Genomic DNA, 49138 nt, shown 5'->3' on the forward strand with positions numbered 1-49138 from the left:
GCCCGGCGGCAGCAGCTCGGCGGCGGCGTGCAGCCCGGTCAGCGGCGTGCGCAGCTCGTGCGCGACATCGGCGGTGAACCGCTGCTCGGTCAGGATCCGGGCCTGCAGCGAACCGGCCATGCTGTCGAGCGCGCCCGCGACATCGGCCACCTCGTCCTGGCGTCGCCCCGGATCCTTCGTCCGGCGGTCGTCGACGCGCGCGTCCATGTCGCCCGCGCTGATCCTGCGCGCCACCCGCGCCGTCGCGTGCAGGCGCCGCGTCACACGGGTCACGGCGAACGCGCCGACCAGCAGCGTCGCCCCGATCGCGAGCGCCGACGAGGTGAGGATCGCCCCGTCGAGCCCGTCGATGGTGCGCCGGCCCTGCGCGAAGTCGACCCGCACCGCGAGGGCCCGGCCGCCGGCCGCCGGGCCCGCCGCCCACATCGTCGGCCGCTCCGGGTGCGCCGCGACCATCGTGCCGCGCTCCCCGCGCGCGGCGAGGGCGCGCAACTCGGCGGGCAGGCCCGGCGGATCGAGGCCCGCGCCCGCGGCGAGCCTGCTCCCGGCCTCGTACCGCTTGGTGGTGGACTTCAGGAGGGTGAGCGCGCGTTCGCGGGCCTGACCCGTCGTCTGATCGGTGACCGAGACGTGCACGAGGACGCCGAGCAGCGCGGCGAGCGCACAGCACATCACGGTGATGAAGACCATCGCCTTCCACGTCAGGGAGGCGGTCCAGACCGGCAGCCGCAGCGCGCGCGGACTCATGAGCGGCTCGGTGACGGCACGGCAGGAGTGTGCGTGGACCCGGTGCGCAGGATCTCGTCGCGGGTCGGCAGCATCGCCTTCTGGTGGCCGTCGTACGACCAGGACGTGCGGTACTCGTACCCGGACAGGTCGGCGGCGGCGCGCACCACGATGCTCCGGCCCGCCAGATGCACGTTGATGACGGCGTCCTTGTCGTCCATGATCTGGGTCAGCTTCCCGCCGCGGTACGTGTACGCCTGCAAGTACGCCTGGCGGTGCGGGGCGCGCACGGCGACGAGCAGATCGTCCTCGCCGTCGCCGGTCAGATCCCGGTAGTACCCGCCGAGCACGGGACAGCTCTCGGACGCCTCTCCGGCCGCCGGACAGTCCGCCGCGACGTCCTTCGCGATGTCCTTGTAGTCGTCGGGCGCGGCGGTGACGCGGGCCCGCACGATCTTCGCCGGGGCGACCTCGCGCAGCTTCCCGCCGGGCACCTCGACGCCCTTGACCACGGCCGTCTCCCCGGCGCCGTAGTCGTCGGCGGCGCGGGTCGCGGGCGGCAGCGTGGGCCACAGACGCTCCGGGCCGACGGCCGTCGGCGTCGGGCCCGCGCTCTGAGGGCCGCCCTGGTCCCCGCAGCCGGCGCACGCCCAGAGCAGCGCGGCGGCGGGCACGGCGAGCACGGACCGGCCGAGGCGCCCGGGCGCTGTCTTCACTGCACTCCTGCCTGCCGGGTTGAACGGGTCGCGATGGTCATCATGCCGGGCCTGCGGGCTTCTTGCCCTGCGGCGGGCTTGCTGCTCCCATGGTCGTGGGGTGATGGGGCATGAGCGGACTGCGCGTCATACCGACCTGGCGGAACGGTCAGGAGTGGCTCTACGTGTGCGGGGACGACGGCGCGAACGTCGCCTGGTATGACCGGGACGCGGGCCGGGTGAACCTGCTCAGCGAGATCCGGCGGGCGGAGGTGCTCGACGTACTCCGCCCGTTCATCGCCGGCCAGGTCACCGTCGGACCGCCCCCGGTGCCGACCCCCGCCGAACTGGCCGGGCTCACCCTCCACCCCGACGACGACCTCGCGCCGAACCGGCCGGGCGAGGCCCTCGTCATCTCCTTGGACCGCGACCCTGGCCCGCAGCGCCGGCTGCGCGCCGACCCGCGGCGCACGGCGCTCGCCGCGCAGGCGCGGGTGGGCGAGGTCCTCGACGGGTTCGAGGCGGCGGGCTGGCGGGTGCTGCACTCGGTGCCGCTGCCCGGCGGATCCCACATCCACCATCTGCTGATCGGCCCCGGCGGCCTGTTCGCGCTGCACGTACTGCCTGTGCGCAAGCGACGGGTGCGGGTCGGCGACCCCTGGGTGACGATCGGCCGCGGCGAACCGCAGCCCCTCCTGCGCCGCGCCCGCGCCGACGCCTCCCGCGCCTCCTTCGCCCTCACCGCGGAGGTCCGCGCGGCCCTCATCCTGGTGGACCCGTCATCCGTGGAGGCGACACCCCCACCCCGCGACACCCACATCCTCACCACCACGACCCTCCCACCCCTGGCCCACACGGCCGGCCTCCTCAAACCCGCAGACGTCGAGGCACTCCACATGATGGCGAGGGCCAGGGCGACGTGGACCCGGGTGTGACCCGGCACCTTCTTTCAAGCCCCGCCGCCGATCGAGCCATCTCAAGCCCGCCGGCGGTTGGGCTTTCAAGCCCCGCCGGCGTTTGAGGCGGTCTTTCAAGCCCCGCTCTTGTGACGAGAGCCAGCGGGGTCCGGGGCAGCGCCCCGCGACCGCAACGCCATCCGCGTTCACGGCAGCACCCCCGCCCGCTCACCGTCGAACAACCCCCCGAGCAAATCCCCGTACCGCTCCAGCCGCGCCCCCACATCCCCCGCGACAAAAACCAGATCCCCCGCAGCACCACACCCCTCCACCTCCCCCCACGTCACCGGCGCCGAAACGGCCGGCAAGGCCCTCGCCCGCAACGTATAGGCCGCCGCCGTCGTCTTCGCGGCCGAGTTCTGACTGTGGTCGACGAACACCTTCCCGCCCCGCAGACTCCGCGCCATCCGATGCACCACGAGCCCCGGCAAGGCCGCCTCCGCCTCCCGCGCGAGTCCCTTCGCATACGCACTGACCCGCTCGGCCGCCGTGGGCACCAGCGGCACGAGCAGATGCAGCCCCTTCGACCCGGAGGTCTTCGCGTACGCCTCGAGCCCGTCCCGCGCCAACCGCTCCCGCAGCCACCCGGCCACCTGGCAGCACTGCACGATGTCGGCCGGCGCCCCGGGATCCAGGTCGAAAACCAGCCGGTCCGCCAAGCCGGGCGCGTCCACCCGCCACTGCGGCGTATGGAACTCGGCGACCAGGTTCGCCGCCCACATCAGCGTCGGCAGATCCTGGACGAGGACCTGCCGCGCGACCCCGTCCGAGCGCCGCACCTCCGCCGTCTTCACCCAGGAGGGTGACCCCGGTGGCACGTTCTTGGCGAAGAACTGCTGGCCCCCGGGCCCGTCGGGAAAGCGCAGGAAGGAGACGGGACGGTCCCGCAGATGCGGGAGCAGGGCCTCCGCGGCCGTCGCGTAGTAGTGCAGCAGCTCGCCCTTGGTGAACCCGGAGTCCGGATACAGCACCTTGTCCAGATTGCTGAGCGTGAGCCGCCGCCCCTCCACTTCTGTGATGGGCGCCATACGGTAATACTCTGGCAATCCAGCCCGCTATGTCTGCTATGTCGTTCATTGGCGACGCGAACCGGGAGGCCCACCGTGCGCTCCATATGGAACGGCGCCATCTCCTTCGGCCTGGTCAGCATCCCGATCAAGCTGGTCAACGCCACCGAGAACCACTCGATCTCCTTCCGCCAGATCCACCTGGAGGACGGCGGCCGCATCCGCTATCACAAGGTGTGCGAGCTGGAGGACAAAGAGGTCGCGAACGACGAGATCGGCAAGGGGTACCAGGACGCCGACGGCTCGATCATCCCGATCACCGAGGACGACCTCGCCCAGCTCCCGATCCCGACGGCCAGGACCATCGAGATCGTCTCCTTCGTGCCGGCCGAGCGGATCGACCCGCTCCAGATGGGCACGGCGTACTACCTCCAGGCCAACGGCGTCCCGGCCGCCAAGCCGTACACGCTGCTGCGCGAGGCGCTCAAGCGCAGCAACAAGGTGGCCATCGCCAAGTTCGCGCTGCGCGGCCGGGAGCGGCTCGGGATGCTGCGGGTCGTCGACGACGTCATCGCGATGCACGGGCTGCTCTGGCCGGACGAGATCCGGGCCCCCGAGGACGCCGCCCCCGACTCGCACGTCACGGTCCGCGACGCCGAACTCGACCTGGCGGACGCCCTGATGGACACGCTCGGCGAGGTCGACATGGACTCCCTGCACGACGACTATCGGGACGCCGTGGAGGAGATGATCGAGTCGAAGGCCTCCGGCACGGAACCGGCGGAGCCCCCCAAGAAGTCGGGCGACGGAGGCGGCAAGGTCATCGACCTCATGTCGGCACTGGAGAGCAGCGTCCGTGCGGCCAAGAAGGCGAGGAACGAGGACGAGGACGTCGCCGAGGTAACGGACCTGGCATCACGTTCCCGCACGGCTTCTCGTACGAAGAAGGCCGCCGCCAAGAAGGGCACGGCCGCCAAGAAGGCGCCCGCCGAGAAGACCACGTCCGCGAAGAAGGCCACCGCCAACAAGTCGACCCCCGCGAAGAAGACGGCCTCGGCGAAGAAGACCACCGCGGCCAAGAAGTCGGCCTCGACAAAGAAAAAGCCGACGCCTCGCAAGAAGGCGTCGGCCTGATACATCAAGCCCCTGCGGCGTTTGAGCAGCGGGGTCCGGGGCGGAGCCCCGATCTTTTAAAGCTCCGCCGGCGCTTGAGGCGCGGGGCCCGGGGCGGAGCCCCGCGACCGCAACCATGTCGCCGGGCGAACAACAAGCGGCTACCGCCCCTTGGCCACCTTCGCCGCATCCCTCTTGAACGCCCACTCCATCTTGGGCTCCATCACAAACCGGAACATCCGCTGCACGGGCGGCGTGCACAACACGGTGATCAGGCTCGCCGCGAGCAGCGTCACCAGGACCTGCCCCCACGGCGTGTGCAGCCAGTCCGCCTCGTACCAGTCCCAGAAACGGGACCCCTTGGCGACGAAGCCGTGCAGCAGGTAGCCGTACAGGGTGCCCGCGCCGAGCGCCGTGAACCAGAGCTTCCGGCCCGGTACCCACGCGAAGAAGCACGCCGTGAGAATCACCGAACAGCCGAACATGGCCAGGGTCATGACGATCCCGGTCCAGCCGGGCGCGCCCAACTCCTGGGCACTGTCCCGGTGGTACGTCCACGCCGCGGTCATCCGCGGCGCCGCCCAGTACGCGAACAGCAGCGCGGCCGCGAAGACCGGCACCGCGATGATCCGCGCCTCCTTGCGGCGCACCAGCTGGAAGTGCTCCGGCTTCAGGCACAGGCCGAGGACGAAGAAGGGCAGGAACTGCAGCAGGCGCTGCATGTCCAGGTCGTCGCCGATGCTGGGGGAGACGGAGGCGAGCGCCGCGATGGCGAGCGCCACCGGCAGCGGCCAGCGGATCGTCTTCCAGATCGGCGTGCTCAGCCGCCACACGAACAACGACACCAGGAACCAGGTCAGATACCAGGGGTCGAGGAGGCTGAAGTCGTATCCCGGATCGTCACCGGCGTACCGCTTGAAGAGCGTGTAGACGATCTCGAACACCACATAGGGCACCGCCACGCCCGTGATCAGCCGCTTCAGCCGAGCAGGGCTCGCGTCGAACGACCGCGAGAAGTAGCCGGAGATCACGATGAACGCCGGCATGTGGAATGTGTACACGATCATGTACAGGGCGGCGGCCGCCCGGCTTCCACTGCGCAGCGGCTCCCAGGAGTGGCCCATCGCGACCAGGACGATCGCCAAATACTTGGCGTTGTCGTAGAACGCGTCACGGGCCTTGCCGGACTTCGGTGTCGTGGTGGTGGCCGGTGTGGCCGCCTGTCTCCTGGACGGAGTGCTCGCGGTCTGTGCGACGGCGTCCTGCTGATCGGGCAGCGGTGCCCGATGAGCCGCGAGCTGTACCGGTTCGCTCACGATCCCTCCCGAAGGGAACCCCGGCTACCGGATACGCATCTTCCTGGATTCGTGAGGTTCAAGTGGCTGCGAGACATCGACCGAACCGTAGTCATGCGGTGGGGCACGAGTAAACCTGGATCGTGCACGCGTGGCGGCTCTCACAGTCCTGATCAGGAATGACAGACACTCAAACGGGTTCCGTGCCGGTCGCCGTAGCGAGAAGTCGACAACGGCCGAAAACGGGCGTCACCCGAGCCCGGCCTCCGCGACCCGCCGCAACAGCCCGTGCAGCGTCTCGCACTCGTCCGCGTCCAGCGGCGCGAGCAGCTCGCTCGTCACGCGCAGCCCCGCCTCGTCGCTTCCGCGCAGGAAGTCCCGCCCGTCGTCCGTGAGCACCACGATCCGGCTGCGCCGGTCGCCGGGGGAGGGGCGCCGCTCGACGAACGAGGCCTTCTCCAGGTCGTCGACCAGGCCCACGATCGCGCTCGGGTCGTAGCCGAGCTGCACGCTCAACTCCCTTTGCAGGGCGCCTTCGACCGTGGCCAGGAAGCGCAGCACCGCGTAGTGGCGCAGGCGCAGCCCCGACTCCTGGAGCGAGGTGTTGAACAGCTGCCCGGAGCGCAGGCCGAGCCGGTACAGCAGATAGCCCGTGTCGGCGTGCAGCCCGCGCATCCATGGCTCGTGCGCGTCGATCGGGGCGGGGGTCATGGGGTCTCCCTGGGGGTGGGCCTGCGGTCTTCCGCGACAGTCTCTCGCACCTGCGGGTCGGCGACAACTATTGACGTCACCAATCATTGCTCTTAGCTTCTTTCTTGCTCCACGCATCCTCGGCAGGAAGGGATTCACACGTGTCCATCGATCTCACCCGAAAGGTGGCCGTCGTCACCGGCGGCGGCCGCGGCCTGGGGCTCTCCTACGCCCATGCCCTCGCCGCCCACGGCGCCTCGGTCGTCGTCAACGATGTGGACGAGGCCGTCGCCGAAGCGGCCGTGAAGTCGATCCGGGAGGCGGGCGGCACGGCCGTCGCCGAGGTGGTCCCGGTCGGCACGGCCGAGGCCGCGGACCGCCTGGTGGCGCGGGCGGCGAGCGAGTTCGGCCGCCTCGACGTCCTGGTCACCAACGCCGGCATCCTGCGCGACAAGGTCCTGTGGAAGATGACCGACGACGACTTCGACGCGGTGCTCACCACCCACCTGAAGGGCACCTTCACCTGCGCCCGCGCCGCCGCCGTCCGGATGCGCGAGCAGGGCGAGGGAGGCACGCTCGTCCTCGTCGGCTCGCCCGCGGGGCAACGGGGCAATTTCGGCCAGACGAACTACGCCGCCGCGAAGGCCGGCATCGTCGCCATGGCCCGCACCTGGTCGATGGAGCTGGCGCGGGCGAACATCACGGTCAACGCGATCGTGCCGGTCGCCGCGACGGCCATGACGGAGACGATCCCGGCCTTCGCCCCGTACATCGAGGCGATGCGCGGCGGCGAACCGCTCCCGTCCTTCCTGCGCAAGGGCGAGGGCTTCGGCACACCGGAGGACTGCGCGGCCCTCGTTCCCTTCCTCGCCTCCGAAGCGGCCCGCTCCGTGACGGGCCAGGCGATCGGTATCGGCGGCGACCGGCTCACCCTCTGGTCGCACCCGCAGGAGATCAAGTCGGCCTACGCGGACGGCGGCTGGACCCCGGACGCGATCGCCGAGGCGTGGCCGACGTCGGTCGGCGCCGAGCCGGAGACGGTCGGCATCCCGGCACCGAAGCTCCCGGAGGCGTGATGAACATCGACGACCTCACCGCCATCGACGTACACACCCACGCCGAGGTCTCTTCGCGCGGCCACGGCTCCCTCTCCGACGACCTCCACGAGGCCTCGTCCGCGTACTTCAAGACCGAGGGAAACCGGAAGCCGACCTTGGAGGAGACCGCCGCGTACTACCGCGAGCGGAACATGGCCGCCGTGATCTTCACGGTCGACGCCGAGTCGGCGACGGGCACGGAGCCGGTTCCGAACGAGGAGGTCGCCGAGGCGGCCGCCGCCCACCCGGACACCCTCATCCCCTTCGCCTCGATCGACCCGTTCCGCGGGAAGGCCGGGGTGAAGCAGGCCCGCCGCCTCGTGGAGGAGTACGGGGTGAAGGGCTTCAAGTTTCACCCCTCCATCCAGGCCTTCTTCCCCAACGACCGCGCGGTCGCATACGAGTTGTACGAGCTGATCGAGGAGACGGGCACGATCGCCCTCTTCCACACCGGCCAGACGGGCATCGGCGCGGGCGTGCCGGGCGGCGGCGGCATCCGCCTGAAGTATTCGAACCCCCTGTACGTGGACGACGTCGCGGCCGACTTCCCGCACCTGAAGATCATCCTTGCGCACCCCTCGTTCCCCTGGCAGGACGAGGCGCTGGCGGTCGCCACGCACAAACCGGGCGTGCACATCGACCTCTCGGGCTGGTCCCCGAAGTACTTCCCGCCCCAGCTGATCCAGTACGCGAACACGCTCCTCAAGGACAAGGTCCTCTTCGGCTCGGACTACCCCGTCCTGACCCCGGACCGCTGGCTCGCGGACTTCGCGAAGCTGGACATCAAGGAAGCGGTCCGCCCCAAGATCCTCAAGGAGAACGCGGCTCGTCTGCTCGGACTCACCAAGCCCTGACCCGGACTCACCAAGCCCTGAAGGGGACCGGTATGCGCAACGAGGGACTGGGATCATGGCCCGCACGCCGGGCCCGCAAGACTCCGCACCGCACCGCCCTGATCCACAACGGCACGGGGTACTCGTACGCCGACCTGCACGACCGTACGACCCGCCTCGCGCATGTCCTACGGGCGCAGGGCGTCCGCCGCGGTGACCGCGTCGCGTACCTCGGCCCGAACCACCCCTCGTATCTGGAGACGCTGTTCGCGGCGGGCACTCTGGGAGCGGTCTTCGTCCCGCTCAACACGCGCCTGTCGACCGTCGAACTCGCTTACCAAATAGGGGACTCGGGAGCGAAGACCCTCCTGCACGCCGGCGGCGGGGACCGGGCGAAGGCCCTGTCGGTCCCTGTGACGATCGAGGCCGACGGCAGCGGGTACGAGGAACTGCTCGCCGCCGCCCCCTCGGACACGATCGACGAGGCGGTCGGCGGCGACGACCTCTGCCTCATCATGTACACCTCGGGCACGACGGGCCGCCCCAAGGGCGCCATGCTCACCCACGCCAACCTGACCTGGAACGCGGTCAACGTCCTGGTCGACCACGACCTGATCGCGGACGAGGTCGCCCTCGTCTCGGCGCCGCTGTTCCACACGGCGGGCCTGAACATGCTGACGCTGCCGGTGCTGCTGAAGGGCGGCACGTGCGTCCTGGTGGGTTCCTTCGACCCGGCGGCGACATTCGAGCTTGTGCGGCAGCACGGGGTGACGTTCATGTTCGGCGTTCCGACCATGTTCGACCTACTGACCCGGCAGCCCGCCTGGCCGACCGCCGACCTCTCCTCCCTTCGCATCCTGACCTGCGGAGGAGCCCCGGTGCCGCCCCCGCTGATCGCGGCGTACCAGGAACGCGGCCTCACCTTCCTCCAGGGCTACGGCATGACGGAGGCGGCCCCCGGAACCCTCTTCCTCGACGCCGAACACGCGGTGACGAAGGCGGGCTCGGCGGGCGTGCCGCACTTCTTCAGCGACGTACAGGTCGTGGGCCAGGACCTCACCCCGGTGGGCACGGAGGAAACGGGCGAGGTGGTGGTCCGCGGCCCGCACGTGATGCCGGGCTACTGGGGCCTGCCGGCGGAGACCGAAGCCGCCTTCTCCGACGGCTGGTTCCGCACCGGGGACGCGGCACGGGTCGACGCCGACGGCTACGTCACCATCGTCGACCGCTTCAAGGACGTGATCATCTCCGGCGGCGAGAACATCTACCCCGCGGAGATCGAGGCAGCGCTCCTGGCCCACCCCGATGTGGCGGAGTGCGCGGTGATCGGCGTCCCGGACGAGAAATGGGGCGAGGTCCCCCGGGCCGTCGTCGTCCCGCGCACGGGCGCCACCCCGCCGCCCGAGTCCCTCCTGGCCTCCCTCTCCGGCCAGTTGGCGAAGTACAAGATCCCCAAATCCCTGATCCTGGCCGGCGAACTCCCGCGCACGGCCTCCGGAAAGCTCATCAAGTCCCGCCTGCGCACGACGTACGGCACCGACGAACAGGACACCTCACAGCAATGAAGACCCTCACGGTGAACGGCCTGGCCGAACTCACGAAGATCACCGGGACCGACCTCGGCACCAGCGACTGGCTCGAGATCACCCAGGACCGCATCAACACGTTCGCCGACGCGACGGGCGACCACCAGTGGATCCACGTCGACCCCGAACGCGCCGCCGCCGGCCCCTTCGGCGCCCCGATCGCCCACGGCTACCTGACGCTCTCCCTCTTCATCCCCCTCTTCACCGACCTCCTGGACGTCCAGGGCGTCACCACAAAGGTCAACTACGGCCTCAACAAGGTCCGCTTCCCCTCCCCGGTCAAGGCGGGCTCCCGCATCCGCCTGGCGGCGCGGGTGGCATCGGTGGAGGAAGTAGCGGGCGGGGGAGCCCAGATCACGATCGACGGCACCATAGAAATGGAGGGCGCCCCGAAGCCGGCGGCAGTCCTCCAGAGCGTCTCCCGCTTCTACGCCTGACCGCGCTACGCAACCGCACAAAAAAAGACCCCGCACTCAGCGATACGCTGATGGCGGGGTCTTTAAGGCACCTCGTACAAGGTGCCCCCGGCAGGATTCGAACCTGCGCACCCGGCTCCGGAGGCCGATGCTCTATCCCCTGAGCTACGGGGGCGTGCGCCGCACTGTGTGTGGCGACGGGTAGAACCCTACCAGCTCCTTTGCGGTCCTCAGGAACGGGTTATCGGGCTGGGGGCCGCGTGGTCCGGGTCGCCTGTACGGGGCGGAAGTGGGGAAAACCCGGACGCGGTGGCCGGGGTCGACCTACTCTCGAGTTGTGCCAGGCGCGTCCGGCCGAGTCCTTGTCGTGGACGACAACAAGGTGATTCGGCAGCTGATCAGGGTCAATCTCGAGCTGGAGGGCTTCGAGGTCGTGACCGCGGCCGATGGTGCCGAATGTTTGGACGTGATCGATCAGGTGCGACCCGATGTCGTCACGCTGGACGTCGTCATGCCCCGGCTCGACGGGCTGCGCACCGCCGCCCGGCTGCGGGCGGACGCCCGTACGCGTTCGCTGCCCATCGTCGTCGTCAGCGCCTGCACCCAGTACGAGGTCGAGAGCGGGCTCGATGTCGGCATCGACGCATTCCTCGCGAAGCCCTTCGATCCCAGTGAACTGGTGCGCCTGGTAGGGCAGTTGAGTGAGCAGGGACGCCCGGGGGCGGGTTCCGCCGGTGCCTCCCGGGCGAGCACCGCACGCGCCGTGAGCGCCCCCGACGATGCCGAGCAGGCCACCCGCACCGCCGACGCCTGAGCGACTCCGGCGGCCCCTGCCACCCCGGCTCCCCGTCCGCATCCCGAGACCCTCCGGGAAACCGGGTCGCTTACCCACCCCCCTCCTCCCATACGCTTGTCCCGTGACACCCGCCGAGCTCTCCCGCACCGTCCTGCGCGCCGTCCGCCGCGCGGTCGACGACGGTGAGCTCGACGCTGCCGTGTGCGCGGCGGAGCGGCAGGTCGTGGTCGAGCGGCCGCGGCCCGGCGGGCAGGGCGACTACGCCACGAACGTCGCGCTGCAGCTCGCCCGCGACGCCGGCAGGACTCCGCGCCAGGTGGCCGAGATCCTGTCCCGTCGGCTCGGGGAGAGCCCCGGTATCGCGGACGTCGTCGTCACCGGGCCCGGTTTCCTGAACCTCAGCCTCCACGAGGCCGCGCCCGGCGAACTCGTCGCGCGGATCCAGCGGGAAGGGCCCCGGTACGGGCACGCCGAGGGCCCCACCGGCGAGGTCCTGCGGCTGCACGCCCCCGGTGACGTCCGCGCCCTCGTCGTCATGGACTCCGTCGCCCGCCTCCTGCGCTCCCAGGGCGCCCTCGTACGGACCAGCTGTGCGGGCCACCCCCGGCCCGAGTGGGTCGACGTCCTCGGCGTCGAGGTCGACACGGTCGGCAGCGCCCCCCGTGATGTGGACGTCCGCCCCGTGCCCGCCCCCGCCGACCCCCTGCCGCTCGGCCGCGACGCCGCCCGCTGGGCCCTGCTCCACCCCGCGGGCCACGACCGGCCCCGGATCGGCGCCGAGGAAGAAGGGGGCGCCGAGCACCTCGCCCAGCGCGAGACCAACCCGCTCTTCCGCGTCCGGTACGCCCACGCCCGCACCCACGCCCTGACCCGCAACGCCGCGGACCTCGGCCTCACCGCCGCCACCGGCGACGTACCCGGTCAGGAAGACCTCCTCGCCGCGCTCGCCGACCACCCGCGGATCCTCCGCGCCGCTGCCGAGCAGCACGCGCCCGACCGGCTCGCCCGGCACCTCGTCGGCGTCGCCGGCACCTTCATGGCCTCGTTTCATCCGGTCGTACTGCCGCAAGGCGAGGAGAAACCCTCGGCCGCCCACCGTGCCCGGCTCGCGCTCGCCGAAGCCGTCGGGACGGTGCTCGCAGGCGGCCTGACCCTGCTCGGCATCGACGCACCCGAACATCTGTGACACAGAAGTAGACGAAGAGAGCCATTGCAGCCATGAGCCGTTCCGCCCACCCCGCCGGTCCCCGGCACGCCGACGTCCTGCCCGAGGGCCACTACACCGCCCCCGCCGACGACCTCAACGCCCTCGACCCGAAGGTGTGGGCGCAGACCGTGGCCCGCACCGCTGACGGCGGCGTCACCGTCGGCGGCATCGAAGTCGCCCGGCTCGCCGAGGAGTTCGGCACCCCGGCATACTTCCTCGACGAGGCCGACTTCCGCGCCCGCTGCGCCGCCTGGCGCGACGCCTTCGGCCCCGACGCCGATGTCTTCTACGCCGGCAAGGCGTTCCTGTCGCGGGCCGTCGTGCGCTGGCTGGACGAGGAGGGGCTGAACCTGGACGTGTGCTCCGGGGGCGAGCTCGCGACCGCGCTCTCCGCCGGCATGCCCGCCGAGCGCATCGCCTTCCACGGCAACAACAAGACCGAGGAAGAGATCAGCCGCGCGGTCCAGGTGGGCGTCGGTCGCATCGTGCTCGACTCCTTCCAGGAGATCGCGCGCGTCGCCCACATCGCCGACGGCCTCGGCAAGCGGCAGCGCGTGCAGATCCGCGTCACGGTGGGCGTCGAGGCCCACACCCACGAGTTCATCGCCACCGCGCACGAGGACCAGAAGTTCGGCATCGCCCTCGCCGACGGGCAGGCGGCGGAGGCCGTGCGCCGCGCCCTCAAGCTGGACGGCATCGAGCTCATCGGCATCCACTCGCACATCGGCTCGCAGATCTTCGACATGGCCGGCTTCGAGGTCGCCGCCCGCCGGGTCGTCGGGCTGCTCGCCGAGGTGCGTGACGAGCACGGGGTCGAACTCCCCGAGATCGACCTCGGCGGCGGCCTCGGCATCGCGTACACCAGCGACGACGACCCCCGCGAGCCGCACGAGATCGCCAAGGCGCTGAACGAGATCGTCGGCCGTGAGTGCGAGGCGGCGAACCTCCGTACCCCCCGTATCTCCGTCGAGCCGGGGCGCGCCATCGTCGGCCCGACCGCCTTCACGCTCTACACCGTCGGCACCGTCAAGCCGCTCGAAGGACTGCGGACCTACGTCTCCGTCGACGGCGGCATGTCCGACAACATTCGTACCGCCCTCTACGACGCCGAGTACACCGTCGCCCTCGTCTCCCGCCGCTCCGACGCCGCGCCCATGCTCGTCCGCGTCGTCGGCAAGCACTGTGAGAGTGGCGACATTGTCGTGAAGGACGCGTTCCTGCCCGCGGATGTCGCGGCCGGTGATCTGATCGCCGTGCCGGCCACCGGCGCGTACTGCCGCTCCATGGCCAGCAACTACAACCACGCGCTTCGCCCGCCCGTCGTCGCCGTGCGCGACGGCGAGGCCCGGGTGATCGTCCGGCGCGAGACGGAGGAAGATCTCCTGCGCCTCGACGTCGGATAAATGAAATCTACGTCTCACGATCCGGACCCGGGGCTGAAACCCCGGTCCGGTGGGCGAGACTGGACCCACCGTAGAAGTACCTGAGTAAGTACGTAGAAGGAAACGAGGTCGCATGATGCGTACGCGTCCGCTGAAGGTGGCGCTGCTGGGCTGTGGGGTTGTCGGCTCAGAGGTGGCGCGCATCATGACGACGCACGCCGATGACCTCGCCGCCCGGATCGGTGCCCCCGTCGAACTCGCGGGTGTGGCCGTGCGGCGGCCCTCCCGTGTGCGCGAGGGAATCGATCCCGCGCTGGTGACCACCGACGCCACGGCGCTCGTGAAACGCGGCGACATCGACGTGGTCGTCGAGGTCATCGGCGGCATCGAGCCCGCGCGCACGCTCATCACCACCGCCTTCGAGCACGGCGCCTCCGTCGTCTCCGCCAACAAGGCGCTCGTCGCCCAGGACGGCGAGGCCCTGCACGCCGCCGCCGTGGACCACGGCGAGGACCTCTACTACGAGGCCGCGGTCGCAGGCGCGATCCCGCTGGTCAGGCCACTCAGGGAGTCCCTCGCGGGCGACAAGGTCAACCGTGTCCTCGGCATCGTGAACGGCACGACGAACTTCATCCTCGACGCGATGGACACGACCGGCGCCGGTTACCAGGAGGCGCTCGACGAGGCCACCGCCCTCGGGTACGCCGAAGCCGACCCGACGGCCGACGTCGAGGGCTTCGACGCCGCCGCCAAGGCCGCCATCCTCGCCGGGATCGCCTTCCACACCCGCGTCCGGCTCGACGACGTGTACCGCGAGGGCATGACCGAGGTGACCGCCGCCGACTTCGCTTCCGCGAAGGAGATGGGCTGCACCATCAAGCTGCTCGCCATCTGTGAGCGGGCCGCCGACGGGCAGTCCGTCACCGCCCGCGTGCACCCGGCGATGATCCCGCTGTCCCACCCGCTGGCCTCCGTGCGCGGCGCGTACAACGCCGTCTTCGTCGAGGCCGAGGCCGCCGGGCAGCTCATGTTCTACGGGCCCGGCGCGGGCGGTTCGCCGACCGCGTCCGCCGTACTCGGCGACCTCGTCGCCGTCTGCCGCAACCGCCTCAACGGCGCGACGGGACCCGGCCAGTCCGCGTACACACAGCTGCCCGTCTCGCCGATGGGCGATGTCGTGACGCGGTACCACATCAGCCTCGACGTGGCCGACAAGCCCGGCGTTCTCGCGCAGGTGGCGACGGTCTTCGCCGAGCACGGTGTCTCCATCGACACCGTGCGCCAGTCGGGGAAGGACGGCGAGGCCTCCCTCGTCGTCGTCACCCACCGCGCGGCCGACGCGGCCCTCACCGGGACCGTGGACGCGCTGCGTCAGCTCGACACCGTGCGCGGTGTCGCCAGCATCATGCGTGTTGAAGGGGAGTAGCAGGGATGACCGGAATGACCCACCAGTGGCGCGGCATCATCGAGGAGTACCGGGACCGGCTCCCGGTGACCGACACCACGCCGGTCGTGACACTGCGCGAGGGCGGTACGCCGCTCGTGCCGGCGCGGCTGCTCTCCGAGCGCACCGGCTGTGAGGTGCACCTGAAGGTCGAGGGCGCCAACCCGACCGGTTCGTTCAAGGACCGCGGCATGACCATGGCCATCACGAAGGCCAAGGAGGAGGGTGCGCAGGCCGTCATCTGCGCCTCCACCGGCAACACCTCGGCCTCCGCCGCCGCTTACGCGGTGCGGGCCGGCATGGTCTGCGCCGTCCTCGTGCCGCAGGGCAAGATCGCGCTCGGCAAGATGGGCCAGGCGCTCGTCTACGGCTCGAAGATCCTCCAGGTCGACGGCAACTTCGACGACTGCCTGAACCTCGCCCGCAGCCTCTCCGAGAACTACCCGGTGGCGCTGGTGAACTCGGTGAACCCGTACCGCATCGAGGGCCAGAAGACGGCCTCGTTCGAGATCGTGGACGCGCTCGGCGACGCGCCGGACATCCATGTCCTCCCGGTCGGCAACGCCGGCAACATCACGGCCTACTGGAAGGGCTACAAGGAGTATGCCGCCGACTCGGTGTCGTCCCGTACGCCGCGCATGTGGGGGTTCCAGGCCTCCGGCTCCGCGCCGATCGTGCGCGGCGAGGTCGTCAAGGACCCCTCGACGATCGCGACCGCGATCCGTATCGGGAACCCGGCGTCGTGGCAGTACGCGCTCGATGCGCGTGAGGAGTCCGGCGGCTTCATCGACGAGGTGACGGACCGTGAGATCCTGCGCGCCTACAAGCTGTTGGCGTCCCAGGAGGGTGTCTTCGTCGAGCCCGCGTCGGCCGCGTCCGTCGCCGGCCTGCTTAAGGCCGCCGAGCAGGGCAAGGTCGACCCCGGCCAGAGGATCGTCTGCACCGTCACGGGCAACGGTCTGAAGGACCCGGACTGGGCCGTCGCCGGAGCCCCGCAGCCGGTCACCGTCCCGGTCGACGCCGCAGCGGCCGCCGAGCGTCTCGGTCTCGCCTGAGCCGTACCGCTTCTCCGGGCGGCTTCTCCGGGCGACGCTGACACCTCGTCAACTGGGCTTTTCAGTACAGGGGGTGCACAGGGGGCTTACGACACGCATCGTGCGCCTCCTGTGCGCCCTATGTCGCCACGGAACCTTCCTTCGATAGGCTGTAGCGAACCCGCCCACCGCATATGCCGTGGTGCCGCCGCTGTTTTGTCCATCGCGGCCCGGGTGTCGACCTACGCATCAAAAACATCGGAAGTATCGGAAGTTCTCGAAAACCTCGACTGTCGAAGATCTCGTCGATCTCGTCGGTCAAAGCATCCTTCGGAAGTTCTCGAAACATCCCGCAGCTCAAGGAGAGTCATCGAGCGATGGCCGGTCCCGCGTTCCGCGCCGCCGCCGTCAGGGTGCGCGTCCCCGCCACCAGCGCCAATCTCGGCCCGGGCTTCGACAGCCTCGGTCTGTCGCTGGGGCTCTACGACGACGTGGTCGTCAGGGTCGCCGACTCCGGGCTGAACATCGACATCGCCGGTGAGGGCTCCGAGACCCTGCCCCGCGACGAGTCGCACCTTCTCGTACGGTCCCTGCGCACGGCCTTCGACGCCCTCGGTGGACAGCCGCGCGGCCTGGAGATCGTCTGCGCCAACCGCATCCCGCACGGCCGCGGCCTGGGCTCCTCGTCCGCCGCGATCGTGTCGGCCGTGGTCGCCGCGCGCGCCGTGACCATAGGCGGCGCCGCCGTGCTCGACGACGCCGCACTGCTCGAACTCGCCACCGAGATCGAGGGCCACCCCGACAACGTGGCCCCCTGCCTGCTCGGTGGCTTCACCATCGCGTGGACCGAGACCGGAGCGGGCCGGGCGATCCGTCTCGACGCGGCCGGTTCCATCGTTCCGGTGGTGTTCGTCCCCGGAAAGCCGGTCCTCACCGAAATGGCCCGAGGACTCCTGCCGCGCACCGTCCCGCACGTGGACGCCGCGGCCAACGCGGGCCGGGCGGCCCTGCTCGTAGAGGCCCTGACCAGGCGCCCCGAGCTGCTGCTCCCGGCCACGGAGGACCGTCTTCACCAGGAGTACCGGGCGCCGGCGATGCCGGAGAGCGCCGCCCTTGTGGAGCGGCTGCGGGCCGACGGGGTGCCCGCGATGATCTCCGGAGCGGGGCCGACGGTCCTCGCTCTGGTGGAGGAAGAAACGGCCGACAAGGTCGCCCGGCTGGCCGGGGAGGGCTGGGCGGCGAACCGCCTTGACCTCGATGTCGACGGAGCGAGCGTGCTGCCGCTTGGCTCCTGACATCCGGTTGCCGGATTACGAGAGGGGGAATGTTTGTTGGATCCGGTAGTGTTAACCTCAAGTCTGCACCCGGCCCTACCATGGCGAGGTGCTGTGTGTCCCCGTCAGGGACAACCATTCTTCCGGGAGCCTCCCCAGCGATTCTGTGCATCGTTCTCGCATGTCGAGATGTGGCACTGAAGAGTGGCGAGCACGCTCCGGAACCGGCGTGACCGAGCCGCGTGACACAGAAATCCAGTGCACCCGCGGAATCGGCCAACGCCGTCACCACCGAATCTTCCGCCTCTTCGGCGGACAACCGCCCCGGCACGGTCCGTACAGGCAGGACCTTCGCCGGACAGCACAACCGGTCGCCGAGCCAGACAGGCCGACGTCCGCTCCAGGGAAGGACCCTTCGTGAGCGACACCACCGATCTGATGGGCGTGACTGCCGACAGCTCTGCTGCCGCGCCCGCCGCGTCCTCTGCGGACGCCTCTGCCGCGCCCGCCGGCTCCCGGCGGCGCCGCGGTACCGGCCTTGACGGCATGGTGCTGGCCGAGCTGCAGCAGGTCGCATCGGGCCTCGGAATCAAGGGCACCGCGCGTATGCGCAAGAGCCAGTTGATCGAGGTCATCAAGGAGGCGCAGTCCGGGGGAGGCAACGCACAGGCCGCCCCCGCCAAGAGCGCCGACGCCGCCGAGACGAAGCCGAAGCGGCGGGCCACCTCGAAGGCCCGCACAGGCGAGGAGGCCGCGGCCGACGCCGCGCCCGCGAAGTCGGCCGCCAAGGCGGACAAGGCCGAGTCGGCCGACGCCAAGGCGAAGAAGGCCACCGACCAGCAGCAGATCGAGATCCCCGGCCAGGGTGCCAGTGACGAGCAGCCGGCCGGTGAGCGTCGTCGCCGCCGTGCCACGTCCGAGGCGGGCAGCCCCGAGACGGCCACCGCCGAGGCCAAGGCCGACACGCGGCAGGACAAGCAGGACCGCCAGCAGGACCGTCAGGACAAGCAGGAGCGTCAGGACGGCGGCGACGGCAACAAGGGCGACGGCGGCCAGGACGGCAACCACGAGGGTCGTCGCGACCGCCGTGACCGTCAGGGCGAGCGCCAGGGCGGCGACCGCCAGGGTGGCCGTGGTGGACGCGACCGCGACCGCGGTGACCGCGACCGCCGCGGCGGCAAGGGCGACGACCAGGGCGGCAACCAGCAGGGTGGTGGCCGCGGCAACCAGCAGGGCGGCGGCCGCAACAACCAGCAGGACGACGGCTACGACGACGACGGCAGCGGCCGCCGCGGGCGCCGGGGCCGGTACCGCGACCGCCGTGGGCGTCGCGGGCGTGACGAGCAGGGCTTCGGCAACGAGCCGCAGATCTCCGAGGACGACGTCCTGATCCCCGTCGCGGGCATCCTCGACATCCTCGACAACTACGCCTTCATCCGTACGTCGGGCTACCTGCCGGGTCCCAACGACGTCTACGTCTCCCTGGCCCAGGTCCGCAAGAACGGCCTGCGCAAGGGCGACCACGTCACCGGTGCCGTGCGTCAGCCCAAGGACGGCGAGCGCCGCGAGAAGTTCAACGCGCTCGTCCGCCTCGACTCGGCGAACGGCATGGCGGCCGAATCCGGCCGCGGGCGCCCGGAGTTCAACAAGCTGACGCCCCTCTACCCGCAGGACCGCCTCCGCCTGGAGACGGACCCGGGTGTGCTGACGACGCGGATCATCGACCTCGTCGCGCCGATCGGCAAGGGCCAGCGCGGTCTGATCGTGGCCCCGCCGAAGACCGGCAAGACCATGATCCTGCAGGCGATCGCCAACGCGATCACCATCAACAACCCCGAGTGCCACCTGATGGTCGTCCTCGTCGACGAGCGTCCGGAAGAGGTCACCGACATGCAGCGGTCGGTGAAGGGCGAGGTCATCTCCTCGACCTTCGACCGTCCGGCCGAGGACCACACCACGGTCGCGGAGCTCGCCATCGAGCGCGCCAAGCGCCTCGTGGAGCTGGGTCACGACGTCGTCGTGCTGCTCGACTCGATCACGCGTCTGGGCCGTGCGTACAACCTCGCGGCGCCGGCCTCCGGCCGCATCCTGTCCGGTGGTGTCGACTCGACCGCCCTGTACCCGCCGAAGCGCTTCTTCGGTGCGGCCCGCAACATCGAGGACGGCGGCTCGCTGACCATCCTCGCCACCGCCCTGGTGGACACCGGGTCCCGCATGGACGAGGTCATCTTCGAGGAGTTCAAGGGCACCGGCAACGCCGAGCTCAAGCTCGACCGCAAGCTCGCGGACAAGCGCATCTTCCCGGCGGTGGACGTGGACGCGTCCGGTACCCGTAAGGAAGAGATCCTGCTCGGCAGCGACGAGCTGGCGATCACCTGGAAGCTGCGCCGCGTGCTGCACGCGCTCGACCAGCAGCAGGCGATCGAGCTGCTGCTCGACAAGATGAAGCAGACGAAGTCCAACGCGGAGTTCCTGCTGCAGATCCAGAAGACGACGCCGACGCCGGGCAACGGCAACGACTGACGCTTCAGCCGGATCCAAGGGCCGGGCCCCACCGCTTCGCGGTGGGGCCCGGCCCTTTTCCGTGCCTGTTCCCAACGCTTCGGGGCACTCGTCGGCCAGAGACCTTCACCACACGTATAAGGATCTGTGCCCTCTGTGAAGCATGCGGCACATGGGCGTGAAAGTGCAGGTGGGAGAGGTGCGGGCCGTTGATCCCGCTACGTACGGTCGCTTCTCCGTCCCAGAATGCGCACACGTGTTTGTGCAACCCTTCTCTGCGGTCCGCCGTCACACCGAGTGAACGAAGAAGCGGACCGAAGGACCAGAAGCAGACGAACCTGCGAGGAGTTATGCCGGACCGTGACAGCAAGCCCGGGCGCCACCGCGGCGCCAAGGGCAGCCGCCGCAAGCCGCGCAGCGCGCGCAGCAAAGCGCTGCGCATCGCGGCGTGGAGCGCCGCGGGCGTCGTCGTCCTCGGTGGAACCGGCCTGGGGTACGTCTACTTCCAGCTCAACGGCAACATCAAGAGCGTCGACATCGACTCGCAGTTGGGCACCGACCGTCCGCAGGACGTGGACAACGGTTCCGAGGACATCCTCGTCCTCGGCTCCGACACCCGGGCCGGCGACAACGAGAAGGTCGGCGGCGGCGCCGACGAGGGCTCGGCGCGCTCGGACACCGCGATGGTCGTCCACGTGTACAAGGGCCACAAGCGGGCCAGCGTCGTCTCCATCCCCCGGGACACCCTCGTCGAGCGGCCCTCGTGCACCGACAAGAGCGGCAACGAGTACCCGGCGCAGAGCGAGGCCATGTTCAACTCCGCGTACTCGACGGGCGGCGCGGCCTGCGCGGTGAAGACCGTCGAGTCCATGAGCGGAATCCGCATGGACCACTACGTCGAGGTCGACTTCAGCGGCTTCCAGAAGCTGATCGACGACCTCGGGGGCGTCAAGGTCACCACCACGAAGGCGATCGACGACCCCGACAGCCACCTGAACCTCGGCGCGGGCACGCACACGCTCAGCGGCGAGCAGTCGCTCGGCCTCGTCCGCACCCGGCACGGCGTCGGCGACGGCAGCGACCTGGGGCGCATCCAGCTCCAGCAGGCGTTCATGAAGGCCCTGATGGACCAGATCAAGAGCGTCGGCGTCTTCACCAGCCCGAGCAAGCTGTACGCACTCGCGAACACCGCCACGAAGACGGTGACCACGGACTCGCAGCTGGCCTCGGTCAAGGACCTGACCTCGTTCGCGAGCGGCCTCAAGGGCATCGGCTCCGGCGACATGAACATGGTGACGCTGCCGGTGCGGTACGACCCGAACGACGCCAACCGCGTGCTCCTGGACGACAGCAACGCGAACAAGGTCTGGAAGGCCCTCGAGGCCGACAAGACCATCCCGAAGTCGGCCACGAAGGACTCCGCCAAGGGCTCCGCCGACAGCGTCGTGAAGTAGCCCGGACCCCAACGACAGAACCTCGGGAAGGGCCGGGAATACTTCCGGGCCCTTCTCGGTTTTGGGGGATACGGCCAGTCCTGGCAGACTGGTACGTCGGCCCCGGTTCACGCTCCCGCATCCCGCGTCAGCGACCCGGAGCCCTCCATGAACCTAGGAGACACCTTGAAGCGCGACATTCACCCCGAGTACGTCGAGACGCAGGTCTCTTGCACCTGTGGCGCGTCGTTCACCACTCACAGCACGATCTCGTCCGGCACCGTCCGTGCCGAGGTCTGCTCCGAGTGCCACCCGTTCTACACGGGCAAGCAGAAGATCCTCGACACCGGTGGCCGTGTGGCCCGCTTCGAGGCCCGCTTCGGCAAGTCTGCGGCTGCCAACAAGTAGCGAAGCTCCAGCGCCGGTCCACGGTGCCCCTGTTTTTCGCGGGGGCACCGGGACCGGCGCTTTGCAGTGCAGCCCCCGGGATCCGGGGGCATCCCGGAATGACACAGCACCCCCGTAACTGCAGGAGCCGGAGATGTTCGAGGCCGTCGAGGAACTGATCGGTGAGCACGCCGATCTGGAACAGAAGCTCGCGGACCCCTCGGTCCACGCCGACCAGGCGAACGCGCGCAAGCTCAACAAGCGTTACGCTGAGCTGACCCCGATCGTCACCACGTACCGCTCCTGGAAGCAGACCGGGGACGACGTCGAGACGGCGAAGGAATTCGCCGCCGACGACCCGGACTTCGCGGCCGAGGTCAAGGACCTCGAGCAGCAGCGCGAGGAGATCACCGAGAAGCTGCGGCTCCTCCTGGTCCCGCGCGACCCGTCCGACGACAAGGACGTGATCCTCGAGGTCAAGGCCGGCGCCGGCGGTGACGAGTCCGCGCTGTTCGCGGGCGACCTGCTGCGCATGTACCTGCGCTACGCGGAGCGCGTCGGCTGGAAGACCGAGATCATCGACGCCACCGAGTCCGAGCTCGGCGGCTACAAGGACGTCCAGGTCGCCGTGAAGACCAAGGGCGGCAACGGCGCGACCGAGCCCGGCCAGGGCGTCTGGGCCCGCCTGAAGTACGAGGGCGGCGTGCACCGCGTGCAGCGTGTGCCGTCCACCGAGTCGCAGGGCCGCATCCACACCTCCGCCGCAGGCGTGCTGGTCACGCCCGAGGCCGAGGAGGTCGACGTCGAGATCCACGCGAACGATCTGCGCATCGACGTGTACCGCTCATCGGGCCCCGGCGGGCAGTCCGTCAACACGACCGACTCCGCCGTCCGGATCACGCACATCCCCACCGGCGTCGTGGCTTCCTGCCAGAACGAGAAGTCCCAGCTGCAGAACAAGGAGCAGGCGATGCGTATCCTGCGCTCCAGGCTCCTCGCAGCGGCGCAGGAGGAAGCGGAGAAGAACGCCGCCGACGCCCGCCGCAGCCAGGTCCGCACCGTCGACCGCTCCGAGAAGATCCGTACGTACAACTTCCCGGAGAACCGCATCTCGGACCACCGCGTCGGCTTCAAGGCCTACAACTTGGACCAGGTGCTCGACGGCGAGCTCGACCCCGTGATCCAGGCGTGCGTCGACGCGGACTCGGCCGCCAAGCTCGCCGCCGCGTAGAACCGCACCGCCCGCCCCGTACGACAGCTCAGCCCGGAGGATCAGCGTGCAGCAACATTTTGGGGGGCGACCCCCGAACCCCCGCAGCGTGCTGCTCGCGGAAGTGGCCCAGGCCACCCAGCGGCTCGCCGACGCCGGCGTGCCCTCGCCGCGCAATGACGCGGAGGAGCTCGCGGCCTACGTGCACGGCGTCAAGCGGGGCGAGCTGCACACCGTCAAGGACGTGGACTTCGACGCCCGGTTCTGGGAGGCGACCGCGCGCCGCGAGGCCCGCGAGCCGCTCCAGCACATCACCGGACACGCCTACTTCCGCTATCTGGAGCTCCAGGTCGGCCCCGGGGTCTTCGTGCCGCGCCCGGAGACCGAGTCGGTCGTCGGCTGGGCCATAGACGCCGTCCGCGCGATGGATGTCGTCGAACCGCTGATCGTCGACCTCTGCTCCGGCTCCGGCGCCATCGCGCTCGCGCTCGCCCAGGAGGTGCCGCGCTCGCGCGTGCACGCCGTGGAGCTGTCCGAGGACGCGCTCAAATGGACACGCAAGAACGTCGCGGGGTCCAGGGTCGACCTGCGCCAGGGCGACGCCCTGGAGGCCTTCCCCGACCTCGACGGCCAGGTCGACCTCGTCATCTCCAACCCGCCGTACATCCCGCTCACCGAGTGGGAGTACGTCGCCCCCGAGGCCCGCGACCACGACCCGGAACTGGCCCTGTTCTCCGGCGAGGACGGGCTCGACCTGATCCGTGGGATAGAGCGCACCGCCCACCGTCTGCTGCGCCCGGGCGGCATCGTGGTCATCGAGCACGCGGACACACAGGGCGGCCAGGTGCCGTGGATCTTCACCGAGGAGCGGGGCTGGGCGGACGCCGCCGACCACCCCGACCTCAACAACCGCCCGAGGTTCGCGACCGCCCGCAAGGCACTGCCGTGACCGACGCGTTGTCCTTCGAGTTTGACGAGTCCGAGCGATCCGCAGAGCAGCACACCGAGCAGGAGGCCCGCTAGATGGCACGGCGTTACGACACCAATGACGCAGTGGACCGCGCCACCGGCCTGCGTGAAGCCGCCTCGGCAGTCCGCCGCGGCGAGCTGGTCGTGCTGCCCACCGACACCGTGTACGGCATCGGTGCCGACGCCTTCACGCCCGAGGCGGTCGGTGACCTCCTGGAGGCGAAGGGCCGCGGGCGCAACATGCCGACGCCGGTGGTCATCCCGTCGCCGAACACGCTGCACGGGCTCGTCACGGACTTCTCGGAGATGGCCTGGGAACTGGTCGACGCGTTCTGGCCGGGCGGCCTGACCCTCGTCGCCAAGCAGCAGCCGTCGCTGCAGTGGGACCTCGGCAGCACCCGCGGCACCGTCGCGGTCCGCATGCCGCTGCACCCCGTCGCCATCGAACTGCTCACCGAGGTCGGCCCGATGGCGCTCTCCTCCGCGAACCTGACAGGACACCCGGCCCCCGAGGACTGCGACGCCGCGCAGGAGATGCTCGGCGACTCCGTCTCCGTCTACCTCGACGGGGGGCCGACGCCAGGCAACATCCCGTCATCCATCGTCGACGTCACCGGCAAGATCCCGGTCCTGCTGCGCGAGGGCGCGCTGACCGCGGACGAGCTGCGCAAGGTCGTACCCGACCTCGAGGTGGCGAATTGACAGCCCCTGAGACGGGGCGTGGCATAGGCAACGGGTACGTACGCACGCCGGCCCTCCCCGGCGACACCTTCCGCATCCTCCACGTCAGCACCGGCAATGTGTGCCGCTCGCCGATCACCGAGCGGCTGACCCGGCATGCCCTCGCGGACCGGCTCGGCGCGCCGCTCGCCGGCGGGCTCGTCGTGGAGAGCGCGGGCACCTGGGGCCATGAGGGCGCGCCCATGGAGGCCAATGCGGAAACGGTCCTGGCGGACTTCGGGGCGGATGCCTCCGGCTTTGTGGGCCGTGAGCTCCTCGACGACCACGTCATAAGGGCCGACCTGGTCCTGACCGCGACCCGCGACCACCGGGCGCAGGTCATCTCCATGGGCCACAGCGCGGGTCTGCGGACGTTCACGCTGAAGGAGTTCACGCGGCTCGTGCAGGCCATAGATCCGGCCACGCTGCCGGATCCGATCGAGTCCGGTGTGGTCGAGCGGGCCCGTTCGTTGGTGCGGGCTGCGGCGGCTCTACGCGGGTGGCTTCTCGCTCCGTCGGTCGAAGCGGACGAGGTCTACGACCCGTACGGCGCACCCCTCCCGTTCTTCCAGTCCGTCGGCGGCGAAATCAACGAGGCCCTGGCCCCGGTCGTCACGGCCCTGACAGGCATCACGAAGTAGCTCCTCAAACGCCGGAGTGGCTGAGCTTGGGGCTCTGCCCCATACCCCGCTGGCTCTCGTCACAAGAGCGGGGGCTTGAAATGCCCACCCGTCGCAGGGCATTCCATATTGCCCCCGCGGCGGGTGAGCAAATTTAAGCCCCGCTCTTGTGACGAGAGCCAGCGGGGTCCGGGGCGGAGCCCCGATCTTTCAGCCCCGCCGGCGTTTGAGGCGCGGGGTCCGGGGCGGAGCCCCGTGGCGTCAGCACGGGCGGGCGCAACCGGGCGGATCTACATTGGAAGGCACCTACCCGCCCCACGCGAGGCCCGGAGCCGACGATGCCGGTCACCACAGAACCCGCAGCCCTGGCGGAGCTACAACGTCAGGACCCCGAACTGGCCGAAGTCCTCCTCGCGGAGACCGCCCGCCAGTCGGACTCCCTCCAGCTCATCGCCGCCGAGAACTTCGCCTCGCCCGCAGTCCTCGCCGCCCTCGGCTCCCCGCTCGCCAACAAGTACGCGGAGGGCTACCCCGGCGCCCGCCACCACGGCGGCTGCGAACTCGTCGACGTCGCCGAACGCCTCGCGATCGACCGCGCCAAGGCCCTCTTCGGCGCCGAACACGTCAACGTACAGGCGCACAGCGGCTCTTCGGCCGTGCTCGCCGCGTACGCCGTACTGCTGAAGCCCGGCGACACCGTCCTCGCGATGGGCCTGCCGTCCGGCGGCCACCTCACGCACGGCTCACCGGCCAACTTCTCCGGCCGCTGGTTCGACTTCGTCCCGTACGGCGTCGACGCGGAGAGCGGGCTCATCGACTACGAGCAGGTCCGCGCGGCGGCCCGTGCCCACCGCCCGAAGGCCATCGTGTGCGGCTCGATCTCGTACCCCCGGCACATCGACTACGCCGCCTTCCGGGAGATCGCCGACGACGTGGGCGCCCACCTCATCGCCGACGCCGCGCACCCCATCGGCCTCGTCGCCGGGGGAGCGGCCCCGAACCCGGTCCCGTACGCCGACATCGTCTGCGCCACCACGCACAAGGTGCTCCGCGGACCGCGCGGCGGCATGCTGCTGTGCGCGGCCGAGCTGGCCGACCGTGTCGACCGGGCCGTCTTCCCCTTCACCCAGGGCGGCGCCCAGATGCACACGATCGCCGCGAAGGCCGTCGCGTTCGGCGAGGCGGCGTGGCCGGGCTTCACCGCGTACGCCCACCAGGTCGTGGCCAACGCGCGGCTGCTCGCGGGCGCGCTGGCGGCGGAGGGCTTCGGCGTCACCACCGGCGGCACCGACACCCACCTGCTGACCGTGGACCCGGCCCCGCTCGGCGTCGCGGGCACGGTGGCGCGTGGCCGGCTCGCCTCCGCGGGCATGATCCTCGACACATGCGCGCTGCCTCGCTGCGGAGCGGGCGATGTCACCGCCGACGGCGGCCGCGGCCTGCGCCTCGGCACCGCCGCCGTCACCACACAGGGCATGGGCGGAGGCGAGATGGCCCGCGTCGCGGTGCTCCTGTCGGGTGTCGTACGGGGCGTTCTCGACACCCGTACGGTCCGCGAAGAGGTGCGTGAACTGGCTGGAAGGTTCCCCCCGTACCCCGCCGAGAACGGGGTAGGCGCACTCTGAGACACCCCTTGCGCCGCACCAGTGCGTCTCTGGAACCGTCAGCCGTGCAACCATCGTCGCTACCCGGAAGTCCCCAACCCTAAGCACGCGAGACTAGGGTGTGGGGCTGAGATGGCCAGCGATACCTGTGGGGAAGCCCGTGCGTGAATACCTGCTGACGCTCTGCATCACGGCCGCGGTGACCTATCTGCTCACAGGCCCGGTGCGGAAGTTCGCGATCGTGGCCGGCGCCATGCCGGAAATCCGTGCGCGTGACGTGCACCGGGAACCCACGCCGCGGCTCGGCGGTATCGCCATGTTCTTCGGCCTGTGTGCGGGCCTGCTCGTCGCCGACCACCTCACCAACCTGGACAAGGTCTTCGAGTCCTCGAACGAACCGCGCGCGCTGCTCTCCGGCGCCGCGCTGATCTGGCTGATCGGCGTTCTGGACGACAAGTTCGAGATCGACGCCCTGATCAAGCTCGGCGGCCAGATGATCGCCGCGGGCGTGATGGTCATGCAGGGTCTGACGATCCTGTGGCTCCCGATCCCCGGCGTGGGGACGGTGTCCCTCACCCAGTGGCAGGGCACGCTGCTCACCGTCGCGCTCGTCGTCATCACCATCAACGCGGTGAACTTCGTCGACGGCCTCGACGGCCTCGCCGCGGGCATGGTGTGCATCGCCGCCGCCGCGTTCTTCCTGTACGCGTACCGGATCTGGTACGGCTACGGCATCGAGTCCGCGGCCCCGGCCACGCTGTTCGCGGCGATCCTGATGGGCATGTGTCTGGGCTTCCTGCCGCACAACATCCATCCGGCCAGAATCTTCATGGGCGACTCGGGCTCCATGCTCATCGGCCTCGTCCTCGCGGCCGGCGCCATCTCCATCACGGGGCAGGTCGACCCGGACGCCCTCAAGTTGAACCTCGGCGGTTCCACGCGTGACACCACGCACGCGATGCTCCCCGTCTTCCTGCCGCTGCTGATGCCGCTGACGATCATCGCGATCCCGTTCGCCGACCTCGTCCTCGCGATCGTGCGCCGCACCTGGAACGGGCAGTCGCCGTTCGCCGCGGACCGCGGGCATCTGCACCACCGGCTCCTGGAGATCGGCCACTCGCACTCCCGCGCGGTGCTGATCATGTACTTCTGGTCGGGCCTCATCGCCTTCGGCGCGGTCGCCTACTCGGTGCACTCCGCGTCCGGGATGTGGGTCGTGCTCGCCATCGTCGCCCTGAGCTTCGTCGGGCTCGTCATGCTGCTGCTGCCGCGCTTCACGCCGCACGCGCCGCGCTGGGCCCAGCACTTGGTGCCGCCGCGCTATCGGCGAGCGGCCGGGGCCGCGGAAGGGGACGGGGCGACAGAGGGTTCCGAGGGCGAATCGGCCCGCGACCCGATCCCCGCGGGCGTCAACGGAGCGACGGCGATCGGTGGCCGTTCGCGCTTCACGGATCGGCGTAAGGCGGGAACGCCCCGTTGACCCGGGCATCCAAGAGTCCGAAATGAGCCCAATACCAGACATGTTGGTCTCGCGCCCGCACAGACGCGCAGGATCCCCCTCACGTGTGACGGTTGGCACACCTTCTAGGTAAAGACCGCATCAAATAGTTTGTGATACCGTTCACGAAGCCGGGGACAGGGCCGAAAGGCCATAAGGCGAAGGTCATTTGGCCCGAATCGACCCATCGGATCCCGGACTACGCTCGTCCATGACGACACCCTGCCCCCTTCAGTAAGCGGAGTTGCCGCCATGCCCTCCAATGACGCACGGACCCTTCTTCAAGCCGTCGTACCCACCGCCGCCGCGGGCGTGATTGCCGCGGTGATCAGTGGTGTGGTTGCGGGTGGCAAGGGGGCCATCGGTGCGCTGGTGGGTGCGCTGGTCGTCATCGTCTTCATGGGCCTCGGGCAGGTCGTGCTGATCCGCACGGCAAAATCGCTTCCGCAGCTGTTCCAGGCGATGGGGCTGATGCTCTACGTCGCCCAGCTGCTGCTGCTCCTGATCTTCGTGGCCATTTTCAAGGACACGACTCTCTTCAATCCCAAGACCTTTGCCATCGTGCTGATCGTTTCGACGGTCGTGTGGATGGCCGCACAGGCTCGTGCGCACATGAAGGCCAAGATTTTCTATATCGATCCCGAAGCGGCGCCCGGCTCCAAGGGGACCGGGACCAGCGAGAAGGCCGAAAAGACCGGGTCGTCGTCGTGAGAGGTAGGGCCGGGATAAGCGTCCGTTCGGCGGGCTGCTATCGTCCGGTGCCAACTGCGGCATCGCCGGCGCGGGCACGAGAGCTGACGCCTGCACGATCGCGAGGCTCACTGCCTGCCCGCCGCCCCCACGCCCGAATCACCAGACCGGTGCCGATCCGCGGCTGCGCGCCGCACCGACACAACGAGGTTGCCGTACTTATGCGTCACGCCGAAGGAGCCCGCGGTGAGTGCTGACACGACCCAGCTCGCCTTTGACTGGAGCTGTCGGATCATGTCCGACAACGGATGCGGCTTCCCGGCGCCGGGCCTGCACTCCTTCCTGTTCGAACCGATTGCCGACTTCGGCTGGTTCTATTTCAACAAGGTGATGCTGCTCGCCCTCATCACCACGGTCGTCATCTGCTGGTTCTTCTACGTCGCGTTCGGCCGCTCGAAGGTCGTGCCCGGGAAGATCCAGATGATCGGTGAGGCCGGCTACGACTTCGTCCGCCGCACCATCGTCTACGAGACGCTGGGCAAGAAGGAGGGCGAGAAGTACGTACCGATCATGGTCTCGCTGTTCTTCTTCATCTGGATCATGAACGTCTGGTCGGTCGTTCCGCTGGCCCAGTTCCCGGTCGGTTCGATCATCGCCTACCCGATCATCCTCGCGGCGATCGTGTATCTGATCTGGGTGCCGCTCACCTTCAAGCGCCATGGTTTCGTGGGCGGTTGGAAGAACATCACCGGCTACGACAACTCGCTCGGCCCGGTCAAGTGGCTGGTCTCGCTCATCGAGTTCTTCTCGAACCTGCTGGTCCGCCCGTTCACGCACGCGGTGCGACTCTTCGCCAACATGTTCGCCGGTCACCTGATGCTGGTGATGTTCACCGTCGCCTCCTGGTACCTCCTGAACAGCTGGATGATCCCGGCAGCGGGCGTCTCCTTCGTGATGACGATCGCGATGATCCTCTTCGAACTTTTCGTGCAGGCCGTTCAGGCATACGTCTTCGTGCTCCTGGCCTGCTCGTACATTCAGGGCGCTCTCGCCGAGCAGCACTGAGCTCCACCGCCCAACCACCCCAGCTCGTCCGGTGGACAACCCCCACCGGTTCGTAAAGAAAAGGAAGTAACGGCATGTCCGCGTCCATCGAACTCGCCGCTGGCGTCTCCGGCTCCCTCGGTTCCATCGGTTACGGTCTCGCCGCGATCGGCCCCGGCATCGGTGTCGGCATCGTCTTCGGTAACGGCACCCAGGCCCTTGCCCGTCAGCCCGAGGCCGCCGGCCTCATCCGCGCCAACCAGATCCTCGGCTTCGCCTTCTGTGAGGCGCTCGCCCTGATCGGCATCGTCATGCCGTTCGTGTTCGGTATCTGATTTCCATACCTGACACGATTCGACGAAAGGCACTGTTGTGATCGCCAACCTGGTACAGCTGGCGGCCGAGGAAGAGCAGAACCCGCTCCTCCCGCCCGGCCCCGAGCTGCTCATTGGCACCCTTGCCTTCGCCATCGTCTTCTTTGTCTTCGCCAAGAAGCTCCTTCCGCGTATCAACAAGACGCTGGAAGAGCGCCACGCGCAGATCGAAGGCGGTATCGAGAAGGCCGAGGCCGCCCAGACCGAGGCCCAGAGCGTGCTCGAGCAGTACAAGGCTCAGCTCGCCGAGGCCCGGCACGAGGCCGCGCGGCTGCGCCAGGAGGCGCAGGAGCAGGGTGCCTCGCTCATCGCCGAGATGCGTGCGGAAGGCCAGCGGCAGCGTGAGGAGATCATCGCCGCCGGTCACTCGCAGATCGAGGCCGACCGCAAGGCCGCCGCGCAGGCGCTGCGCCAGGACGTGGGCCTGCTGGCCACCGACCTGGCCGGCAAGCTCGTCGGCGAGTCCCTCGAGGACACCGCCCGGCAGTCGCGCACGATCGACCGCTTCCTCGACGAGCTCGAGGAGAAGGCAGAGGCCACGCGATGACCGCCCACGGAGCGACCCGCGAGGCGCTGGCCGCCGCGCGTGAGCGCCTGGACGCGCTGACCGACAGCACGTCGGTCGACGCCAAGGCGCTCGCCGGCGACCTGGCCTCGGTGACCGCGCTGCTGCACCGCGAGGTCAGCCTGCGACGGGTCCTGACCGACCCGGCGCAGCCCGGCGAGGCCAAGGCCGAGCTCGCGGGCCGCCTGCTCGGCGGCCAGGTCGGCGGCGAGTCCGTCGACCTGGTGGCCGGCCTGGTCCGCTCCCGGTGGTCGGCCTCCCGCGACCTGGTCGACTCCCTCGAGGAGCTGGCCAACACCGCGGACCTGACCGCGGCGCAGAAGAACGGTGAACTCGACGACGTCGAGGACGAGCTGTTCCGGTTCGGCCGGATCGTCTCCTCCAACACCGAGCTGCGCGCCGCACTGACCGACAAGACGGCCTCGGCCCAGGCCAAGAGCGGGCTCGTCAAGCAGCTGCTCGACGGTCGGGCCAAGTCCACCACCGAGCGGATCGTCGGGCGTCTTGTGAGCGCGCCGCGTGGACGTAGCCTGGAAGCGGGACTCGAGTCCCTCTCCAAGCTCGCCGCCGAGCGTCGCGAGCGCATGGTGGCCGTCGTCACCACCGCGGTCCCGCTGAGCGACGCGCAGAAGCGGCGCCTGGGTGCGTCCCTGGCGAAGTTCTACGGGCGTCAGATGCACCTGAACCTGGACGTGGACCCCGAGGTCCTCGGCGGGATCAAGGTGCAGGTGGGCGACGAGGTCATCAACGGCTCCATCGCGGACCGCATCGAGGAGGCCGGCCGACGCATGGCCGGCTGAATCGCAACAACCTGAACACGTACGACTACGGCCCTAGTTGGGCCGTGCAGAGGATTCCTGGGGGCCCGCGGCGCAGCCGCAATGGGAACACAGCCCCAGACCCCCCAAGAACACTTCGGGCCCAACAAGGAGAGCAGGGAACCCAGATGGCGGAGCTCACGATCCGGCCGGAGGAGATCCGGGACGCGCTGGAGAACTTTGTCCAGGCGTACAAGCCGGACGCGGCCTCGCGCGAGGAGGTCGGTACGGTCACCCTTGCCGGCGACGGCATCGCGAAGGTCGAGGGTCTCCCCTCGGCCATGGCCAACGAACTGCTGAAGTTCGAGGACGGCACCCTCGGCCTCGCACTCAACCTGGAAGAGCGCGAAATCGGCGCCATCGTCCTGGGCGAGTTCAGCGGCGTCGAGGAGGGGCAGCCGGTCACGCGTACCGGCGAGGTCCTGTCCGTCGGCGTCGGCGAGGGCTACCTGGGTCGCGTCGTCGACCCGCTCGGCGCCCCGATCGACGGCCTCGGCGAGATCGAGACCAGCGGTCGCCGCGCCCTCGAGCTGCAGGCCCCGGGCGTCATGGCCCGTAAGTCGGTGCACGAGCCGATGGAGACCGGCTACAAGGCCGTCGACGCGATGACCCCCGTCGGCCGTGGCCAGCGTCAGCTGGTCATCGGTGACCGCCAGACCGGCAAGACCGCCCTGGCTGTCGACACGATCATCAACCAGCGTGACAACTGGCGCTCCGGCGACCCGAAGAAGCAGGTCCGCTGCGTCTACGTCGCCGTCGGTCAGAAGGGCTCCACCATCGCCTCCGTGCGCGGTGCCCTCGAAGAGGCCGGCGCGCTGGAGTACACGACCATCGTCGCCGCCCCGGCGTCCGACCCGGCCGGCTTCAAGTACCTGGCGCCGTACACCGGCTCGGCCATCGGCCAGCAGTGGATGTACGAGGGCAAGCACGTCCTCATCATCTTCGACGACCTCTCGAAGCAGGCCGACGCCTACCGCGCCGTGTCCCTGCTGCTCCGACGCCCGCCGGGGCGCGAGGCCTACCCGGGTGACGTCTTCTACCTGCACTCGCGTCTGCTCGAGCGCTGCGCGAAGCTCTCGGACGAGCTCGGTGCCGGTTCGATGACGGGTCTGCCGATCGTCGAGACGAAGGCGAATGACGTCTCGGCGTTCATTCCGACCAACGTCATCTCCATCACCGACGGTCAGTGCTTCCTGGAGTCCGACCTCTTCAACGCCGGTCAGCGCCCCGCGCTGAACGTCGGTATCTCGGTCTCCCGTGTGGGCGGTTCCGCCCAGCACAAGGCCATGAAGCAGGTCTCCGGCCGACTGCGTCTGGACCTGGCCCAGTACCGCGAGCTGGAGGCGTTCGCCGCCTTCGGTTCCGACCTGGACGCCGCGTCGAAGGCCCAGCTGGAGCGTGGCCAGCGCCTCGTCGAGCTGCTGAAGCAGGCTCAGTACGAGCCGATGGCCACCGAGGACCAGGTCGTCTCCGTCTGGGCCGGTACCAACGGCAAGATGGACGAGGTGCCGGTCGTCGACATCCGCCGCTTCGAGAAGGAGCTCCTGGAGCACCTGCACCGCAAGGAGCAGGGCCTCATGACCTCCATCAAGGAGGGCGGGAAGATGTCGAACGACACCATCCAGGCCGTCGACGAGGCTGTCGCCGACTTCAAGAAGCAGTTCGAGACCTCGGACGGGAAGCTTCTCGGCGAGGACGCCCCGGCCGCCGCCGGCAAGTGACGACGGAAGGGACCTGACTCATGGGAGCCCAGCTCCGGGTCTACAAGCGTCGCATCCGATCCGTCACCGCGACCAAGAAGATCACCAAGGCGATGGAGATGATCGCCGCCTCGCGTGTCGTCAAGGCACAGCGCAAGGTGGCGGCCTCCACGCCGTACGCGTCCGAACTGACGCGTGCGGTCACGGCGGTGGGGACCGGGTCGAACACAAAGCACCCGCTGACGACCGAGGTGGAGTCGGCGACCCGTACCGCGGTACTGCTGCTCACCAGCGACCGCGGTCTGGCCGGCGCCTTCAACTCGAACGCCATCAAGGCCGCCGAGCTGCTCACCGAGAAGCTCGAGGCCGACGGCAAGGAGGTCGACACGTACATCGTCGGCCGCCGCGGTCTGGCCCACTACAACTTCCGCGAGCGCAAGGTCGTGGAGTCGTGGGCGGGCTTCACCGATGAGCCGACGTACGCGGACGCCAAGAAGGTCGCGGCGCCGCTGATCGAGGCGATCGAGAAGGAGACGGCGGAGGGCGGCGTGGACGAACTCCACATCGTCTACACCGAGTTCGTCTCGATGATGACGCAGACGGCCATCGACGGCCGGCTGCTGCCGCTCAGCCTCGAAGAGGTGGCGGAGGAGTCGAAGGCGTCCGGCAAGGGCGACGAGATCCTTCCGCTGTACGACTTCGAGCCGTCGGCGGAGGACGTCCTCGACGCCCTGCTGCCGCGCTACGTCGAGAGCCGGATCTACAACGCGCTGCTCCAGTCGGCTGCTTCCAAGCACGCCGCCACCCGCCGCGCGATGAAGTCGGCGACCGACAACGCGGGAGACCTGATCAACAACCTCTCCCGCCTTGCCAACGCGGCCCGCCAGGCCGAAATCACCCAGGAAATCAGCGAGATCGTCGGTGGCTCCAGTGCCCTCGCCGACGCGAACGCGGGGAGTGACAAGTAATGACGACCACTGTTGAGACCGCGACGGCCACGGGCCGCGTCGCCCGGGTCATCGGCCCGGTCGTCGACGTGGAGTTCCCCGTCGACGCGATGCCGGACATCTACAACGCCCTGCACGTCGAGGTCAACGACCCGGCGCAGGACGGCGCGAAGAAGACCCTGACGCTCGAGGTCGCTCAGCACCTCGGTGACGGCGTGGTCCGCGCGATCTCCATGCAGCCCACCGACGGCCTGGTCCGCCAGGCCTCCGTCGTCGACACCGGTGCCTCCATCTCGGTGCCGGTCGGCGACTTCACCAAGGGCAAGGTGTTCAACACCCTCGGCGAGGTCCTGAACGTCGACGAGGAGTACACCGGCGAGCGCTGGGGCATCCACCGCAAGGCGCCCAACTTCGACGAGCTCGAGTCGAAGACCGAGATGTTCGAGACCGGCATCAAGGTCGTCGACCTTCTCACCCCGTACGTCAAGGGTGGAAAGATCGGCCTCTTCGGCGGTGCCGGCGTCGGCAAGACGGTGCTCATCCAGGAGATGATCTACCGCGTCGCCAACAACCACGACGGTGTCTCCGTGTTCGCCGGTGTCGGTGAGCGCACGCGTGAGGGCAACGACCTCATCGCGGAGATGGCGGAGTCCGGCGTCATCGACAAGACCGCGTTGGTCTTCGGTCAGATGGACGAGCCGCCGGGCACCCGTCTGCGCGTGGCCCTCGCGGGCCTGACGATGGCGGAGTACTTCCGCGACGTCCAGAAGCAGGATGTTCTCTTCTTCATCGACAACATCTTCCGCTTCACGCAGGCCGGTTCCGAGGTCTCGACCCTGCTGGGTCGCATGCCCTCGGCCGTGGGTTACCAGCCGACCCTGGCCGACGAGATGGGTCTCCTCCAGGAGCGCATCACGTCGACCCGTGGTCACTCGATCACGTCCATGCAGGCCATTTACGTGCCCGCGGACGACCTGACCGACCCGGCCCCGGCGACGACCTTCGCCCACCTCGACGCGACGACGGTGCTTTCCCGTCCGATCTCCGAGAAGGGCATCTACCCGGCCGTGGACCCGCTGGACTCGACGTCCCGCATCCTGGACCCCCGCTACATCGCGGCGGACCACTACAACACGGCCATGCGCGTCAAGACGGTCCTCCAGAAGTACAAGGACCTTCAGGACATCATCGCGATCCTCGGTATCGACGAGCTCGGCGAGGAGGACAAGCTCACTGTCCACCGCGCCCGTCGCGTGGAGCGCTTCCTGTCGCAGAACACCCACGTCGCCAAGCAGTTCACCGGCGTCGACGGGTCGGACGTGCCGCTGGACGAGACGATCGTGGCCTTCAACGCGATCATCGACGGCGATTACGACCACTTCCCGGAGCAGGCGTTCTTCCTGTGCGGTGGCATTGAGGACCTCAAGGCCAACGCCAAGGAGCTCGGCGTCTCCTGAGCTGTGCAGCTCTGGGGGAGGGAGGGCCGGGGGTATGTCCCGGCCCTCCCTCCCCGCCCACTAGACTTTGAACCGACACCCGGCAGCGGATGCCGCCGGGTGGTGACCCGAGGAGCCCACCTTGGCTGCTGAGCTGCATGTCGAGCTCGTCGCCGCGGACCGTAGTGTCTGGTCCGGCGAGGCCACCCTGGTCGTCGCGCGTACCACGTCCGGCGACATCGGCGTCATGCCCGGTCACCAGCCGCTGCTCGGTGTGCTGGAGTCGGGCCCCGTGACGATCCGTACGACGGACGGGGGGACGATCGTGGCGGCTGTCCACGGCGGTTTCGTCTCGTTCGCCGACAACAAGCTGTCTCTGCTGGCCGAGATCGCCGAGCTTTCGGACGAGATCGACGCCCAGCGGGCGGAGCGGGCGCTGGAGCGCGCGAAGTCGGACGCCGACGCGTCCGCCGAGCGTCGCGCCGACGTGCGACTCCGTACGGTGGCGGCGCGCTGAATCCAGCGAGCCACATGATGTACCTCAGCCGCGGCCCGGGCCGGAGATAATCTCCGGACCAGGTCGCGGCTGAAGCGATCTACAACTGTTTTGCTGTTTCGTTATCGGTCGAGAAGCGAGGAGGTCGGTGCAGATGGTCCTCGTTCTCGTGCTGTGCGTAGTCGCGATCGTCGTACTCGTGGTGGTGGGGCTTGTCGCCTTCGGAGTGCGGCGGCGGCTCATCCAGCGGTCCGGCGGTACGTTCGACTGCTCGTTGCGGTGGGATGCGCCGGCGCCCGGTGCGGTGGATGTCTCCGGTAAAGGGTGGGGCTACGGGATCGCCCGCTACAACGGGGACCGGATCGAGTGGTTCCGGGTCTTCTCGTATGCGCCTCGTCCGAAGCGGGTGCTGGAGCGGGCGGCGATCGAGGTCACCGGGCGTCGCGCTCCGGACGGCGAGGAGGAGCTCGCGCTCCTTTCCGACGCGATCGTCCTTGCGTGTACGCACCGCGGGACGCGCCTGGAACTGGCCATGAGCGAGGACGCGCTCACCGGTTTCCTCGCATGGCTTGAGGCAGCCCCTCCCGGCCAACGCGTCAACGTGGCGTAACCCCCCGGGGGCTCCGCCCCGGACCCGGCGCCTCAAACGCCGGCGGGGCTCCAAAGATGTCCTCAATCGCCGGACAGGCTCCAAAATGGAGCCCGGAAAATACCCAGCCCGCCCGGCGTTTGAGGGCAGTCTTTTGAGCCCGCCCGGCGTTTGAGGGCTTTCGGGAAGGGGCGGGGCGGGGAGATGCATGGAGAAGCCGGGCCGACGGGGGGGGCGTTCCCGTGGGCCCGGCTTCCGTCAGGGGGTTACTTCAGGCCGGAGTCGATGGCTGTGACCAGTTCACCGTTGGACGTGTCGCCTGAGAATTCCCAGAAGAACGCGCCGCCCAGGCCCTGGGATTTGGCCCAGCTCATCTTCGACCCGATCGTCGCCGGCGTGTCGTAGGACCACCAGTCCGAGCCACAGTGGGCGTAGGCCGTCCCGGCCACCGTGCCGTTCGAGGGGCACTTCGTCTTGAGGACCTTGTAGTCCTCGATGCCCTGCTCGTACGTCCCGGCGGCGGGCCCCGTCGCGGTGCCCCCCGGCTCCTTCTGCGTGACACCCGTCCAGCCACGCCCGTAGAACCCGATCCCGAGCAGCAGCTTCGCCGCCGGCACCCCCTGCGCCCTCAACTTGGCCATCGCCTCGGCGGAGTTGAACCCCTGCTGCGGGATCCCGGAGTACGACGTGAGCGGGGAGTGCGGGGCCGTCGGCCCCTTGGCGTCCCACGCGCCGAAGAAGTCGTACGTCATGACGTTGTACCAGTCGAGGGACTGGGCCGCGCCCGCGTAGTCGTTCTTCTCGATCTTGCCGCCGGAGGACGCGTCGGCCGTGATCGCCGCCGTGACCAGGTTCTGCGAACCGAACTTCGAACGCAGCGCCGTCGACAGCTTCTTCAGCGCGTCCTGCCCGGACGTGTCACAGCTCAGGCCGCACGCGTTCGGGTACTCCCAGTCGATGTCGATGCCGTCGAAGACATCGGCCCAGCGCGGGTCCTCGACCAGCTTGTAGCAGGAGTCGGCGAACGCGGCCGGGTCCTTCGCGGCGTCACCGAAGCCACCGGACCAGGTCCAGCCGCCGAAGGACCAGATCACCTTGAGGTTCGGGTGCTTGGCCTTCAGCTGGCGCAGCTGGTTGAAGGCGCCGCGCAGCGGCTGGTCCCAGGTGTCGGCCTGCCCGGAGACGGAGTTGGCGGCCGTGTACGCCATGTCGGTGTCGGCGTAGGAGTCGCCCATGGTGCACTTGCCGCCCTGGACGTTGCCGAAGGCGTAGTTGATGTGCGTGACCTTCGCGGCCGAGCCGGAGGTCTCCAGGTTCTTCGGGTAGTACTGGCGGCCGTATACGCCCCAGTCGGTGAAGTAGCCGAGCTTCACCTTGCCGCCGGTGCCCGGGTCGGGGTCCGTGCCGCCGCCCGTGGTGTGCACCTTCACGGAGCCGGAGACCGGGCCCGTCTGGTCGGCGGTGTCGCGGGCCTGCACCGTGTACGAGTAGTCGGTGCCGGCCTTGAGCCCCGTGTCGGTGTACGAAGTGCCGGTCACCGTCGCGACCTTGGAGCCGTCGCGCAGGACGTCGTAGTTCTTGACGCCCTTGTCGTCGGTGGCGGCCGACCAGGTCAGTTTCGCCGAGGTGTCGGTGACGCCGGAGGCGGTCGGGGTGCCGGGCGCGGTGGGTGCCTTGTCGTCCGGCACGTCGCCGCCGTCGCAGGAGGCACCGTTGAGCTTGCAGCCCGTGGGGGCGCCGGAGCCGGAGCCGTTGAACCCGAAGGAGACGGAGGCGCCGGGCGCGAGGGAGCCGTTCCAGGAGAGGTTCTTGGCGGTCCAGTGGTCGGCCGAGTTGGTGACGGTCGCGTCCCAGGCGGAGGTGACCTTCGTACCGGAGGGGAAGTCCCACTCGACGGCCCATGAACTCACGCTCGTGGTACCGGAGTTCTTGATGGTCCACTTGCCCTCGAAGCCGCTGCCCCAGTCCTGGGTCTTGGCGTACGTGGCGGTGACGGCGGTGGCCGCGGCGGCGGCGTGGGACGGGGTGGCCAGGCCGACGAGGGCGGCGGCGGGGAGGACGAGAGCGGCGAGGACGGCGGTGGATCTGTGCCGAAGTCGCTGTCTGGGGACATGGGTTGAGCGCATCGGTGCTCCTCGGGTGGTCCGGGGTTCGTTAGGGGGTGGAACCCTGCGACGCCCATGAGCACCGGAGTGGGGGGTGTGCTCACCGCAGTGCCGCGAGAATAGAAAGGTCTGGACCATCGGTCAAGGTCTAAACCAATCACGGCTTTCGGCCAACTTCCTGTGCCAGCACGGCCGCCTGCACCCTGCTGCGGAGGTTCAACTTGCCCAGCAGGCGGCTCACATGGGTCTTCACCGTGGCCTCGGCCATGTCGAGCCGCACCGCGATCTCCGCGTTGGACCGCCCCTCGCCCAGGCAGTCGAGCACCTCGCGCTCCCGCCGCGTCAGGGTCTCCAGCTCCGGGGGAGCGGTGGTGCGGCCGGGCCCCGCGGCGAACTCGGCGATGAGCCGGCGCGTGACGGCCGCCGCGATCATCCCCTCGCCGCGCGCCACCGTCCGCACGCCCTCGAGCAGGTCCTTCGCGTCCGTGTTCTTGAGCAGAAACCCGGACGCGCCCGCGCGCAGCGCCCCGAAGACGTACGCGTCGAGGTCGAAGGTGGTCAGCACGAGCACGTCCGCCAGCCCCTCGGCGACCACCGCGCGGGTGGCCGAAACGCCGTCGAGCCGCGGCATCTGTACGTCCATCAGGACCAGGTCGGGCCGCAGTTCGCGGGCGAGTTCCACCGCCCGCTCGCCGTCCTCGGCCTCGCCGACGACCTCGATGTCGGGCGCGCTGTTCAGGATGAGCACGAGCCCGGCCCGTACGGCGGACTGGTCCTCGGCGACGAGCACGCGGATCACGGGCGTCACGGGGGTCACGCGGGGTCTCCTCCTTCGGTGTGCAGCGGCAGGGCGGCGAGCACTCGCCACTCACCCGCGTCGCCGTCGGGTCCCGCGTCGAACGTGCCGCCGAGCAGCGCCGCCCGCTCCCGCATCCCGACGAGCCCGGCTCCGGAGCCCGGCGCGCGCGGCCCGTCCCGGTCCCCATACGGGGAGTCGACCCGCACCTCGACGCGCGTGTCGGAGCGGTCGACGGCCACCGTGACCGGGCCGGGCGCCGCGTGCTTGAGCGCGTTCGTGAGGGATTCCTGGACGATGCGGTAGGCGGCGAGTTCGACCGGCGCGGGCAGTCCGGTGACGGCGCCGGACACGGTCAGCCGGGCGTCGAGGCCGTTCGTGCGGGCCTGCTCGACGAGGGCGCCGAGGCCCGCCAGGGTGGGCGCGGCGACCGGCTCGGCGTCTTCGCCCGCGTCCCGCAGGATGCCGATGAGGCGGCGCATCTCGGCGAGGCCGTCGACGCTGTTCTCGCGGATCGTCTTGAGCGCCGTACGCGTGGTGTCCTCGTCGTCGAGGGAGAGCGCGGCCGTGGAGTGGATCGCGATCGCCGAGAGGTGGTTCGCCACCATGTCGTGCAGCTCGCGGGCCATCCGGGCACGCTCCGCGGTCACCGCCTGCGTCCGGTCGAGCTCGGCGAGCAGCGCGGTCTGTTCGGCCCGCAGCCGCTCCGCCTGCGCGGCCTCGCGGTGGCCGCGGACCAGCATGCCGGTGGCCGCGGGTGCGAACGACACGAGCCCGGTCACGACGCCGATCAGGACCGCCTCGGGCCGCCGCCACCACGCCACGAAACTCAGCGTGACGGCGACCGTGAGCAGGCCGGTGACCACCGGGAGGCGGCGCGCGGCGGCCGGCGTGCCGTACAGCGCGCCCGCGTACATCAGGTCGGTGAACATCAGCACCGTGGCCAGATTGCCGTCGGTGAACTGGTCGGCGATCACGGCGACCGTGCCGACGATCACCGCGAGGCGAGGCCGGGTGCGGCGCAGCGGTTCCAGGGCCGCCATGACGACGAGGGGGACGAGCGCCCACGTCTCGCCGAGGGGCCGGCCCCCGTTCATCGGAAGGCCGATGCCCCACAGCGCGAGCCCGCCGAGCAGTCCGCCGACGGCGATGCGCACGTCGTCGCGGTGCGGACGGAGCGGAGCGGCGGCTTGCATGCCTCCATCCAACACGGCCGGAGCGGTCCTGCCATGGTGCGGCGGGACGAGCCACGCCCTCGCGGCACTACATCGAAGGATGCAGTCCCACTTCGTCATGTACGACGACGATCACGCGCCGCCCGGCAGGGAGGCTTGAAGCGGGGAAGGGGAAACGAGAGGAGCCCACCGTGATCGTCACGCTGATCGTCATCTGCGAGGTCGCCTTCTGGGTGCTCCTCGCCGCAGGACTCGCCCTGCGCTACTGGGCGAAGATGCCGCGCGCGAGCGTCGCGGTGCTGCTGTGCGAGCCGCTCCTGGAGGTCGTGCTGCTCGTCGTCACGGCCATCGACCTCAAGAACGGCGCCGAACCGGACTGGAAGCACGGCCTCGCCGCGGTCTACATCGGCTACTCCGTCGCCCTCGGCCACTACACGATCCAGTGGGCCGACGTCCGCGTCGCCCACCGCTTCGCGGGCGGCCCGCCTCCGTCGACGCCCAAGTACGGGGTGCCGCGCGCGATCCACGAGTGGAAGCTGGCGGTCCGCTGGATCCTCGCCGCGGCCATCGCGATGGGCCTCTTGCAGGCCGCGATCTGGTACGTGGGCACCGACGGGGCCACCGATTCGCTCGGTCAGTGGCAGGAACGCATGCTCTTCCTGATCGCGCTCAACGTGATCATCGCGCTGAGCTACACGGTCTTCCCGAAGAAGGCCCCGGCGGTGACGACGAACAAGGGCTAGAGCCCTACGGCCTCAACGCTCGCCGCCCGGCACCCACAGCACGTCCCCGACCTCCTTGTTCGCGATCCGCGCCAAGATGAACAGCAGGTCGGAGAGGCGGTTGAGGTAGGTCGCCGTGAGCGGGTTCATCGTCTCGCCGTGGACCTCCATCGCGGCCCACGTCGACCGCTCCGCGCGCCGTACGACCGTGCACGCCTGGTGCAGGAGCGCGGCGCCCGCGGTGCCGCCCGGCAGGATGAAGGAGCGGAGCTTCTCCAGTTGCTCGTTGAAGTGGTCGCAGTCCGCCTCCAGCTTGTCGATGTAGAACTGCTCGACGCGCAGCGGCGGGAACTCGGGCTCGGCGACGACCGGGGTGGAGAGATCGGCCCCGACGTCGAAGAGGTCGTTCTGAACGCGCACGAGCACCTTCACGACCTCCTCTTCAAGGCCGCCGAGCGCGACGGCCGTGCCGATCACGGCGTTCGCCTCGTTGGCGTCCGCGTACGCCGAGATCCGCAGATCGGTCTTGGCGGTGCGGCTCATGTCGCCGAGGGCGGTGCTGCCCTTGTCTCCGGTACGGGTGTAGATGCGCGTCAGATTGACCATGCGACCAGCGTAGTTACGCCGAGGCCCGGCGGAAGCCGCGTGTGCCCACCGTCACGGCGAGCCCCGCGAAGACGAGCGCGACCAGCACCCCGTAGAGCATGTTCGCCGTCGCGTACTGGCCGACGTACGCGTCCCGCACCGCGTCCACCAGGTAGCGGATCGGCATGATGTGCGAGAGCACGTCCAGCCACCCCGGCGCGAGCGCCATCGGCAGCATCAGGCCCGACAGCAGCATCGACGGCATGGTGACCGCGTTGATGACGGGCCCGAACTCCTGCGGCGTACGCGCCTTGAAGGCGAGCGCGTACGACAGGGAGGCCAGCGAGACCGTAAGGAGCGCCACGAAGGCGAAGCCGATCAGGATGCCCGCGAGCGGCGCGCGCAGGCCCATGGCCAGCGCGGCGAGCACGAGCAGCACCGCCTGGAAGAGGAACAGCGCGGTGTCCCGCAGGACGCGCCCGAGCAGCAGCGCGACCCGGCTGACGGGCGTCACGCGCATCCGCTCCACCACCCCGTAGCTCTTCTCGACGATGATGCCGAAACCGCAGAACGCGGCTCCGAACAGGCCGAGTTGGAGCAGCAGCCCCGGCACCAGGATCTGCCAGGAACTGCCGTGGGAACCGATCGGCAGTTCCGTGAGCAGCGGCCCGAAGAACACCAGGTACAGCAGCGGCATCAGGATGCCGAACAGCATCTGGAACCGGGAGGAGAGGGTCTGGCGGGCGTACCGCCCGAAGATCAGGGCGGTGTCGGACAGCAGGGTCTTCATCGCGCTCACACCGCCACGGGGGTCGTGTCCACGGGCGAGGGGCCGCGCCCGGTGATGGCCAGGAAGGTGTCCTGGAGGGAGGCGTCGATCGATCCGCCGTGCGCCAGCTTCAGCGCGCTCGGCGTGCCGTCGGCCGCCACAACTCCCTTGTCCACCACGACGATCCGGTCCGCGAGCGCATCCGCCTCGTCGAGGTAGTGCGTGGTCAGGAACACCGTCGTGCCGTACGTGTCGCGCAGCCGCCGCACCAGGTCCCACAGGTCGGCGCGGCTGCCGGGGTCGAGCCCTGTCGTCGGCTCGTCGAGGAAGAGCACCGTCGGCCGGTGCGCGAGCCCCATCGCGATGTCAAGGCGGCGCCGCTGACCGCCGGAGAGCGCGGCGGTCTTGCGCTCCATGAGGTCGGTGAGGCCGAGATCCGCCGCCAACTCCTCGGCCCGCGCGGCTGCTTGAGGCTTCGTCAGGCGGTACAGGCGGCCCTGCGTGACCAGCTCCTCGCGTACGGAGACGTTCGGATCGACACCCCCGGACTGGGCGACGTACCCGACCGCGCGTCGCACCCCCGCCGGATCGCCCGCCAGGTCGCACCCCGCGACGGTGGCCGCGCCACCGGTCGGCGCGAGCAGCGTCGTGAGCATCCGCAGGGTGGTGGTCTTGCCGGCGCCGTTCGGGCCGAGGAAGCCGAGGATCTCGCCGGGTTCGACGCGCAGGTCGATGCCGCGGACGGCCTCGACGGGGCCGCGTTTGGTGGTGAAGGTCCGGGCGAGCCCGGACGTGCTGATGACTGCCATGCGGCCAAGAAAAACAGAGTCGATGAAATTTTGCAACGCCCCCAAAATTTCAGCGAGGCCAGCAAACCCGTAGAATCGGCCCATGACAGAAGGGCTCAGGGAGCGGAAGAAGCGGCAGACCAGGCAGTACATCTCGGACGTGGCGACCGGGCTGTTCCTGGAGCGCGGCTTCGACGCGGTGACCGTCGCGGAGATCGCGGACGCCGCGAACGTCTCCGTGAACACCGTCTACAACTACTTCCCGGCGAAGGAGGACCTGTTCCTCGACCGGTCCGCCGGGGTCGTCGACCGGATGTCCCGCTGGGTGCGTGGGCGCGGGCCGGGGGAGTCCGCCGCCGCGGCCGTGTTGCGGGAGCTGCGCGAGGAGGTGGAGTCGGTCTCGCCGCGTGTCGGCCTGATGGACGGCTACAGCGCGTTCATGCGCGTGGTGCACGCCGCCCCCGCCCTGCGCTCCCGCCTGTGGGCCATCCAGCAGGAGGTCCACGACAACCTGGTGGAGACGCTGCGGGAGGAGACCGGCGCCGACGCGGACGACGCGCTGCCGGACCTGATTGCGGGTCAGATCGGCTGGGTCCACCAGACCGTCATGGCGCACATCGGGCGCCGGATGGTCGAGGGCGGCACCCCCGCCGAAGTCTCCCGCGAGATGCTCGACGAGCTCGACGAGATCGAGGAACTTCTGAGCGGCAAGGTGCTCAACTACGCCGTCCGTGACGCCTGATGGGCACGGATGATCGATCACTGATCAGTGTCAGTGTGATGTCCGTCATTCGAGACGTGACGCGCATCTCTTAGCGGTCACACGGCCGCTCACGGGCGCTAGTGTCCGCCGGAGAGCAACGTAAACAGTGGTTTGAACGGTCGCGCGGGACACGCGGTTAGGGGACGTACGTGGCAGGGAAGCTCGCCGTCATCGGAGCCGGCCTCATGGGGTCGGGCATCGCGCAGGTCTCCGCCCAGGCGGGCTGGGACGTCGTACTGCGCGACGTCACCGACGAAGCGCTCGCGCGCGGCACCGATGGCATCAAGGCCTCGTACGAGAAGTTCGTGGGCAAGGGGAAACTCGACGCCGCCGACGCCGAGGCCGCCCTCGGCCGCATCACCGCGACCACCGACCTGGACGCGGCGGGCGACGCGGACGTCGTCGTCGAGGCCGTCTTCGAGAAGCTCGAGGTCAAGCACGAGATCTTCCGCGCGCTCGACAAGATCGTGCGGGACGACACGGTGCTCGCCTCGAACACCTCGGCCATCCCGATCACCAAGATCGCGGCGGTCACCGCACACCCGGAGCGCGTCGTCGGCGCGCACTTCTTCTCGCCGGTGCCGATGATGCAGCTGTGCGAACTCGTGCGCGGCTACAAGACGAGCGACGAAACACTCGCCACCGCGCGGGAGTTCGCCGAATCCGTCGGCAAGACCTGCATCGTGGTGAACCGGGACGTCGCCGGGTTCGTGACGACCCGTCTCATCTCCGCCCTCGTCGTCGAGGCCGCGAAGCTGTACGAGTCGGGGGTCGCCACCGCCGAGGACATCGACGTCGCCTGCAAGCTGGGCTTCGGTCACGCGATGGGGCCGCTCGCCACCGCCGACCTGACGGGCGTCGACATCCTGCTGCACGCGACCGAGAACATCTACACCGAGTCGCAGGACGAGAAGTTCGCGCCACCGGAGCTGATGCGCCGGATGGTGGACGCCGGTGACATCGGCCGTAAGAGCGGGCAGGGCTTCTACAAGCACGCTTGACCATGCAGCTGATGCCATGTCACCCGTCGGGGTGAATTCGGTATCGGTTCGCTTACAGACGGCAACTTTCGGCCCCCACGGCCCGTCAGTTGCAGTGACATACCCAGATCACCCGGATCACATGAACAGCTGAGTACCGGCTCAGAAGCAGTCGCGTACTCCGACCACGCCGAGCACTTCTGTATTTCCCACGGGGAGCGCATATGTACATCAGGGGCGACCACGTCGAGCTGGTCGTCGGGGGCCGCCTCGACGTCCGCAGCGCGGCGGACGCCCGTACGGTCCTGCACACCGCCGTCGATGACGGAATCGGCGATCTGGTGCTCGACCTGTCCGAACTCGACTCCTGGGACGCGACGGGCCTCGGCGTCATCATGGGCGCCCACCGCCGCGCGGGCCGCTGCGGACGCCGGCTCGTGCTGCGCCGCGTGCCGCCCCAGATGCAGCGCCTGCTCGTCGCCACCAGACTGCACCGGATCCTGGCCATCGAAGGTGGCATCGGCGTCGAATCCCTGCCGCGCGTCTGAAACCAGTCATTCCGGCGGGAACCGCCGACAATCCTCACGAGACTGTGACGTCTCGGGCGGCGCGGTACCTCCCGGTTTCGTAGATACTGAACGGAGCGACAGCGCGGTGCGCACAGGCCGGGAGGGGCAAGCGGCGCACCACGCTATTGGGGGGCATTGACGATGGACCCGATGAACCGGGGACCGGAAGATTCCAGCCAGGAACGGCACGACGGGACAGGGGACGGCGAGGCGCGACAACGCCAGCCGCGCGACCCCCTGACACCTGACTACGGCCAGGCGTCACCCGCGCTCGCCCGCACCGTGCAACTGGTCTCGGGCGACCACCTGCTGACCGTCAATCCCGTGGACGGCAGCGAGATCGAGTCCTGCCCGCCCGGCGAGCGCCCGGGCCGGCCCACCAGGTACGACGCCGGTGAGCGTGCGGCGCTCGCCCGCGCCGCCCGGCCACCGCTGCCGCCAGGACCCGCACAGCCGCAACTGCCGCTCCTGGAGCGCCAGGAGGAGCGGGAGCGGCTGGTGCGACTCCTCGCGCGCGGCCGCTCCGTACGGCTCACAGGGCCCGCGGGAGCCGGACGCACGGCGCTGCTCGACCAGATCGCCGAGGACTGCGCCGACATCGCGCCCGACGGAGTCGTCCGCCTCTGCGGCCACCGGCGCTCCGTCGAGGATCTGCTGTACGGGCTGTTCGGCGCGGTCCACAAGGCGCCGCAGCACCGCCCCGACCGCGCACTGCTGCTCGAACTCGTCCACGAGATCGGCGCCGTCGTCGTCCTCGACGACCTGGAATTCGGCGGCGCCGCGCTCGACGAACTCCTCGAAGCGACGCCCGAGTGCGCCTTCCTGCTGTCCGCGACGCCCGACGTGCCGGCTCCGTCGGCCGACTCGCACGTCGAGGAGGTCTTCCTCGCGGGGCTCGGCCGCGGCGGTGGACAGGAACTCCTGGAGCGGGCCGTCGGCCGGGTGCTCACCGACGAGGAGGCGCAGTGGGCCGCCGACCTCTGGTTCGAGTCCGAGGGCCTGCCGCTCCGGTTCGTCCAGGCGGGCGCCCTGCTGAGGCAGCGCGACCAACTCCGCACCGACCCCGAGGCCTTCGACGCGTTCGGATACTACGAGGGTCCCGACGCGGCCCCCGTCGACGCGCCCTTCGACGCCGCCGACGGGCACGACGTGCCGCTGCCCGCGCTCGCCGAGGCCGCGGCGCCCGCCGCGCTGCTCGCGTCCCGGCTCGGCGCGTCCGCGCGCGCCACGCTGGAGTTCGCGGTCGCGCTCGGCGGCGAGATCCCGCACCAGGCGCACCTGCCGGCGCTCGTCGGTGACACGCACGCCGACGCGGCCCTCGCCGAACTCGTCTCCTGCGCGCTCGTCACGCCCGTCGGCGGCCGCTACCGCCTCGCGGCCGGAGTGCGCCCGCAGTTGGAGGCCGCGGGCTACGGCTCCGACGTCGCCGGACGCGGGCGCACCGCCGCCCACCACTACGCCTGGTGGGCCGCGCACCCGTCCGTGGGGCCCGAGCGGGTGGCGGCGGAGACCGACGCGGTGCTGGCCGCGCTCGCCGCTACGGCGACCCTTGAAGCGTGCGTGAAGCTGGCCCGCGCGGCCGCGCCCGCCTTCGCCGCGGGGCTCGTCTGGAGCGCGTGGGAGCGCGCCCTCAGGGCGGGCCTCGAAGCCGCGCGCTCCACGGGGCAGGTGGGCGAAGAGGCGTACTTCCACCACGAGTTGGGCATCCTCGCGCTCCTCGGCGGGCAGCTCGACCGGGCCCGCGTCGAGCTGGAGGCCTCCATCGCGCTGCGCGGCGCCGTCGCCGACAAGCGCGGCACGATCGCCGGGCGCAGGGCCCTCGCCCTGGTCGCCGACCGCTCGGGCGGCGCGCTGCCCGGTGGACGTACGGCGGCGGGGGAGGAGGTCCCGGACGCGATGTCCGAGGAGTCGGCCTCGCCGCCCGGCGGCGTCCCCGCGTACGCGCGGTCCGAGGCGCCGGTCGAGCCCGACACCCTGGTGGCCCGGCCGGCCGGCGTGCCGCCCGCACCGCCCGCCCCGACCGTTCTCGGAGCCAAGGCGCCCTCGCGCAAATCGGTGGCCGGCGGCGCCCGGCGCAACATGGTGGCGGCGGGCGCGGGTGCGCTGCTCGCGGCGGTGCTCGGCACGGTCGTCACGCTCGGCGCGACATCGGGCAACGACGACCCGCCGTCGGACAAGGTCGACACGAAACCGTCGGCGACGGCGGGGGAGAACGGTGGGGACCTCGGGGCCGACGAGGCGGGTGACGGCGGCAGGACGAGCGCGGCGCCGACCGACCCCGGCAAGGACGGAGTCCTCGGCACGGCCGACGACCCGACGCCTTCGAGCGCGCCGAGCGACGGGCCCTCCGGCTCGCCGAGCGGCTCCAAGACCCCGGACGACCCGACGAAGTCGCCGACCAAGTCGCCCACGAAGTCCCCGAGCAAGCCCCCGACCAAGACCCCGACGAAGCCACCCACGACGCCGCCGACGACGCCCCCGACATCGAGCCCGCCGCCGGCCACGACAACGCCTCCGGAGACGACAACGCCCCCGACGACGCCGGACACCTCGGACACGGCAAGCGGCCCACTCACCACAACACCGACCGCTTGAGGCGCGGGGGTCCTTCTCCCCGCCCCGCCCCTTCCCGAAAGTCCTGCCGGACGGGCATGCTCAATCGCCGGCGGGGCTTGCTCATCAAGCCCCGCCGGCGATTGAGGCGATCTTTCAGCCCCTGCGGCGATTGAGCAG

General features: G+C 69.9%; 47 protein-coding genes and 1 tRNA gene (1 of these 48 only partly in view). 36 read left to right on the forward strand and 12 right to left on the reverse strand.

Features of this window, described 5'->3' with window-relative positions; genetic code table 11:
- Both ACWD2L_RS22265 and ACWD2L_RS22270 read right to left on the reverse strand, forming a co-directional pair.
- On the reverse strand, positions 1-747 hold the 5' portion of the coding sequence (locus ACWD2L_RS22265; protein ID WP_351336633.1) for an ATP-binding protein. The gene continues 525 nt to the left of window position 1, outside the view; only the first 747 of its 1272 coding nucleotides appear in the window; it begins with the start codon at positions 745-747; its stop codon lies off the left edge, out of view.
- Positions 744-1442, reverse strand: coding sequence for a hypothetical protein (locus ACWD2L_RS22270; protein ID WP_351336635.1), 699 nt, complete (start codon positions 1440-1442; stop codon positions 744-746). The genes ACWD2L_RS22265 and ACWD2L_RS22270 overlap by 4 nt, the downstream gene beginning before the upstream one ends.
- 110 nt (positions 1443-1552) lie before the next feature.
- Here ACWD2L_RS22270 and ACWD2L_RS22275 point away from each other — a divergent pair, with 110 nt between their 5' ends.
- Positions 1553-2356: a nuclease-related domain-containing protein gene (locus tag ACWD2L_RS22275; RefSeq protein WP_351336638.1), complete on the forward strand. Its 804-nt coding sequence runs from the start codon at positions 1553-1555 to the stop codon at positions 2354-2356.
- Positions 2357-2523: 167 nt separating this feature from the next.
- Here ACWD2L_RS22275 and ligD read toward each other — a convergent pair whose 3' ends face one another.
- Entirely contained in the window at positions 2524-3405 is an 882-nt protein-coding gene (gene ligD, locus ACWD2L_RS22280; protein WP_351336641.1) for a non-homologous end-joining DNA ligase, read from the reverse strand.
- Positions 3406-3480: 75 nt separating this feature from the next.
- Here ligD and ku point away from each other — a divergent pair, with 75 nt between their 5' ends.
- Positions 3481-4518, forward strand: coding sequence for a non-homologous end joining protein Ku (ku, locus tag ACWD2L_RS22285; protein ID WP_451190634.1), 1038 nt, complete (start codon positions 3481-3483; stop codon positions 4516-4518).
- 140 nt (positions 4519-4658) lie between these two features.
- On the opposite strand, the gene ACWD2L_RS22290 is transcribed toward ku, so the two are convergent.
- Together ACWD2L_RS22290 and ACWD2L_RS22295 are read right to left on the reverse strand one after the other, a co-directional pair.
- Entirely contained in the window at positions 4659-5813 is a 1155-nt protein-coding gene (locus tag ACWD2L_RS22290) for an acyltransferase family protein (protein WP_351336654.1), read from the reverse strand.
- A 228-nt stretch (positions 5814-6041) separates the two neighbouring features.
- Complete coding sequence (locus ACWD2L_RS22295) at positions 6042-6503, reverse strand: MarR family winged helix-turn-helix transcriptional regulator (protein ID WP_351336657.1); 462 nt, start codon at positions 6501-6503, stop codon at positions 6042-6044.
- Positions 6504-6643: 140 nt separating this feature from the next.
- Here ACWD2L_RS22295 and ACWD2L_RS22300 point away from each other — a divergent pair, with 140 nt between their 5' ends.
- The 4 genes from ACWD2L_RS22300 to ACWD2L_RS22315 are packed head-to-tail and all read left to right on the forward strand — an operon-like array spanning position 6644 to position 10435.
- Positions 6644-7558: an SDR family NAD(P)-dependent oxidoreductase gene (locus ACWD2L_RS22300; RefSeq protein WP_351336659.1), complete on the forward strand. Its 915-nt coding sequence runs from the start codon at positions 6644-6646 to the stop codon at positions 7556-7558.
- The gene (locus ACWD2L_RS22305; RefSeq protein WP_351336662.1) at positions 7558-8433 is read left to right on the forward strand and encodes an amidohydrolase family protein; all 876 of its coding nucleotides are present in this window, start codon (positions 7558-7560) and stop codon (positions 8431-8433) included. The genes ACWD2L_RS22300 and ACWD2L_RS22305 overlap by 1 nt, the downstream gene beginning before the upstream one ends.
- A 32-nt stretch (positions 8434-8465) precedes the next feature.
- Positions 8466-9977, forward strand: a complete 1512-nt coding sequence (locus ACWD2L_RS22310; protein WP_351336665.1) for an acyl-CoA synthetase — start codon at positions 8466-8468, stop codon at positions 9975-9977.
- Positions 9974-10435: a MaoC family dehydratase gene (locus ACWD2L_RS22315; protein ID WP_351336668.1), complete on the forward strand. Its 462-nt coding sequence runs from the start codon at positions 9974-9976 to the stop codon at positions 10433-10435. Before ACWD2L_RS22310 ends, ACWD2L_RS22315 begins: the two co-directional genes overlap by 4 nt.
- 82 nt (positions 10436-10517) lie before the next feature.
- On the opposite strand, the gene ACWD2L_RS22320 is transcribed toward ACWD2L_RS22315, so the two are convergent.
- A tRNA-Arg gene (locus ACWD2L_RS22320) sits at positions 10518-10589 on the reverse strand.
- A gap of 114 nt (positions 10590-10703) precedes the next feature.
- On the opposite strand from ACWD2L_RS22320, the gene ACWD2L_RS22325 reads away from it, so the two are divergent.
- From ACWD2L_RS22325 to ACWD2L_RS22445, 25 genes are all read left to right on the forward strand, one after another.
- Positions 10704-11228: a response regulator gene (locus tag ACWD2L_RS22325; protein WP_451190640.1), complete on the forward strand. Its 525-nt coding sequence runs from the start codon at positions 10704-10706 to the stop codon at positions 11226-11228.
- 103 nt (positions 11229-11331) lie between these two features.
- On the forward strand, positions 11332-12396 hold the full coding sequence (gene nrtL / locus ACWD2L_RS22330; RefSeq protein ID WP_351338373.1) for an ArgS-related anticodon-binding protein NrtL: 1065 nt from the start codon (positions 11332-11334) through the stop codon (positions 12394-12396).
- A 32-nt stretch (positions 12397-12428) separates the two neighbouring features.
- The gene (gene lysA / locus ACWD2L_RS22335; RefSeq protein ID WP_351338371.1) at positions 12429-13820 is read left to right on the forward strand and encodes a diaminopimelate decarboxylase; all 1392 of its coding nucleotides are present in this window, start codon (positions 12429-12431) and stop codon (positions 13818-13820) included.
- Between the two features lie 112 nt (positions 13821-13932).
- Positions 13933-15225 carry a homoserine dehydrogenase gene (locus tag ACWD2L_RS22340; protein WP_351338369.1) on the forward strand — a complete coding sequence of 431 codons (1293 nt, stop codon included), beginning with the start codon at positions 13933-13935 and terminating at the stop codon, positions 15223-15225.
- A gap of 14 nt (positions 15226-15239) precedes the next feature.
- Positions 15240-16298 (forward strand): threonine synthase, encoded by a 1059-nt coding sequence (thrC, locus tag ACWD2L_RS22345; protein ID WP_351338470.1) that lies wholly within the window; start codon positions 15240-15242, stop codon positions 16296-16298.
- A gap of 356 nt (positions 16299-16654) precedes the next feature.
- Entirely contained in the window at positions 16655-17572 is a 918-nt protein-coding gene (gene thrB / locus ACWD2L_RS22350) for a homoserine kinase (RefSeq protein WP_351338366.1), read from the forward strand.
- A gap of 396 nt (positions 17573-17968) precedes the next feature.
- A complete protein-coding gene (gene rho / locus ACWD2L_RS22355) occupies positions 17969-20074 on the forward strand; it encodes a transcription termination factor Rho (RefSeq protein ID WP_351338364.1) in 2106 nt (701 codons plus the stop codon).
- 329 nt (positions 20075-20403) lie between these two features.
- Positions 20404-21507, forward strand: coding sequence for an LCP family protein (locus tag ACWD2L_RS22360; protein WP_351343959.1), 1104 nt, complete (start codon positions 20404-20406; stop codon positions 21505-21507).
- A gap of 165 nt (positions 21508-21672) precedes the next feature.
- Entirely contained in the window at positions 21673-21894 is a 222-nt protein-coding gene (gene rpmE / locus ACWD2L_RS22365; protein WP_351343955.1) for a 50S ribosomal protein L31, read from the forward strand.
- 133 nt (positions 21895-22027) lie between these two features.
- Positions 22028-23104: a peptide chain release factor 1 gene (gene prfA, locus ACWD2L_RS22370; protein WP_351343952.1), complete on the forward strand. Its 1077-nt coding sequence runs from the start codon at positions 22028-22030 to the stop codon at positions 23102-23104.
- An 88-nt stretch (positions 23105-23192) separates the two neighbouring features.
- Positions 23193-24032: a peptide chain release factor N(5)-glutamine methyltransferase gene (prmC, locus tag ACWD2L_RS22375; RefSeq protein ID WP_351343949.1), complete on the forward strand. Its 840-nt coding sequence runs from the start codon at positions 23193-23195 to the stop codon at positions 24030-24032.
- A gap of 74 nt (positions 24033-24106) precedes the next feature.
- Positions 24107-24754 carry an L-threonylcarbamoyladenylate synthase gene (locus ACWD2L_RS22380; protein WP_351343946.1) on the forward strand — a complete coding sequence of 216 codons (648 nt, stop codon included), beginning with the start codon at positions 24107-24109 and terminating at the stop codon, positions 24752-24754.
- Complete coding sequence (locus tag ACWD2L_RS22385; RefSeq protein WP_351343943.1) at positions 24751-25413, forward strand: arsenate reductase/protein-tyrosine-phosphatase family protein; 663 nt, start codon at positions 24751-24753, stop codon at positions 25411-25413. The genes ACWD2L_RS22380 and ACWD2L_RS22385 overlap by 4 nt, the downstream gene beginning before the upstream one ends.
- Positions 25414-25730: 317 nt before the next feature.
- Positions 25731-27017: a serine hydroxymethyltransferase gene (locus ACWD2L_RS22390; protein ID WP_351343940.1), complete on the forward strand. Its 1287-nt coding sequence runs from the start codon at positions 25731-25733 to the stop codon at positions 27015-27017.
- Between the two features lie 139 nt (positions 27018-27156).
- Positions 27157-28476: an MraY family glycosyltransferase gene (locus tag ACWD2L_RS22395; RefSeq protein WP_351343937.1), complete on the forward strand. Its 1320-nt coding sequence runs from the start codon at positions 27157-27159 to the stop codon at positions 28474-28476.
- A gap of 270 nt (positions 28477-28746) precedes the next feature.
- On the forward strand, positions 28747-29205 hold the full coding sequence (locus ACWD2L_RS22400) for a hypothetical protein (protein WP_351343934.1): 459 nt from the start codon (positions 28747-28749) through the stop codon (positions 29203-29205).
- A gap of 273 nt (positions 29206-29478) precedes the next feature.
- Positions 29479-30249: a F0F1 ATP synthase subunit A gene (gene atpB, locus ACWD2L_RS22405; protein ID WP_351343962.1), complete on the forward strand. Its 771-nt coding sequence runs from the start codon at positions 29479-29481 to the stop codon at positions 30247-30249.
- A gap of 74 nt (positions 30250-30323) precedes the next feature.
- Positions 30324-30563 carry an ATP synthase F0 subunit C gene (gene atpE, locus ACWD2L_RS22410; protein ID WP_266714117.1) on the forward strand — a complete coding sequence of 80 codons (240 nt, stop codon included), beginning with the start codon at positions 30324-30326 and terminating at the stop codon, positions 30561-30563.
- 37 nt (positions 30564-30600) lie between these two features.
- The gene (locus ACWD2L_RS22415) at positions 30601-31149 is read left to right on the forward strand and encodes a F0F1 ATP synthase subunit B (protein WP_351343931.1); all 549 of its coding nucleotides are present in this window, start codon (positions 30601-30603) and stop codon (positions 31147-31149) included.
- Complete coding sequence (locus ACWD2L_RS22420) at positions 31146-31967, forward strand: F0F1 ATP synthase subunit delta (protein WP_351343928.1); 822 nt, start codon at positions 31146-31148, stop codon at positions 31965-31967. The genes ACWD2L_RS22415 and ACWD2L_RS22420 overlap by 4 nt, the downstream gene beginning before the upstream one ends.
- A gap of 146 nt (positions 31968-32113) precedes the next feature.
- A complete protein-coding gene (gene atpA / locus ACWD2L_RS22425; RefSeq protein ID WP_351343925.1) occupies positions 32114-33706 on the forward strand; it encodes a F0F1 ATP synthase subunit alpha in 1593 nt (530 codons plus the stop codon).
- Positions 33707-33726: 20 nt separating this feature from the next.
- Positions 33727-34653, forward strand: a complete 927-nt coding sequence (locus ACWD2L_RS22430; protein WP_351343922.1) for a F0F1 ATP synthase subunit gamma — start codon at positions 33727-33729, stop codon at positions 34651-34653.
- Positions 34653-36089, forward strand: a complete 1437-nt coding sequence (gene atpD, locus ACWD2L_RS22435; protein WP_351343919.1) for a F0F1 ATP synthase subunit beta — start codon at positions 34653-34655, stop codon at positions 36087-36089. Before ACWD2L_RS22430 ends, atpD begins: the two co-directional genes overlap by 1 nt.
- Positions 36090-36210: 121 nt before the next feature.
- Positions 36211-36585 carry a F0F1 ATP synthase subunit epsilon gene (locus ACWD2L_RS22440; protein ID WP_351344571.1) on the forward strand — a complete coding sequence of 125 codons (375 nt, stop codon included), beginning with the start codon at positions 36211-36213 and terminating at the stop codon, positions 36583-36585.
- 133 nt (positions 36586-36718) lie between these two features.
- Positions 36719-37174, forward strand: a complete 456-nt coding sequence (locus tag ACWD2L_RS22445; protein WP_351344573.1) for a DUF2550 domain-containing protein — start codon at positions 36719-36721, stop codon at positions 37172-37174.
- Positions 37175-37419: 245 nt separating this feature from the next.
- Here ACWD2L_RS22445 and ACWD2L_RS22450 read toward each other — a convergent pair whose 3' ends face one another.
- From ACWD2L_RS22450 to ACWD2L_RS22460, 3 genes are all read right to left on the reverse strand, one after another.
- Positions 37420-39279 carry a glycoside hydrolase family 18 chitinase gene (locus ACWD2L_RS22450; RefSeq protein WP_351344576.1) on the reverse strand — a complete coding sequence of 620 codons (1860 nt, stop codon included), beginning with the start codon at positions 39277-39279 and terminating at the stop codon, positions 37420-37422.
- A gap of 136 nt (positions 39280-39415) precedes the next feature.
- The gene (locus ACWD2L_RS22455; RefSeq protein WP_351344601.1) at positions 39416-40057 is read right to left on the reverse strand and encodes a response regulator transcription factor; all 642 of its coding nucleotides are present in this window, start codon (positions 40055-40057) and stop codon (positions 39416-39418) included.
- A gap of 14 nt (positions 40058-40071) precedes the next feature.
- Positions 40072-41250, reverse strand: coding sequence for a sensor histidine kinase (locus ACWD2L_RS22460; protein WP_351344579.1), 1179 nt, complete (start codon positions 41248-41250; stop codon positions 40072-40074).
- 170 nt (positions 41251-41420) lie between these two features.
- Here ACWD2L_RS22460 and ACWD2L_RS22465 point away from each other — a divergent pair, with 170 nt between their 5' ends.
- On the forward strand, positions 41421-41972 hold the full coding sequence (locus ACWD2L_RS22465; protein WP_351344582.1) for a hypothetical protein: 552 nt from the start codon (positions 41421-41423) through the stop codon (positions 41970-41972).
- Positions 41973-41984: 12 nt separating this feature from the next.
- Here ACWD2L_RS22465 and ACWD2L_RS22470 read toward each other — a convergent pair whose 3' ends face one another.
- The 3 genes from ACWD2L_RS22470 to ACWD2L_RS22480 are packed head-to-tail and all read right to left on the reverse strand — an operon-like array spanning position 41985 to position 44114.
- Positions 41985-42557: a cob(I)yrinic acid a,c-diamide adenosyltransferase gene (locus ACWD2L_RS22470; RefSeq protein ID WP_351344585.1), complete on the reverse strand. Its 573-nt coding sequence runs from the start codon at positions 42555-42557 to the stop codon at positions 41985-41987.
- A gap of 13 nt (positions 42558-42570) precedes the next feature.
- A complete protein-coding gene (locus ACWD2L_RS22475) occupies positions 42571-43326 on the reverse strand; it encodes an ABC transporter permease (RefSeq protein ID WP_351344604.1) in 756 nt (251 codons plus the stop codon).
- Between the two features lie 5 nt (positions 43327-43331).
- Entirely contained in the window at positions 43332-44114 is a 783-nt protein-coding gene (locus ACWD2L_RS22480) for an ABC transporter ATP-binding protein (RefSeq protein ID WP_351344588.1), read from the reverse strand.
- Between the two features lie 82 nt (positions 44115-44196).
- Here ACWD2L_RS22480 and ACWD2L_RS22485 point away from each other — a divergent pair, with 82 nt between their 5' ends.
- The 4 genes from ACWD2L_RS22485 (at position 44197) to ACWD2L_RS22500 (ending at position 49000) form a co-directional block, all read left to right on the forward strand.
- Positions 44197-44835, forward strand: coding sequence for a TetR/AcrR family transcriptional regulator (locus ACWD2L_RS22485; RefSeq protein ID WP_351344591.1), 639 nt, complete (start codon positions 44197-44199; stop codon positions 44833-44835).
- Between the two features lie 170 nt (positions 44836-45005).
- Entirely contained in the window at positions 45006-45857 is an 852-nt protein-coding gene (locus tag ACWD2L_RS22490) for a 3-hydroxyacyl-CoA dehydrogenase family protein (protein ID WP_351344594.1), read from the forward strand.
- Between the two features lie 203 nt (positions 45858-46060).
- On the forward strand, positions 46061-46384 hold the full coding sequence (locus ACWD2L_RS22495; RefSeq protein WP_326016603.1) for an STAS domain-containing protein: 324 nt from the start codon (positions 46061-46063) through the stop codon (positions 46382-46384).
- Positions 46385-46546: 162 nt separating this feature from the next.
- Positions 46547-49000: an ATP-binding protein gene (locus ACWD2L_RS22500; protein WP_351344598.1), complete on the forward strand. Its 2454-nt coding sequence runs from the start codon at positions 46547-46549 to the stop codon at positions 48998-49000.
- The last annotated feature ends 138 nt before the right edge of the window (positions 49001-49138 follow it).

The organism is Streptomyces sp. NPDC002754 (assembly GCF_053592315.1).

Excerpts from the sequence above, each read along its gene's own strand:
- ACWD2L_RS22275 (WP_351336638.1), top strand. The coding sequence starts at position 1,553 with ATGAGCGGACTGCGCGTCATACCGACCTGGCGGAACGGTCAGGAGTGG.
- ligD (WP_351336641.1), bottom strand. The coding sequence starts at position 3,405 with ATGGCGCCCATCACAGAAGTGGAGGGGCGGCGGCTCACGCTCAGCAAT.
- ACWD2L_RS22295 (WP_351336657.1), bottom strand. The coding sequence starts at position 6,503 with ATGACCCCCGCCCCGATCGACGCGCACGAGCCATGGATGCGCGGGCTG.
- ACWD2L_RS22305 (WP_351336662.1), top strand. The coding sequence starts at position 7,558 with ATGAACATCGACGACCTCACCGCCATCGACGTACACACCCACGCCGAG.
- ACWD2L_RS22310 (WP_351336665.1), top strand. The coding sequence starts at position 8,466 with ATGCGCAACGAGGGACTGGGATCATGGCCCGCACGCCGGGCCCGCAAG.
- ACWD2L_RS22315 (WP_351336668.1), top strand. The coding sequence starts at position 9,974 with ATGAAGACCCTCACGGTGAACGGCCTGGCCGAACTCACGAAGATCACC.
- lysA (WP_351338371.1), top strand. The coding sequence starts at position 12,429 with ATGAGCCGTTCCGCCCACCCCGCCGGTCCCCGGCACGCCGACGTCCTG.
- ACWD2L_RS22340 (WP_351338369.1), top strand. The coding sequence starts at position 13,933 with ATGATGCGTACGCGTCCGCTGAAGGTGGCGCTGCTGGGCTGTGGGGTT.
- thrC (WP_351338470.1), top strand. The coding sequence starts at position 15,240 with ATGACCCACCAGTGGCGCGGCATCATCGAGGAGTACCGGGACCGGCTC.
- thrB (WP_351338366.1), top strand. The coding sequence starts at position 16,655 with ATGGCCGGTCCCGCGTTCCGCGCCGCCGCCGTCAGGGTGCGCGTCCCC.
- ACWD2L_RS22360 (WP_351343959.1), top strand. The coding sequence starts at position 20,404 with ATGCCGGACCGTGACAGCAAGCCCGGGCGCCACCGCGGCGCCAAGGGC.
- prfA (WP_351343952.1), top strand. The coding sequence starts at position 22,028 with ATGTTCGAGGCCGTCGAGGAACTGATCGGTGAGCACGCCGATCTGGAA.
- ACWD2L_RS22380 (WP_351343946.1), top strand. The coding sequence starts at position 24,107 with ATGGCACGGCGTTACGACACCAATGACGCAGTGGACCGCGCCACCGGC.
- ACWD2L_RS22390 (WP_351343940.1), top strand. The coding sequence starts at position 25,731 with ATGCCGGTCACCACAGAACCCGCAGCCCTGGCGGAGCTACAACGTCAG.
- ACWD2L_RS22400 (WP_351343934.1), top strand. The coding sequence starts at position 28,747 with ATGCCCTCCAATGACGCACGGACCCTTCTTCAAGCCGTCGTACCCACC.
- atpB (WP_351343962.1), top strand. The coding sequence starts at position 29,479 with ATGTCCGACAACGGATGCGGCTTCCCGGCGCCGGGCCTGCACTCCTTC.
- atpE (WP_266714117.1), top strand. The coding sequence starts at position 30,324 with ATGTCCGCGTCCATCGAACTCGCCGCTGGCGTCTCCGGCTCCCTCGGT.
- ACWD2L_RS22420 (WP_351343928.1), top strand. The coding sequence starts at position 31,146 with ATGACCGCCCACGGAGCGACCCGCGAGGCGCTGGCCGCCGCGCGTGAG.
- atpA (WP_351343925.1), top strand. The coding sequence starts at position 32,114 with ATGGCGGAGCTCACGATCCGGCCGGAGGAGATCCGGGACGCGCTGGAG.
- ACWD2L_RS22430 (WP_351343922.1), top strand. The coding sequence starts at position 33,727 with ATGGGAGCCCAGCTCCGGGTCTACAAGCGTCGCATCCGATCCGTCACC.
- atpD (WP_351343919.1), top strand. The coding sequence starts at position 34,653 with ATGACGACCACTGTTGAGACCGCGACGGCCACGGGCCGCGTCGCCCGG.
- ACWD2L_RS22445 (WP_351344573.1), top strand. The coding sequence starts at position 36,719 with ATGGTCCTCGTTCTCGTGCTGTGCGTAGTCGCGATCGTCGTACTCGTG.
- ACWD2L_RS22450 (WP_351344576.1), bottom strand. The coding sequence starts at position 39,279 with ATGCGCTCAACCCATGTCCCCAGACAGCGACTTCGGCACAGATCCACC.
- ACWD2L_RS22460 (WP_351344579.1), bottom strand. The coding sequence starts at position 41,250 with ATGCAAGCCGCCGCTCCGCTCCGTCCGCACCGCGACGACGTGCGCATC.
- ACWD2L_RS22470 (WP_351344585.1), bottom strand. The coding sequence starts at position 42,557 with ATGGTCAATCTGACGCGCATCTACACCCGTACCGGAGACAAGGGCAGC.
- ACWD2L_RS22475 (WP_351344604.1), bottom strand. The coding sequence starts at position 43,326 with ATGAAGACCCTGCTGTCCGACACCGCCCTGATCTTCGGGCGGTACGCC.
- ACWD2L_RS22480 (WP_351344588.1), bottom strand. The coding sequence starts at position 44,114 with ATGGCAGTCATCAGCACGTCCGGGCTCGCCCGGACCTTCACCACCAAA.
- ACWD2L_RS22485 (WP_351344591.1), top strand. The coding sequence starts at position 44,197 with ATGACAGAAGGGCTCAGGGAGCGGAAGAAGCGGCAGACCAGGCAGTAC.
- ACWD2L_RS22495 (WP_326016603.1), top strand. The coding sequence starts at position 46,061 with ATGTACATCAGGGGCGACCACGTCGAGCTGGTCGTCGGGGGCCGCCTC.
- ACWD2L_RS22500 (WP_351344598.1), top strand. The coding sequence starts at position 46,547 with ATGGACCCGATGAACCGGGGACCGGAAGATTCCAGCCAGGAACGGCAC.